Annotated in this window: 21 protein-coding genes (1 of these 21 running past the window's edge); 3 read left to right on the plus strand and 18 right to left on the minus strand. The window is 41.0% G+C overall.

Annotation, left to right across the window (positions count from 1 at the left end):
* Positions 1-400: 400 nt before the first annotated feature.
* From ACYQ2C_RS14690 to ACYQ2C_RS14720, 7 genes are read right to left on the minus strand one after another with little or no spacing between them, the layout of a single operon-like run.
* Positions 401-2170 (minus strand): ATP-binding cassette domain-containing protein, encoded by a 1770-nt coding sequence (locus ACYQ2C_RS14690; RefSeq protein ID WP_460103848.1) that lies wholly within the window; start codon positions 2168-2170, stop codon positions 401-403.
* 2 nt (positions 2171-2172) lie between these two features.
* Positions 2173-6723: a non-ribosomal peptide synthetase gene (locus tag ACYQ2C_RS14695; RefSeq protein ID WP_460103849.1), complete on the minus strand. Its 4551-nt coding sequence runs from the start codon at positions 6721-6723 to the stop codon at positions 2173-2175.
* Positions 6713-9955, minus strand: coding sequence for an AMP-binding protein (locus ACYQ2C_RS14700; protein WP_460103851.1), 3243 nt, complete (start codon positions 9953-9955; stop codon positions 6713-6715). The genes ACYQ2C_RS14695 and ACYQ2C_RS14700 overlap by 11 nt, the downstream gene beginning before the upstream one ends.
* 15 nt (positions 9956-9970) lie before the next feature.
* The gene (locus tag ACYQ2C_RS14705) at positions 9971-19423 is read right to left on the minus strand and encodes a non-ribosomal peptide synthetase (RefSeq protein ID WP_460103852.1); all 9453 of its coding nucleotides are present in this window, start codon (positions 19421-19423) and stop codon (positions 9971-9973) included.
* A 3-nt stretch (positions 19424-19426) separates the two neighbouring features.
* Entirely contained in the window at positions 19427-30955 is an 11529-nt protein-coding gene (locus tag ACYQ2C_RS14710) for an amino acid adenylation domain-containing protein (RefSeq protein WP_460103854.1), read from the minus strand.
* A gap of 24 nt (positions 30956-30979) precedes the next feature.
* Entirely contained in the window at positions 30980-35842 is a 4863-nt protein-coding gene (locus ACYQ2C_RS14715; RefSeq protein WP_460103856.1) for a condensation domain-containing protein, read from the minus strand.
* A gap of 60 nt (positions 35843-35902) precedes the next feature.
* Positions 35903-36937 carry a TauD/TfdA family dioxygenase gene (locus ACYQ2C_RS14720; protein ID WP_460103858.1) on the minus strand — a complete coding sequence of 345 codons (1035 nt, stop codon included), beginning with the start codon at positions 36935-36937 and terminating at the stop codon, positions 35903-35905.
* A gap of 351 nt (positions 36938-37288) precedes the next feature.
* Between ACYQ2C_RS14720 and ACYQ2C_RS14725 the strand changes: the two genes are divergently transcribed.
* Positions 37289-38743, plus strand: a complete 1455-nt coding sequence (locus ACYQ2C_RS14725) for a diaminobutyrate--2-oxoglutarate transaminase family protein (protein WP_460103860.1) — start codon at positions 37289-37291, stop codon at positions 38741-38743.
* A gap of 360 nt (positions 38744-39103) precedes the next feature.
* Here the strand turns inward: ACYQ2C_RS14725 and ACYQ2C_RS14730 are convergent, their stop codons facing one another.
* The 6 genes from ACYQ2C_RS14730 to ACYQ2C_RS14755 all read right to left on the minus strand — a co-directional run bounded on the left by ACYQ2C_RS14730 (position 39104) and on the right by ACYQ2C_RS14755 (position 49032).
* Positions 39104-41347: a TonB-dependent siderophore receptor gene (locus ACYQ2C_RS14730; RefSeq protein WP_460103862.1), complete on the minus strand. Its 2244-nt coding sequence runs from the start codon at positions 41345-41347 to the stop codon at positions 39104-39106.
* Positions 41348-41721: 374 nt separating this feature from the next.
* A complete protein-coding gene (locus ACYQ2C_RS14735; protein WP_460103863.1) occupies positions 41722-43518 on the minus strand; it encodes a PepSY-associated TM helix domain-containing protein in 1797 nt (598 codons plus the stop codon).
* A gap of 748 nt (positions 43519-44266) precedes the next feature.
* Entirely contained in the window at positions 44267-45730 is a 1464-nt protein-coding gene (locus ACYQ2C_RS14740; protein WP_460103865.1) for a class II fumarate hydratase, read from the minus strand.
* The gene (gene acnA / locus ACYQ2C_RS14745; protein WP_460103867.1) at positions 45711-48500 is read right to left on the minus strand and encodes an aconitate hydratase AcnA; all 2790 of its coding nucleotides are present in this window, start codon (positions 48498-48500) and stop codon (positions 45711-45713) included. Before acnA ends, ACYQ2C_RS14740 begins: the two co-directional genes overlap by 20 nt.
* A 32-nt stretch (positions 48501-48532) precedes the next feature.
* Positions 48533-48706 carry a hypothetical protein gene (locus ACYQ2C_RS14750; protein ID WP_460048103.1) on the minus strand — a complete coding sequence of 58 codons (174 nt, stop codon included), beginning with the start codon at positions 48704-48706 and terminating at the stop codon, positions 48533-48535.
* A 170-nt stretch (positions 48707-48876) separates the two neighbouring features.
* Entirely contained in the window at positions 48877-49032 is a 156-nt protein-coding gene (locus ACYQ2C_RS14755; RefSeq protein WP_460048104.1) for a hypothetical protein, read from the minus strand.
* Between the two features lie 331 nt (positions 49033-49363).
* Between ACYQ2C_RS14755 and ACYQ2C_RS14760 the strand changes: the two genes are divergently transcribed.
* The gene (locus ACYQ2C_RS14760) at positions 49364-49696 is read left to right on the plus strand and encodes a PRC-barrel domain-containing protein (RefSeq protein WP_460103868.1); all 333 of its coding nucleotides are present in this window, start codon (positions 49364-49366) and stop codon (positions 49694-49696) included.
* A gap of 58 nt (positions 49697-49754) precedes the next feature.
* On the opposite strand, the gene ACYQ2C_RS14765 is transcribed toward ACYQ2C_RS14760, so the two are convergent.
* The gene (locus tag ACYQ2C_RS14765) at positions 49755-50498 is read right to left on the minus strand and encodes a Crp/Fnr family transcriptional regulator (RefSeq protein ID WP_460103870.1); all 744 of its coding nucleotides are present in this window, start codon (positions 50496-50498) and stop codon (positions 49755-49757) included.
* A 501-nt stretch (positions 50499-50999) separates the two neighbouring features.
* Between ACYQ2C_RS14765 and ACYQ2C_RS14770 the strand changes: the two genes are divergently transcribed.
* Positions 51000-52460 carry a TrkH family potassium uptake protein gene (locus ACYQ2C_RS14770; protein WP_460103872.1) on the plus strand — a complete coding sequence of 487 codons (1461 nt, stop codon included), beginning with the start codon at positions 51000-51002 and terminating at the stop codon, positions 52458-52460.
* 281 nt (positions 52461-52741) lie between these two features.
* On the opposite strand, the gene ACYQ2C_RS14775 is transcribed toward ACYQ2C_RS14770, so the two are convergent.
* The 4 genes from ACYQ2C_RS14775 to ACYQ2C_RS14790 all read right to left on the minus strand — a co-directional run.
* Positions 52742-53434 (minus strand): response regulator, encoded by a 693-nt coding sequence (locus ACYQ2C_RS14775; protein ID WP_460103874.1) that lies wholly within the window; start codon positions 53432-53434, stop codon positions 52742-52744.
* Between the two features lie 8 nt (positions 53435-53442).
* Positions 53443-56109 (minus strand): DUF4118 domain-containing protein, encoded by a 2667-nt coding sequence (locus tag ACYQ2C_RS14780; RefSeq protein ID WP_460103876.1) that lies wholly within the window; start codon positions 56107-56109, stop codon positions 53443-53445.
* A gap of 693 nt (positions 56110-56802) precedes the next feature.
* Complete coding sequence (locus ACYQ2C_RS14785; RefSeq protein ID WP_460103878.1) at positions 56803-57594, minus strand: transglutaminase-like domain-containing protein; 792 nt, start codon at positions 57592-57594, stop codon at positions 56803-56805.
* 23 nt (positions 57595-57617) lie between these two features.
* Positions 57618-57671: the 3' end of a transglutaminase family protein gene (locus ACYQ2C_RS14790; RefSeq protein WP_460103880.1), read on the minus strand. 798 nt of this gene lie beyond the right edge of the window; the window shows 54 of its 852 coding nt (coding positions 799-852); its start codon lies beyond the right edge, outside the window; the stop codon is at positions 57618-57620.

Below are 57671 nucleotides of genomic sequence, written 5' to 3' on the forward strand. Positions count from 1 at the left end.
AAATTCGCGTTTTTTTAGTGAGTTGAGACTAAAGAAACTGGGATTAGACTGCTCAAAAGCGAAAATTAAACAGTATATGAACTAATAATGTGACCGATTGACCCTTTGGTGCCTTTTTACCAAACTGTTCAGTACCCTTACGTTTATTGTGCTTAGTTCGGCCGGTTTAGTGTTCTTCTGACACGTTCCTCTGACTTAGCCTTCCTTTATTAGAGATTTTTCGTTTTCTCCATCGCTAGATGTGCAGTTTTAACGCTGTTGGCAAGCACTGTTTTGATGATTGAGCTCATCCTTGAGCCTGTGAAGAATCGGAGATCAACAACCATTCCTAGTTAGTTATCAGTCCGTTGATTACGTTATCGACGAGTAAATCAATGGTTTCTAGTCATGAAAATTTATTTCAGGTTTCCGTTTGCACAGAATTTATCAAAGCCCTTTTAACATTGCTCGTGGCGCTTTCGATAATGCCGTTATGTAATGTAATTACTTGATCGGCACAATAAAAGTAATAGTCATCATGGGTAATTGCGATGATGGTTTTCCCTTGAGCTTGTAACTGAGGCAAAATTTTTGTGTAAAAACGGTGTTTAAACTCTGGGTCTTGGTCGGCGGCCCATTCGTCCAGCAAGACTAGTGGTCTGTCTGATACGCATACGTGTAATAACGCTAATCGTTTTTTCTGTCCGGTAGACAAGTCAGTCGTGCTCAAGCGTCCATCAACAACAGATACCTTGTGATCCAGCTTTAATTCTTGCAACCAGTAATCAATGGCGGGTTTTTTACGTTCGTAATCTTTAATTTTGTTAAACAAGTAGAAATCTGCGTACACGGTGATAAACATCTCTTTCAATAATTCTGCCGAAATAAAATTACCGTCAATTGCGACAGAACCAGAGCTTGTGGGATATATTCCGGTGATGATTTTTGAGAAAGTAGATTTACCGCTGCCATTACCGCCGACAATAAAATAGCAGCCACCCTGGTGCAGAGATAAGTCAATTGGCCCTAGCTGAAATTGATAGTCATTGTTTAAATGGTGATTGTTCGTGTGACGATGGTTTAAATTGCGATCGTTTAAATGGTTACTGTTTACTGTATTGTTGAATACGCCATAATTGAAGGTAATTTCACTGAAGGTAATACTCTTAAACGGCAGTTTTACGGTATAAGATTGATCAATAGTAGATGATTTCACACCATTAACGACCTTGTTTTCTACCGGTGTTGGTGCGAGTTCAAGCTGATTGATTTTACGCGCAGCAATAACTCCGTTGGTAATCGCCGGAATCATTTCAACAAGCCCGGTTAACGGTGAACGCATAAAGAGTATGGTCACCACAAAGCTGCTTACCGTAGCTAAACTCAAGTTTAAACCAAGCGTTTGATAGACAATACCACCGAATAACACCACGGCACCCAGCAGTAAAAAAACCAAAGCAACCGTCCAGTTTAAATTTAACGACCAAAATAGATCCGACTTTTTTTGCGCACTTTTGCAATTGTTCGCCGCAGATTTTAAATCAACATCCAATAAAGACTGTTTTCTAAGGGCATCTAGCTCAAGCTCTTTTGCGCCGTAAATAACTTCGTTATAACAAGCAAACAAATCATCTTCATAATCTCGAACTTGTTTTAAATATTTCACCATTTTTTTAGTAATAAAACGGTCAACGACTAATCCGAGCGCTACTACAACCAGCGTTAATGCCAAAAAAATCAAAGACAAATAACCCAGATACGCAATAGATGCAGCTATTAAAAAAGCGTTATAAAAAGCCATGGGTGCGCGATTAAATGCCTGCGCGATAGTTTGAATGTCTTTAGCAAGAACGGCGTGCAAGCGGTGTGCCCCCGCCTTTTCTTTAATAATAAATTCAGTGTTGAGCATTCGACTAAACACATTAACGCGCAATTTATAAACAATATCTTGACCAAATCGCATGAGCTTAACTTGCGCCACTGCCCCGCTTACAATTAGCAACAACCATAAGCACAGAAAATACCATACGATATTAGGTTCAAGATTACCGCTGATTAGGTTCTGTCCTTCAATTTGTTGGTTTAGATAATTAATGAGTAAAATACCTATGGCCGCGCTAATTGCACTCATAATCAAGGCAAATATTAGCTCGCGTTTTGATTCATACATTAAATTTTTTAGTAGCTGCACGGTTAAAAACCCAACGAATTTAATAATTGCGGTTTAAACTTATCATTGCTAACAATGCTAAAGTGATCATCTTCGATACGTTTTACGTTCAAATCCACTTTATTACTGAAATTCTGCCAGTCTGAAATAATTTGTTCATTGTTACGAACGCGATTCTCACTAAGCCATACATCAACACAATGATTTTTAGGCTTAACAATAAGCCGCTTGGCGGTCATATTTATGCTTTTTTCGGTCATAAATCTTAATTTTAGCAACTCTAATAATTCTTCATTGGGTAGAGATTGATTATCGTCTAATACCAACGCGACAATCTTATCTAACAAGCCTAATTGTTTGGATTTTTTAAGTAAAAACCCTAAACCTTGTTGGTAGAGTGATGTTTTATTATCGATGCGTTCAGTCTTGAGATACTCTTCGTATTCGTCTTTTATTCTTCTTATATCGGTTTCAGGGATGGCGACGTTGTAAAAATTCTTAAAATTTAAAAAGTCCTTCCAAAGCTCTGTGCTTGATTGTAAATAATCGGTGTTATGTTGATGATTATCTTCTGCACCTTCTAAATTGATGAGATTGGCCGCGTCGTAATCAATAACGCCAACCCAAGCGACCACGCGCTTGTGGTGCGCAACTAAGCGATCGGCTACGGCTAAGGCTAAATGACCGCCTAAGCACCAACCAAGTAGGTTTATTGGGTCATTATCGTTAACCGAGGCTAAAACCTGCTCACAGTACTGATCTAATAATGTGTCTGTTGAGATTTGATTTTTTGTGTGATTGTTTAAAGCTATTTTTTGTCTACTTTCAATTCCATAAACTTGAATTGATGCGTTGCTCAAAAAAGACGCCAGATTTGCATAAGCCTCTACCCCGCCTCCGGCTGGATGAAAGCACACCAACTTAGTCACTGGATTGTCTACAACGTTTAATAAGCGTCGTTGGATAACATGTCTTAATTGTTGGTCACTTTTGTGATCGATAAAGTCTGCGAGTTCTTTGGCCGTGGGATATTCAAATAACGCCGTCATAGGCAAGCATAATTCTGTTTGTTGGTTTTGATTTAGGCGTTTATTTAATGCAATTGTTGACTGTACCGCTAATAACGAATTACCACCGTTGGCAAAAAAATCGTCCTGTAAAGTGAGTGTTTTGTTCAACACCTGAGACAGCGTCTCTATTACCCATTGTTGGGTTTGGTTAAGGCTCTGGTCATTGGCTTTAGAGTGGCTGTTTCTGTTAAATCGATTCTCTTGTAAGGATTGTTTAACCATCAGCGTTAAGGCATTTCTATCGGTTTTACCGCTCGAATTAAGCGGAAATTCGTTATAGAACACAATCTGATTGGGCACCATGTAATACGGTAGATGTTGAGCCAATACTGCTTTAATTGAGTCTTGGTCGACTACCGAATCTGGTGACGATACTTTTGATTCACCGTTATTTAATACCGCACAAACTATGATCTGCTCATCAATTACCAAAGCGCACGAATGCTTAATATATTCATACGATGACATTTCGCTTTCAATTTCGCCAAGCTCAATTCTATGACCGCGAATTTTAACTTGGTTATCTTTACGTCCAAAAAACTCCAATTCATCGCGGGCATTAAGTCTGGCTAGATCGCCGGTTTTATAAATTCGACGACTATAACCATTTACATCTTTCCAATGTATAAAACTTGCTTGGGTAAGATCGTCGCGGTTGTAATAACCTTCGGCTAATCCAGCTCCGCCGATACACAACTCCCCTACTCGGGTTTTATCAAGTAATCGGTTGTGTTCATCCAAAATATAAATGTCGGTATTGGCAATGGGTCTACCTAAGGTAATATTTCCGGTGCTATTACCGTCGCAGCGGTTATCGCGATAATTATTGATATTGTTTGCTCCGAAACTGTATTCACCGAGGTCGGTTTTATCAGCGCGATTAATCCACTTGGCGGTGGACCATATGGTTGTTTCGGTCGGCCCATACACGTGCAGTAATTGTATGCCGCGAGCGCAAATTTTGGCCGCTAGACTGTCCGATAACGCTTCGCCTCCACAGATACCTACAAAACCGGGTGGAAATTCAACCTCAAGCGCCATTAACATTGCCCAGGTTGTAGGCGTTGCCTGTAAATGAGTAATATTCTTTTGCAAAATCAGCTCAAAAAGCGCTTCTGGATCGCGCTGATGCTCTTTTTTACCCAACACCAAATTTGCGCCAGTACACAGCGGCAACCATATTTCTAGACCTGAAATATCAAAAGAGATGGTGGTTAAAGCAAGGAAGCTATGAGTTTTATTGAGTTTAAGAATATCTTGAAAAGCGGCTAAAAAATTATCTAATGCACGATTACCAATTTGAACGCCCTTGGGTTTTCCCGTAGAGCCCGACGTAAAAAGAATGTACGCGATGTTATTGCTAAGCGTAGAAAAACTAATCTTGCGAACAAGTGAGGGCTGTAATGGCGCATCGTTTACTGGCAGTTTATGGGTTAATAAATTTTCAATATAAACCGTTGGGTTGTAACAAATTAACTGCTTAAAAGCAGACGTGTTCGCGGTATCGTCGTCGCTTATAGTTGCAAAATCTTCTGGTGAAAATACCTTGTCGGATAGATTGGTGTGAACATCGGTTAGAAATACGATGGGTTTTGATTGATTCAATATGTATGTAATTCTTTCATCGGGTAAATCTGGATCAATAGCAACATAACCCGCACCAATAAAACGAACTGCAAGGTATGAAACCAGTAAACTTATTGAACGCGGTAAACTGATTGCTATTAATGGTTGTTTTTGTAATCTAGAGTCAACGTCGATAAGCTCATTAAGTTTTTCCGCAAGTTTGTGTGCGCATAAAAATAATTGATCAAAATAAACTTCACGCTCGTTGTTATCGTTGTAATAAGTAAAGAGCGATTGTTTATTGTTTTTTGATTTAGATAAGCCGTTATTTAAATATTCTTCAAAAAAGCAATGCTGATTAGATGACAAGAGTGCTTTATTTTTTGTAGCGTAACTTGAGCTAGAAGCATGATTAACATCACAAAGCTCCATTACACATTCTTGGTACAGGGCTGTTAAATACTCGACGGTCTCTGGTTTACAATGTTTAGCGGCACATTCAAAAACACCATAAAATGTCTCTTGATTACGAGTAATCTCAAGGCTTACATCAAATTTAGCAGATAAACCCGCTATTATTTGATCGTTAAAACCCAAATTGCCAACACCTTTGGTATTTTTATCGACCTGTTTAAAATTGAAAAAAGCATTAAATAGCGATCCAACCTGTTGAGCGGTAACATTATTAAACAAGGCAAGTAAGTGCTCGTAGGGAAAACTGGCGTTGTTTAACGCCCCTATTTGTTGCTGATGTATATCGCCAATGAACAGATCCAGATTTTCGTGAGAATCTGTAAATTCAGCAAAAGATACCTGCGTGTTGATAAAACAACCTACTATGTCGTTGAGTTGATCGGATTCACGATTGGTTAGAGCGTATCCTACACTGGTTAGACGATTACCACTGACGCGAAATAATAATCGATGATAAGCTGCAAGCAGCAACGAATTTTCCGAAATCTTCAATCGCTTAGCTTTTTGCTCGACGGCATTTTTCAGTGAAGATTCCAGAAAAAATTCACGTTTAATGGCATCACTTTTTTGAATTAGTGTAGACGAGCGATCTTTAATCAATACTGGCGAATCAATATTCGATAAATCATGACCTGACTCGATCAAACCTTTAAATTTACTTTGCCAATAATCTTTTTGGTTCTGATATTGTTCAGAGTTAAACCAGTCATTTTGCCACAAAGCATAATCGCTGTATTGCAAATCGATAGGGGGTTGTTTGGGCGCGGTTAAATCGTCAACCGTAACGCCATTTTTTAGTTGCGCGGCAAAATGCCAATAATTATGCAAAAATTCATCGCTGAGTATTTCGCTAGAACGTGCATCAGAAACTATATGATGAATACAAATTAATAAATGCTGCTGAGTTTGTGGTTGTACTTTATGACAATCGCTAAGATTATTATCTTGTGAGGTAACTTTGAGCAAACAAGCGCGTATCAACGGCGGTTTATTCAGCGTAAACAGCGTGTTAAACCACTGTGAGCAAAAATCGGTTAGCGCTTCAGCGTTAGTGTGATCAGTTTCTAATTTAAAACTGATTTGGTCAAATGCCAGAACTTCCTGTTCGGGATTCGCGGTATTTTCATTTAAATAAAAACGCGTACGTAACGACGGATGATGACCAATTAAACATTGAAGTGCTGGTTCTATGGCTCGCAGGTCAACGCTTTTATCCAAGATAAAATGCCTAGGGATATGGTAACTGGCATCATTTTCGATGGTTTGCGTCAACCAAATACGCTGCTGACTGGAAGACAACGGAAACACGCCGGTTGTTGCGTGCTTTTTAATCTGCGTACCAACGGCAGGTGTCGCCCCATGAGCTTTTGTCCGCTCGCAAGCGTCGATTACTTCATTGCTATTATCGTCTAGCAGCTTATCGTCTAGCAGCAATGAAAGTAGTAATTCATCATCAAACTGCACCGGCGGGCTCCTGTGAGTGACGTTGTGCAAGTAATACAGCTTTTTCTTCGTCAGACATATTTCGTAGCTTCAAACGCGCCTTAGCAATTGCTTCTAGTTTGGCTTTGTTGTCACTATTAGCCAGTAAAAATTGCGATAAATCAGAAGGCGTTGGATTTTCAAACACAATGCCTGGCGGTAATACAATGTTGACTTGTTGGCTTAAAGCCGCTGCGATTTTAATCGCAATTAACGAATGGCCACCTAAAGCAAAAAAATCATCATTAATGCCAATTGGTTTACGGGTTAATTTGTCTTGCCAAATTTCACAGACGAGTGTTTCTAGCGCGCTTTGAGGTGCTACAAATTCCGTGTTATTAGTCTGAATGACACAGGTATCAATCTTGGCTAAATCTATCTTTCCCGACGCCAATAATGGAATACCGGTAATAAAACGATACTGACTAGGACACATATAATCCGGTAATGCCGATGCCAGTGACTGTTTTAGACTTTGTTCAAGCAGTAGAAGATCAACCGTGCTCGAAGTTGTTTGTATGTAGGCAATTAAAACTTGGCTCGATTGGTCATCAACTTTAACCAACGCTTTTTTTACGTGTTGTTGTGCTTCAATGACGGAACAGATCGCATCCAATTCAACGCGAAAACCTCGTACCTTCACCTGTTGATCTTTACGAGCTAGAATTTCTAACTGACCGTTAATTGTAAAGCGCGCAATATCGCCCGTTAGATAAACTAAGTCGTCTTTGCCATTAATCATTAACGATTTAAAGCGTCGAGCAGTTTCAGACGGCAAATTCCAATAACCCATGGCTACTTGTTGACCAGAAATAGCCAACTCACCGATTGAGCCCGTTGAAACGGGTTCTAGGTTGTTGTTTACGAGTACAAGTGTGTTGCCCGATAACGGCCGCTGCAATAAAAATTGCGGGTTATCTTTGTTGTAACGGCCAATGGCTACGCCAACAGTGGTTTCTGTTGGGCCATAATGGTTGTAAATAGAAATCGCAGCATCACACTGGTGAATAGCATCAATTAGCGTCGCACTAGCTTTTTCGCCACCAAAGATTAAACCGCTGCTGGGTAGGTATTTAGGTATTGTGTTGGTATCGCCTATTAACGCCTGAAAATGCCCCGGTACGATTTTGAGAAATTCTATTGCATTACCCTGATGCTTAAATGATTCAATATAATTCGAGAAAGCAATTGCATTGGTGCGTGTTTGATCGGGTATTAAATTTACGCAACCGGCCTGTAACCACGCCGAAAAAATACAGGTATACGCGAGATCGGTACTCAACGATGAGGCTACCGCACAATGAACACCTTGTTTAAAACCTAACTGCTCAGCAATGGCGAAGGCGTAATTAGAAATCTGCTGACGACCGATGATAACGCCTTTGGGTTTACCCGTGGTTCCTGATGTATACAAAATATAAGCGGGAATATTGTTTGTAGGTCGATGAAAATCGTAGTCATCTCGTACAGAACTGGAATCACTCGCAAAATTCAGATTTTCATAGCTGATCATCTGATGATTAAAATCACCGATGCCCTGCTCCTGCGCTTTTAATCGTAAATATTCTATATCCGCAAAAGAATTAGCAATAATGCTCGCGTTCGTTTCTTGTAAAATAGATAAAATATTACTTTCTGGCTGTTTGATATCTACCACAATAAAAGCGCGATTTGCCATCCAGCTGGCGAGTTGGCAAATTAAGGTTTCTGCTTTTTGGCCTAATAAAATGGCAACCGGTGCTGATTGTTGCGAATTAGCATTTAAAGTCGTGTTGTTTAGCTGGTTTGCAAGAGTGTGTGCTTGATGAACAACCTCACCGTAAGTCCACTGCTTGTGACCTTCGATAATAGCGATGTGATTACTGTTACTTATTGCCGCAGATAATATTGCCTCTAAAACGTCGCCTTTGTACGAAGTTTGTCGGTTAATCCAAATATCATTCAATGACTGGTCAAGAGCAGACATGTAATTGACATTATTTAAGCTAAATTGTTTATCTTTAGAGGTAAATAAGTATTGCTGCAAGATTGATTTAAATTGATCCGCCAACAGCGTCGCAGCTAATTCGTTAATTCTGTTATTGATGGTAACAGTAATTGACAACTCGCCAGAAACCGACGCTGACACGGTTAATTTAAGCGCAATCTGCTCGGGTGGTTCCAAAGTTGACGGCGTAGGTTTAAAACTAATTCTTGATGTATTTTTTTTAGATTGAGCATTTTCACTTGAATTACTATCAGCAATAATATTACAAGAATTTTTAAATTCGTAGGCAACATTGGCAAATTGTAAGCAGCTGTTTGGCAGTGCTTCAATATATTCGGAACTTAATTCATACTCGTGCAATGCGTTATCGATATAATCTTGAAAAGATTGTTCGGCAGTTAATACAAAATGAAAAGGCGCTAATCTAGCAAAGCAACCCATAGAAGTAGACATCTCGTCATATTCATGGCGAGCATCGTAATATTCAACCATAGTAATGCTATCGCTGCCGCTGTGGTCACAAAGCAGTTTTGACCATAAAAGCTTACAAACAACGGCGAGTTCATCATTGGTAAGATTTATTCCATCGGGCAGTGCCACTGTTGTAGAGTGTTGGTGATAAGTTTTTATACTGTTTAACGTTTCATCAAATGTTTCGAGATGAGATAAACTTATCGGCGCAGCGTCTGCATATTTTGCCCAATATTGTTTCGCTTCAAAATTATCTTCATCGTTTTCTAAATCATTAAGCCACTGTGTGAACTCCGAATACTGAATGGTAGATTCACCCAATAAATCTTCAAAAAAATTGTTTTCATCATGATTTTTGCTTAAATCGTCACTAACTAAGCTGTTGTAAATTACCTGTAATTGATGGCAAAAAAGAGATTCACTGGTTTCGTCGAATAAAACATTTAACACTTTAAACATTAAAGAATGTTGGTCTTCAGAGCGCTTTTGCAGATACCAATGTTTAGGCAATAACTCATCGCCTTCACAATAATCTTTGAGCACTACGTTGGATTCTGCTAAGTATTCAACCACCGGTATTGTTAAATCAACATCGTCAACTAACTGTGCTCGCAGAATGTCATTAAATTTAATGATCTTTTCGAGTGCTTGTTTTAAAAGATCAACGTCTGCAAGGCCATTAATTACAACAGTAACAATTCGGCTGTCACTGCTCAAAGTCAGTTGCTTTTGAATGGTATTCAAAGAAAAAATCATAGCAAAAATTCCTAGTTAAAGACCAACTGTCGGCGGTGACCAAACGTCGGATTGTTCATACATATCGGCCATAGCTACCGCGATTTTGCGAGGTCCTTTAAAAGGGTCTCTGGCATGGGCAATTAGCATATTGTCAACCATTAGAACGTCTCCAGCCTGCCACGACGGTCGAATTGCGTTGACTTCGTATAATTCGCCAATTACCGCCATTTCTTCGTCAGAAATAACCGAACCATCACCGTAATAGACATTTCTCGGTAGTTGGTCTTGGTCGACTAAAGCCACAAGATCTTGTCGTACCTCAGGCTCTAAACACGCGGGATGGTGTAATTGAACTTGATTGAAAAAACTAAATTCTTGAGTTATTGGATGTTTAATAATTCCGGGGGAACGTTGACTTATTTGTAAGCCTTTATTGTTCTGCAACCATTGCCACTGAATTTTTGATGTCTCACAAATGGTTTCTACCTGTTGTTTTGAATCGGTTTTAAAGAAGTCCTGCCAGCTTACGTCTACGCCGGGTAAAAAGGTGCGTGCATACAGTAAGCCGTTATTGAGCAGTTTATATTTGATATTCTCAGGTAATTGTTGATACACAAGACGGCAATCAACTATGGGTGTGGCACCACCTTCGGTGGCGACAATTTCTGAGAAAAACCATTGTTTACGCGGCCAGCGGCTCATGTGTGAGCTTTCGTTATGGAATAAAATCATTCGATCATCAGGGTATGGCGTCGAACGATAAATATTTTTGCCGCCCTCTTTCTTAGGTAAATCACCATATTTACCAAATAATTGAGGATGCATAGACTCTACAAATTGCTCGAAATCTACTGGCGTTTGTAAACCAAAATTTCTAAATAATACCGCACCATGACTCAGCAATTTTTCATGGATAGTATCAATATATTCCTTTACCCAAACAGTTGAATTAATGTCTGAATTATTACAAAGAAAGACGTAAGGTAATGCATCACTACCGCTGGATGAACGTACCCAGCGCCCAAACGTTACCCGGTTTTTGTCGTCGACAAGGCTTTTTTCATGAGTATCGCACTGTTCTATAATAAGATTGTTATCTAGTGCCGAGTTGTCTTTTTTTGATTTTAGATATTTTAATTTACTTAATTTATTTTTCTTAGAGTCGACACGCTCAATTTTTGTAGGCTTCAGATCACTCAGTGACGCAATTTTTTGATTGGGATTACGGGTTAAGGTATTCAAAATCTCACTCAACTGTGTGGCGTAATGGTTAATGGTAATGTCGTCGAATATTGAGCAGTCATAAACCCATTGAAGTTCGCATTGTTTATCGAGATTAATAAATACCGATAAATCAAAACGAGCTGTTTGATTGCTGTTTGGCAAAACCGATACTGATAAATCTGGCAAATGAATATCTGCCGCTGGCGTGTTTTGCATTACCAATAAGAATTTTATTAACGCACTTCTGTCGCTGCTGTTATTCGCTCGGTAGTGCTCAATGACTTTTTCATAGGGTTGCTGCTGAAATTCGTTTACTTCAAGGAAATGTTCTTTTTCATGCGATACTATTTCTGCGAATGTGGAGTGTTCATCAACCGATAATCGCAAAGGTAATAAGTTAATGAAAAAACCGACCAAAGGTTCTAGATCTGGCGAAGGTCTGTTGGCGAAATCTGTTCCTATGACTACATCATTTGCGCTAACGAGCCTTGCTAACCATACTCTAAATATTGCAGACAGCACTATAAACTCACTGGTATTTTGAGCTCTAGCAAAAGATTTAATGACCGCCGTTTGCTCTTGGGATAGCAGCACGTTAAGGCGTTTTGCCAACCCATTTTTTCTCACCTGACCTGATGAATTTTGTGGCCATTGGAAGTTTTTATAATTTTTGAGTTGCTGTTGCCAAAATTCATCTAATTGTTCGCCGTAGCTTTTTGTGAACTGTTTGTGTTGCCAAATGCTATAGTCTTTATATTGTATCGTTAAATTCGGCAGTACAAACTGTTCCTGATTAGAGTCTTTCGTGTAGCTGCTGTAGATTTTGGTAAATTCTGCCACCAGGTTATTCATCGACCACTCATCGGTAATAATATGGTGAATAATAAAAATTAAATAATATTGACTTGGTGAGGATTCAATTAAATACACATTGAATGGCAGTTGTGTTTGCAAATCAAATCTTTGTTTTAGCAGTTCATTACGTAAATTTTCAACGTCTGTATCTGTACAACCAGTTATTTTTTGTGTGGTAAACGGTAGTGCCGTTGTGTCATCAATTACTTGCTCTAAATGCTCGCCGATAAGTTCAAAGCGCGTTCTTAAACTTTCATGACGATCAAAAATAGATTTAATGGCAAGATTAACGGCTTCAAGGTTAACGGCACCTTTCAGCTTAACCGCTAGGCTCATATTGTATGCAGCGGGCGTAAACTGCTCGGCCAACCATAAGCGATATTGCTGCGTTGATACCGGCGCACGTTTAGCGAAAGACGCTTCTATTTTCACCAAGCCAGAGATAGATGTGTGTGTCGATTCCGCTGTAGTTAATTTGGCATCACACAAATTTGATAATTGGCCTATGGTGGCATTATCAAAAAATTGCCTTAAATTAATTGGGTTTTCAAAATTAAAATGGGTGTTAATTCTGGCAAGTGCTTGTGATGCCAATAATGAATGACCGCCCAACTCAAAAAAGTTATCGGTGTTTCTTAATTCAACATCGGTATAATTTGGAAACAGTAATTCCTGCCAAGTGTTTAAAACTATTCCTTGAGTTTGTGAGCAGTCGGCGTTGATATTTTGCTGCGTTTCTTTAGTGGTGTCATTAATGTCTATTCCAGCAAGGGCTAACCGATCAATTTTACCGTTGGTATTTAAAGGTAGATTCTCCAGCACGGTAAAACATTGAGGTACCATATAAGTTGGAATTAGCGCTTTCAGTTGTGCAACGATTAGATCTTTTTTCGCGAAATCTGTGCGTTGTGTATCTTCTACTAGTTGTATAAAAGCCGCTAAATAGGCATGTTCATCGGTGTCTTTCAGTATCACAGCTGCTTGTTGTATACCTGAAATAGACTCTAGCGCGTTTTCAATTTCGCCCAGCTCTATGCGATAACCACGTAATTTAATTTGCGAATCGGTGCGACTAACAAACTGTAAATCACCGTTGTTGTTGTATCGAACACGATCGCCGGTTTGATAAAACCGAGTGGCTAGGTGTTTGTATTTTTCTAAGTGAACGAATTTCTCGCGTGTTAGCTGTTCTTGTCCCGCATATCCTTTTGCTAACCCGTGACCACCAATAAAGAGTTCACCCACCGCACCTACCGGCACCTGATTATGGTTTGAATCTAAAACCAAGCACTGAGTATTTAAAATGGGTTTGCCTATGGCAACATTGCCACTGTAATGCGAAAAATGATTGGACACTTGATAACAGGTAGACCAGATTGTGGTTTCCGTTGGCCCATAAACGTTAAACACTGTTTTAGTGTGGTTTTGAATACGCCGAGCAAGCGATTCACTTAAGGCTTCGCCACCGCAAATTGCGGTAACCTGAGATAACAATGTTGGAGTTTTTGCCGCGGTTACTTGCTCAAGTAATAACTTCCAACCGGATGGTGTAGCCTGTACTAAATTAACGCCGTATTTAGCGATTAAGTCACTTAATTCGGAGACACGCTGCGCTTCGCTGGCAAGCACTACCGTTGCACCATGTACCAAGGGTAACCACAGTTCTAAACCGGCAATATCGAAAGTAATGGTGGTAGATGCCAAACACACATCGGTATCATTTAGCTGGAAAATATTCTGCATTGCCTGCAAGAAATTATTAAGCGGATCAAACTCAATCAGTACGCCTTTGGGTTTACCCGTTGATCCCGATGTATACAAACTGTAGGCGAGCGGATTTTGACCGGGAAGCGCTTGCTGCGTTAGGTAGTCGAGTTCTTCAGGTGTAGTAACGGTGTTTTTAAGAACCTTATCGACATTAACTGTTATCCCGCTGAAGCCATCAATGTTGGTTGTATTGCTTACGATACAAACAGAGGCGCGACAAGATTCAATAATTAATTGATTTCTATCTTTAGGGTGATTTGGGTCTATTGGAACATAGGCTTTTCCTGCCAACCAACAAGCCAACAAGCTAATGGGTAGACTGCGGTCACGTTCTAAACAAATAATAACCGCGTTGTTTTCTGGCTGAATATCGGATTGTTCGAGCCGGGAATTTATTTCGGCCGATAATGACCAAGCACCTAGTAATAAATTTTGGTAACTAAGACTACCAAACTGATCAATAATTGCCGTTTTATGTTTTTGCTTAATACCTTGAGTGATAATGTCTCGAACAGCATTTATAGATACTTCACCTTGCGTTGTATTGGTAACGTTTAGAAGTTGTTGATTGTTTTCGGTGATGTCATCAAATTCTGCTAATTTTTTGGCTGTTGCATGTAAAGACTCTTTTGATTCATTCAACAACCACTGTAACGATAGACTAAAATAATCCTGTAGATTTTTGATAGTCGCTTTGCTAAAACACTCTGCTTTATATTCCCATTCAAGCTGATAAGTTCTTTGTTGTGGCGCACGAGTTTCAGTCACATCTAATGTTAATTCAAATTTAGCAATAGACTGCCCGAAATGATTGCGATCAATGGTTACCGATTCATTATCTATGGACTCAGTTTTATTAAAATTACTGTGCTGAAAGTTAAACAACACGTTAAATAACGGTGTTTTAGTGGTGTCTCTGTGTTGTTCTAATTCTTTTACCAAACACTCAAAAGGTACGTTTTGATGATTTAATGCTGCCTGAACATTTTCTTGACTAGTGGTAATAAATTCGCTTGCCGATTGTTCGGGTTTTAAATCAAAAGGAATTACCAGTGTGTTGATAAACAATCCAATAATATCGTTTAAATCAGGATGAACCCGACCACTTACAGGTAGACCAATTCGAAATTGAGACTGCTGACAAACACGATACAGGGCAAGCGCAAAACTCGATAACAATAAATTAGACGCCGTTAAGCCTTGAGTTTGAGTCAATAAATACTCATCGAGCTGGCGACACAAATCGTTAGAAAGTTGCGCGGTAAATAAACCACTATGATGTCTTGCATCACTAAGATTGGGTGTGCCGGTTACCGATGTGTCATTGGGTAAATTTAAATAAGAAGGCGTTGTTGCTAAAAAAGATTGCCAAAAATGGATGTCGTCACTAAACGATTGCTGCCTTTGCCAGATTGCGTAGTCGGAATACTGAACACGAGCTGCTTTTACATTGTCCGCTGGTAATTCGCTAATCCATTCATTGTTTTGTGTATTCTTATCTTCACAGTAATGTGTGTAATGCGCAATGGCTTGTTCGGTAAACAAACGCATAGACCAACCGTCGGTAATAATGTGATGAAGCTTGAGCAACAAAATTGACTCGTCTTGTTGTTCAATAATCGCCGCTCTTAATAAAGGTGGTTGGTCAAGACAAAAGCCGTGTTCAGTCCAGATTTTTGCCGTGTCTATTGAGGGTAATATTTCGATCGAAAAATGATTGACTGCGGTAAAACCGTCAATAACGAAGGCGCGATATTGTCCGGCCGATTGTTTAAATCCCATGCGAAAGGATTCGTGCTCAAAGATAAGGTGTTTAAGTGTGCGCTCAATTGCTTGCTGATTAATTTTTTGTGCAAAGCATAAAGCCACATTAAGGTGATAGCTGTTGTCACCGCCGTTAAAATCTTCTAACCAGGCGATTCTCTCTTGTGAGAGTGATAACGGAAATGAATTTAAATCTTTTTCGACAATACTTATGTCAGTAGCTGTTTTTTCAGAATCAATTTTTTCAAAACCGTTCTTCTTAACAACACCTTCACTTACTGTTAAATCTTTGCTATTAACATCATCGCTAGGATTATTGGGCAGTAGTTTTGAAATCGATTTTTTCTTAAAAAATTCTTTCGGCGTTAGCTTTATTCCCGATTTTCTCGCCAGAGCAATAACCTGTAGGCTTAAAATAGAATCGCCGCCCACGCGGAAAAAATCATCGTGAATGGTTAGATCGTCCCGTTGCAGAACTTTACGCCAAATCGATAAAAGTTGCTGTTGGTCTTCAGTAACCACAACGGCAGTCACAATAGCGTTTTGTTTGCCGTTGTTATCGAGAATGTTTTGCTGAACATTGTTTAATTTTTGAGAAGATTCAAGATAATCGTTGATAAGTTTTTTACGATCAATTTTGCCGCTAGCTAAGAGCGGAAATTGCTCTAAAATTCGTAATGTCTCAGGCACCGCATAATTTGGTAGTTGTTGCTCTAACGATTGAGTAATCTGTTCGATGTATTTTTCAGTATTTTGTTTTTGAGAGATTTCCCCGGTGATAAACGCAACCAAGCGATTGACTGGTTGATCATCAACGTTACCGATGAATAATGCTACGGCGTTTGATATTCCTTCAAAAGCTTCTAGCTTCTGTTCGATTTCATTCAGTTCTACACGATTACCGCGTATTTTCACCTGATTATCGTTGCGGCCAATATATTCAATGTTACCCAGCTTATTTATACGTACTTGATCAGAGGTTTTATACACGCGAAGGTGTTCACCCAAAATGTCAACTTCGATAAAACTGTGATCGGTTGCTGTAGGGTCATCGTGATATCCATCTGCCAAGGCGTCACCGGCAATTGCCAATTCGCCAATACAGCCCGGTACGGTGAGCTGATTATACTCGTTTAAAATCAACGCCCGATATCCCTTGAGTGGTTTACCAATATCAATGCAGCCTTGGGATCGATAGCGAGCAATATCGTTGAGTGTTACAAAATTAATCAAAGCGCCAACGGTTGTTTCTGTGGGGCCATAATGGTTAATTAATTGGCATTGTGGGTTTATTTTTAACAGCGTTTCGGCGGTGTCTGCCGATAATGACTCACCACCGCATACCCAGTAGTAGCTTGGCGACATTAACTCAAGAACCGGTGTAAACGCTTTAACGTGCGATGGTGTTAATTTAATAACGTCTACCGGGTTTTGTTGTAACTTCTTGGCCAACAGCATTGGGTCGTTAATAAGATCCGTGGCAAACCACCGCAAACAATGCCCATTAAGTAATGCACCAAATACGGCGGTATGACCGAGGTCGGTTGCTAAAGAAGAGACACTGGTTAATTGACTGCTATTGGGCAAATTTAACGCGTTGTTAATGGCGCTAGTATAGGTTGACAATGCCCTGTGACTAATGGCGACAGCTTTAGGCTTACCAGTTGAACCGGAGGTAAAAATATAATAAGCAACCGATAAATTTGGGGGAAATGTTAAAATATTAGCTGAAGCGTTACTGTTGAACTGTTTTGATAACTTTTCAATGGCGAGTATATCGTTTTCTAAGGCAATAGAAATGTCGGCAACGTAACCCGTATTATCATCGTTAAAATAATGGCAGTCTGTATTACAGTTGTGCAAGACGCATTTTGGTTTAATAATGGCTAAAAGCTCGTTAATTCTACGATTGGGCCACTGGGCATCGAGCGCAACGTAACTTGCACCTAACTTCCACGCTGCAATAACGGCAATAATTTGCCAATAAGCACGATCACTAACGAATGCTATGCAGTCGTTTTGGTTAATACCTTGTTGCTGTAACACACCGGCCAATAAATTCGCTTGTTGATCGAACTCTGCGTAAGTGAATATTGTTTGCTCCGCTTCATCTTGCCAAATTAATGCAGGTGCGCTGGGTGTTTGGTGAACCCAATGATGATAAGCATTAAATGCCGATGAAATACCGTTATTGGCAATTTCAGAATTGTTGCTAATTGCTTTTACGTTGTTAAATCTTGTGTTTGATGACTTGTATTGGTTAATAACGGACGGTGGTAGCCAGTTCTGTAAATTCAGGTCTATATCATTGTTGAGTTGAAGTAATAGCGCTTCATAATCAACAAGCATTTGCGTAACAGTCGATTCGCGATAGAGTTTGGGATCAAATTCTAAACGTAATTTTACGTCTCCGTTAATAAGTTCTTCTACGCGCAACGTTAATTCAAAACGCGCTTCTTGGGTTTTGCTGAGTATGGGTGTTAGTGATGCGCCATGAATAGACGGTAATTCTGAAGACGGCAAATCAACGTAGACAAACAGTACTTGAAACAATGAGTGGTAAGTAGAAGCACGATCGATATTGAGTGCATCGAGTAAACGATAAAACGGATATTCTTTGTAATCGTATGCGTTTTTAACAGTGTTTTTAACGCTATTAAGGGATGTTAAAAATGGACTGTCGTGAGTAAATTGATCACGCAATACCAGTGTGTTAACAAACATGCCCACAAGGTTTTGCAGTTCTGGCCTATCACGTAAAGCCACCGAGGTGCCCACGTTAATATCGTAGCTGTTGGTGTATTTGCATAACAACCATTTAAACGCAGTTAACAACCAGTGGTAGGGTGTGGCGTTGTGTTGCTGAGTAATATGCGTGAGTTTCTCGAAAAACTGTTTTGATAGGGTTACGTCGACTTCAAAAATATCGGAATCGCTAAGATTATTCGACGGCGCAAAATCTCTAGGTAAAGGTAAGGATAATTGGCAGTTTTGTAGGTGTTTTTGCCAGTAGTCTAACTGAAGTTGCGCATCACTTCCGGCTAACCACTGTTCTTGCCAAATTGCGTAATCTTTGTACGTGGGTAATTCTGTGTTTGTATTCTCGGGTATGTTCTTGGCTAAAACCTGAGTATTTTGTTCGGGTGTATTAGCAGTGTTCTGCAAAAGTTGATCGTAAATTTCACACAAGCGCCCTATCATAATTCCTTCAGACCAAGCGTCAAAAGCAATGTGATGCACGGTAATCGAGAACATCCAGGTTGAGCAATTAAATTGGTTTAGAAAAAACGCAATTGGCGCTTTGGATGATAATTCAAAAGGGATTAATTTCTGCTTGTTGATAATATCGTTTACACGTTGTTGATTTTCTTCATAGGCATAATCAATGCGTTGAAAGTGCCAAACCTCATTGAAAACTGATTCGGGATTGGGTAATAGTGTTTGAATGGGCTTACCGGTTTCGGTATCTCTCAGGTAAATTGTGTAGAAAATTTCATTTTCAATAAAAAACAATTCTAAAGCACGTTTAAAAATCTCAAGATTTAAATCACCTTTAATCAATAAATTAGAATTTAAATTGTATGAGGTTCTTAGGAATTGTGAACCGTCTTCGTCGGCAAGTGTTTGTATAAACCACAAGCTCGACTGTGCAGCACTTAAGGGAATGTTAAGCTGTGTGTTGGCGGAATTACCAACAATTGGTAGCTGCCAAGAATTAATGCCCTGCTCTGCCAATTTTGCTCGAAATACTTGTTGCTTTTCATTAGGTAACGATTGCAGGCGTTGTGCTAACAAACATTTCTTTTGCCAATCTGTGGTGTTTTGTATTGAAAAATTATTCGATACATTTGCTTGAAGTGAGCTTTTTTGAGTCATGATTTATTCAAGCTCCGAAAGTAATTGGTCCATAATATCCAAGTCACCAGCTTGTTTTGTTTGTAGGATTTCTACCGTACAAGCAAGATGCTGAATGGTTGGTTCTTCAAATAAATCGGCAAGGTCAATTTTAACGCCGAAGGTGTGATTTACTTTTGCTTGTAATTGCATGGCAATTAATGAGTGGCCGCCTAGCTGAAAAAAGTTATCCGTAATACCAAATTCAGGTATCGATAACTCGTTCATGTCTGCGAAGAGTAGATCTCGCCACAAGTCATACAGAATAAACTCGGTATTTGTTTTGGGTGCAATAACGTTAGAAGCTAAAAATGTAGGTTTTATTTCGGCCTTGGGTAGTGCCTTGCGGTCAATTTTACCGTTAGCATTTAATGGCATCTTATCTAAACGCGTAAACACGCTTGGCTGCATATAGTGTGGCAAATGAGTTTTTGATAATTCACTTAATTGACGTATTAGTGACGTATCATCTTTATGATCTTGCGGGCCGCGGGAATTGTTACTTAACGTGGTAAAGAAAGCGACCAAGCGTTCTGAGGGTTGGTCACCCTGCACTATCACCGTGACCTGCTCAACATCGTCATTCATCAATAATACGTTTTCGATTTCACACAATTCTATGCGGTGTCCTCGTATTTTTACTTGAAAATCACCCCGGCCCATAAAGTCTAGAACGTATCCGCTGGTGCAATTGTTGCTGGTAATCAAACGTGCAAGATCACCGGTTTTATACATAATATTCGAGCGATGCTGCGATAAATTTTGGGTATTGTTAGGTACAAATGCGTTGCGTGTTAAATCGTCACGTAAGTAATACCCTTCACCCACGCCATCGCCGGCAATGTATAAATTACCCACGCAACCCACGGGTACGGGTTTTAAGTGTTCATCAAGCAGATAGCACTGTGTGTTAGCGATGGGCTCGCCAATAATGGTTGTGCCGCTTGGCCCGGTGTATTGCCATTTTTCAGATAAAGCTTGTGACGTAGACCAGATGGTCGTTTCTGTTGGCCCATACACGTTATAAATAGAACTGTTCGCAGGCAATGCACGAGTAAGTTTTTTACCTAATTCGGGTATTAACGCTTCGCCACCACAGAGCAAGGTAAACGGTGCTAAATTAGAGAGTTCACCGGTTGCAAATAACGCAGACCAGGTTGCCGGTGTGGCCTGTATTAAATTGCATTGGTGAGCTTTAATTAAAGCAATAATATCAACTGGTTGTTTACGTTGAGCATCATCGGCCAGTACCACTTCACCGCCGTGCATAAGCGGCAGCCATATTTCTAAGCCCGATATATCAAAACCCAAGGTGGTAATTGCAAGGGATTTGGTTGTATTGCTAACGTTAAAGCGCTTGCCCATATCCAACAAGAAATTACACAGCGCTAAATGACTAATACTAACGCCTTTGGGTTTACCCGTAGAGCCAGACGTATAAAGAATGTAGGCTAATGGTTTATTGGTATTGTGTGCACAATCTGTTGCGATTGATGAACCATTAATAGTAAGTATTTTTTCAGCATCTATTAAGGCCTCATCGTATAAGAGTATATTTGAAGCAAATTGATCTTCAAACGACGGCGCAAAAAATTCGTTGGTTATTATGATGTCTGCTTGTGCAGATTCAAGAATTAACGCTCTTCTTGCCGAAGGCTGATCGGGATCAATAGGTAGATAAATGTGTCCGGATTTTAACACAGCCAATAGCGCACAAATCAAACTGGATTCGCGCGGTAAACAAACGGCAACTATTTTTTGTGTGTCAGTCGGGCCTATTTTATCGCCAATTAATTTAGCCAATTTTGCCGAACGCCGAGACAGTGTTTGGTAAGTTATTATCTCGGAATTTGATGTATTGTCGGTAATGGCAATGTTGTTAGGTTGAGCCAAGGCCTTGGTCTCAAAAAAATCGACAAAATTTAATGCCGGTTTATGCGCAGGATTTTTTTCTAGCCATGGGTTATGGGTATTGTTGTAACCTTGCCATATATTGAGGTCTTTATCGGTCACAAAATTTATATCAGCCAGAGGTTTTTGCGCCGAGCTTACGATTTGCTGTAATAAATGTACATACAGGTCACTGATTTTTTGTACGCCTAAAGCATTGTAGATATCCGTTTTGTATAACCAATGCAATTTGGTGTTTTCGGCATTACCGGGGGCTACCGTGAAGGTAATTGGATAATGCGTAAATTCACGACTGCTTTCAACTTCTAGTGATAAGTTTATGTCGTTAGCATTAAATTCCGACGTTGGAAAATTCTCAAACACCATTAAATTTTCAAACAACGGTTGACCATGGGCTACGGCAGACAATTTTTGAATGTTGGCCAAAGACGAGTGTTCATGCTCTCGCAGCCGCACATTTTGATCTTGAATATATGTCAACCATTGGCCCACGGCCTCGTTACCTTGCCATTGCAAGACCATTGGTAAGGTATTAATAAACATACCAATAATTGTATCAACCTGACTAAGTTCTGCCGGTCGACCGGCTGTGGTTAAGCCCAAAACCACCTGCCAGGGGGTATCGTCTTCTGTGTTTAAACTTTCTTGGCGATCAAAATATGCCAATAACAAGGCCCAAGCACTTTGATAGAGAGTATTTAACGTTAGATGATTTTCCGCCGCAAAGGCCTCTATGGTTTTTACCCAATTTTTAGGTAAAACCGTTTCATGACAGGCAAAGGCAGAGTCGTTTGCGTTCGTTGCATGTTTTAATTCATCAGCCGATGGTTGAGATTCTTGTACCGTTATTTTTTTAGTGGTTAAAGGCAAACTTGTTGAGCGAGAAATAGCTCCTAATTGCTCCCGCCAATAGTGATCATCTGTATTTCGTCGTGAGTCTATCCAGCGAATGTATTCTTTAAAACTTGTCGCCGGTTGACTTAATAATTGAACATAACCACTGTTATCGTTTGATTGTAATAAACAACGATAAGTATTCAGCACTTCGGTTATCAGTTGCATCGCGCACCAACCATCCAATTGTACGTGATGATGTGTCCAAATTAATTTGTAACTACACGCAGCGGTTTTAACCAAATGTAAACGCATTACAGGCGCACTTGACAAATCGAACTGGGTATTAATGTCGTTATTTTTAAGTGTATTCAAATAGAGACTTGAGCTTGCTTCTGAGTGGTGCTCCAAATCGGTGAGCTTAATATTTAAGGCAACCGAGTTATAGACTAGATGCACGGGTTTACCATCGTGCAACTGAATAAAGGCGCTACGTAATATATCGTGACGATTAAACACGAGATCCCAACTTTGTTGGAATAAATCGAGATTAAGATTACCTTGAATATCGACACACACTTGATCAACATAAACGGCGGCACGTTTCTCTAGTAACGTGTGTAAATAAATACCCGATTGTACGGGCGATAACGGGTAGATATCTTGAATATCTTGCCACGTAACCTTTTCTGAAAGCTCATCTAAATCTGCTTGAGTGGCACGCAGCAACGGAAAATCGGAAGGAGTTTTTGTAGGCAGTGCGTGACAACAATGCTCGATAATTGCACGTAAATTGCGATCAAAGACACATAATGTGTTCTCAATATCCCTATCGGACAACAAGGCTTGGCTGTAACGCCAGCGTAGTTGCAAAATACTATTTTTAACTTCAATGTTTAATTCTAACCACGAGCTTGCGTAGTTTTGGTCGTCAAATAATTTACCCGTTGTTGCGGTTAAATTTGGTTTTACGTGTTCTTGGTTTGCCGCATTTGCATCGCTATCCAAATCAAGATTGCCGTAGTAATTAAACGTGACTTTGGGACGCGGAAAATCAGTAAGTTGTCCGTGTAAATATCCTAAAGAATAATCTAAGCTTTGGTTATTAGCGGTTCTTAGGTTTTCTTTCGTCGACTTTATAAGCTGATCGAGATGATGTTTTTCTGTGCTGATATTCTCGCCCAGAGTAATTACTACCGGAAACACCCGGGTAAACCAACCGACGGTACGGCTGATATCCAAAATATCGCCGTGCTCGGTACACAGGTCTTGCCGACCATGGGATTCTAATTCTATCCACAATTGCTGGTCTTTATTTAAGGTTAACGCCAGTGCTGTTAACAAAATATCTTGTACTTGTAACCCGTAGGCGCTTAAACCTTTTTCTAATAGCAACTGGGTTGTGTTTTTGTCCAACTCATAAACCACCTCTTTTTGCACACTAAATGTAAGCATGTTACGAAGCTGTTCTGTGCTTAATTGAGTGTTGGGTACTTGTACTGGTAAAAGATCGGCGAAATTATCGGATATTCCTATGTTTGCTGAGCGTTTTTTAAGGATCTGCCAATAGTCAAGATTAGAAGACTTACTAGAAAGTACGTTTACCCATTCTTGGTAGCTCGCCGATTTTGCCGGAAGCGTTTGTTCGATTGTGTATTGCGTATTATTGCTGCGTGCTTGCAATCGTGCGCTGTAAATTTGATAAAAATCTTCAATTAAAATACGCCAAGAAATCGCATCTACTAACCAATGGTGGGCAATAAAAATCAGCTGATTATTAAATGCATCCGGTGTTTGTAGGTAAATACATTTAAACACCCTGCCCTCGCACAAGTTTAACGAGGCGTGTTGTTGGTCGAGAATATGATTGATGGCTTGATCTACCGAAATGCCGTTTGTGTTTGGCTCGATAGCAAAGACTTCTAAGACGCTAGTGTTTGCGTAATCTTCTACCGTGCGCACAAATTGCCACTGAGATTTATCGTCGTAAACAACCCGTAACATATCGTGATATATTGCCAGATCGTGCAAAGCATCTTGCATATCGGGTATTGAAAAATTATCGGTAAATTCAAGGGCAACAGCCATGTTCCAATGATGACTGTTAGGCTGTTTCTGCTGAATAAAATCGTATTGAATAGGACTTATTTTTACAGAGCCGTGTATGGGTTCGTAATTGTTTTGAACCTCTTTAATAATCTCAACATGTTTTGCTAAACGACAAATGGTTTGGTGTTCGAATACTTGCGAAGGCGTAATTTTTAATCCCAATTCTTTTAGTTTTGCCGTTAATTGCAAACACTGAATAGAATCGCCACCCAACGCAAAAAAGTTATCGGTGATACCAAAGTCTTGGCGATTTAAAAGTTGCTGCCAAGCACTTAAAAGCGTTGCTTCAATGTGGTTATTGGCTGGAACCAAATTGTCGGATGTTTTCCAATTGGGTTCTGGTAATTGTTTACGATCGACCTTGCCGTTGGCATTGTGCGGTAAATCAGCCAACACAATAAACTGGTTGGGTACCATATATTCCGGTAGAGATTGCAATAAATGGTTGCGCCATTGAAACGTTAACTCGTCGATAACCGTGCCGTAAAGCGCATTTGAATCTTTGTCGAGCGATAAATCGCCGTTGTTTGCGTAATCACTTAAATTAATCGAATCGCACACAACATAGGCAATAAGTTGCTGGTGATTAGTTTCACCTACCTCTGACGATTTAACACAGGCAACGGCTTGAGTTACCTTATCGAGTAGCTCTAATTGATATTCAATTTCACCGAGCTCTATACGATAACCTCTGAGTTTAATTTGAAAATCTTTTCGGCCTACATATTCTATTTCTCCAAAGGCGTTCATACGGCCAAGGTCACCCGTTAAATACAATTTACTTTGGTTTAGGCAGGTATCGATTGGCCAAGGATTATCAACAAAGCTCTTTTGAGTAAGTTCTTTATTATTTAAATAGCCCTTACCTACACCAATACCCGAAACACAAATTTCACCAATCACGCCATTGGGTACCGGGTTTAAGAACGTATCTAAAATATGTACCTGATTGTTGGCGGTGGCGCGGCCAATGGGCATAAGGCCGAGTTGTTGGTATTGAGTTAATGTATTAGGTGTAATTTTTGCCGTGGCCACATCGTCTGCGCATTCAGCGGGGCCGTAGGCATTTATTAACGGTATTTCACTGAAATGTTTAAACCATTGCTGAGCTAAATGTAAAGAAAGCGCTTCACCTGTGGGTAAACAATAACGAATATTTTGGCGAATAATTTCTTTAAAAGCAGAATCTGTTGTTGACTCAACTGTGGTTAAAACAGCGTGAATAAGACTGGGTACCCATTCCACAATCGATATACGATTATTGTCGATTTCGGGTATAAATCGGTCGGGGTTTTGACTGACACCATCGCCCAATATGCATACCTTTGCCCCAATTATTGCCGACGTTAATAGCTGCCACACAGAAATATCAAACGATTGCGAAGCTGTTTGAGCAATTACGCTGCTTTCATCTAAATTGAGTTCTGGAGCCTTAGACAGTATGTTGTTCAACATGCCCGCTTCTGTAACACAAGCCCCCTTGGGTTCTCCGGTAGAGCCCGAGGTGAAAATTACATAGGCTAAATCGTCCGAATTTTTATAATAATTAACAGATTCGTAAAAATCGCTGGTACCAGCTTGAGCAATCGACAACTTCGGTTGTTGCAGGAGCGTAATATCAGATACGTTTACCGTCGAATCCTTTGATAAGGCATACAACAACGCATCGTGTTGTTCATCAGTCTGTATGAGTATATGACGTAACTGACCTGCCTTAATAATTTGTAGATGTCGTGAACTTGGATGTTTTGGATCTAAGGGTAAGTAAGCTGCACCCAATTTAAAACAAGATAATACCTGTACAAAAAAATCGACGTTACGCTCACTCAACAGCGCAACAACACAACCTTGTAGCGGATTCTCACCGGAATGTGTGGCTAGAATTCCCTGGCAAAGAAATTCCGCTCGTTGATTTAGTTCGTTGTAGGTGTAGTGATGAGTAGAATGTTCTTGGCAATCTATTAACAGGGTTTGATCACCATGGGCGTGTAACTGGTCGTTAAATCTATGTAACCATGTTCGGTTAAAATCGATATTGAGTGTGGTCGGAGAAATTACTTTGGTGGCATCGAACTCAATTAAACTGACGGTCGAAAGTGGTTGGTCGATATCGCGGATAAAATCATGCAATATTTTTTCAAATGCATTTATAAATTGTTCTATCGTTGATCGATTAAACAGATCACTAGCATATTCAATAGAACCCTTCATTGAGTTTTCGAGTACATGCACATCCAGGGTAATATCAAACATCGCGGTTTCTGGTAAAAGATCAACCGCTTCAACCGCTAATCCTGGTAGCGAAAACTCTTGCAGAGCATTGCCATGCATAACATTAAGCATGGCTTGAAATATAGGCGAGAAGCTTTGTTGCCGTTCTGGATTAATGGCATCAACTAACTTTTCAAAGGGTACATCTTGATGTTGCCGAGCTTGGTTAAGTTTTTGGTTGGTTGTTAGCAACCAATTGCGAATATCGGTAATATCGTTTAGCTCGCTTTTAATGACCTGCGTATTAATAAAAAAGCCGATTAAATCTTGAGTTTGCCAATGTTGACGTTCTGCAACGGGAATACCAATACGAATATCCGATTGCCCAGTTAAGCCGTGTAATAACCACTGGTAGGCTGATAGCAACAGATTAAAAATGGTAACGTTGGCGCCTTTACTATTTAGGTCCGAGCATAGTGTGCTTAAAGATTTTTCACCTATCTTATGAAAATCAAAATGCACACGTTGACCACGATAACTTTGTTTATTGGGCCGTGGTTTATCTAGAGGCAAATTTAATAAAGGTTGTTCACCACCAATTTCATTCTGCCAATATTGAACTTGTTGCGTTAATACATCGTCGGTAAACGTTGAGTTGGCCCACTGTGCATAATCACTGTATTGAATGCTAAGAGGTTTAATGACGGTATTTAAATTAATGTCACGGTTCTCAATTAAGGCGCGGTAGGCTTGAGACAACTCATTTAATAAAATTCGTACCGACCAACCATCGGCAATAATGTGGTGAAGTACCACCGCCAAAATGGATTCATCTTCTGAAATTGAATATAGCTTAACCGCAAATAAAGCATCGTGCTCTAGGTTAAACGGAGTATTGGCAAAGTGTTTTAATTCATTTAATACGGTGTTGTTCGTTATTTCTATAGGATGAATATCGGTTACGTTATGTTTGGCATCAAAGGCGTAGGCATGACCTTGATCATCTTCCGCGAAATTAAGTCTTAGTACTTCGTGACGGTCAACAATAAATCGAACGGCTTTTAACAATAGGTTTGTATCTAAGTGTCCCGTTAATTTAACGGCAGAAGGCATATTGTAGGATGCCAGCGACGCGTTGCTTTTATCGAGTTGATATAAAAACCACAATCGTTGCTGGTTAAACGATAACGGAAGTTGTGTTCGATTTTTTATGGGTTGAATTGACGTTTTATAATCTACGGTACCGGTGTTATCACTGTCTAGCGTGTCAAGGAAGCCGCGTATGGTTGGGTTTTGGAAAATACATTTTAGATCAACATCGCGTTGCAACTGTTTACAAGCGCGTGCGGTAATTTGCGTTGCTAAAAGGGAATGACCGCCCAATTCAAAGAAATTGTCGGTGACGCCAAATTGAGTTATTCCAAGTACATCGCACCAAATTTGGTGGAGAAGCTGCTCTTGTTCTGTATTAGGAGCGATAATTTCATGCGTTATATTATCGGGCTTTGGCAGAGCTTTTTTATCAATTTTACCATTGGCGTTCAATGGCATTTTATCGAGAACAATAAACGTGCTCGGCACCATATAGCTGGGTAGTTTTTCGCTTGTCCACTGTTTAAGATTTGAGGCATTGGCGCTTTTATGTTGTACATAGGCAACCAAGCGTTTGGTATCGTTACAACCTTCAACAATAACCAACGCGCGCTCACAGTCTGGTAGCGCCTCAATACAGTTTTCTATTTCACCAACTTCAATTCGAAATCCACGAATTTTTACCTGCCCATCGATACGACCGTGATAACTGATTACTCCTTGACAGTTATACGAACCTAAATCACCCGTGCGATAAATATAAGTGCTGGAATTTTTAAAGGGATTTAACAAAAAACTTTGTTCGGTCAAATCGGCGCGACGGTGATAACCTCGGCCAACACCAATACCGGCCACATAAATTTCTCCCACCGCACCGACCGGTACCGGTTGTAAATGACTGTCTAAAACATAAAGCTCTAAATTTGCGGTAGCCCGACCGATGGGTAACGGATTAAATTCTGCATCACTAATGGTTTTAAGGGGATAAAACGCAACGTCGTCAGAGCATTCCGCAGGCCCATAAGCATTCATGAGAGGAATTTGTGGGTATTTACGCAGCCATTTTTTTGCAAGTTCCGGCGATAGCGCTTCGCCGGTTGACATTACCCAGCACAAGGATTGTAACGCGTTACTCGGTTGATCGAGTAACGATTGGATTAACGCCGGTACAATTTCTAAAATGGTTATTTTTTGCTTTTCAACAATTGCGGTTAACGCCGATGGATTGCGTACATCTTCGTCATCAACAATACAAATCTTAGCACCGAGAATGGGTGCCGTGAGTAATTGCCACACCGAAATATCAAAGGCTTGGGATGCTGTTTGGGCGATAACGTCTGATGAATCTAGTTGTAATTCGGGCAATTTCCCCAGCATATTATTAAGCATACCTTTATGCTCAATTAAAACGCCTTTGGGTTTACCGGTAGATCCCGAGGTGTAAATAACATAGGCTAAATTATTGCCTTTTAGGCTCGGCAGTATTAAAGGCTCCGAAGAGTTCAGATTACGTTGCTGCAAATGTGAGAAGTGCCATTGGCTAAATGTAACAGTCGATGACGAAAAATCGGCTGTTGTAAATGACCGGTTCTCATCCAACAAAATTAATGCAGCAGGTTGCGCCTCGGTTAATATATCGCAATGACGCTGTTTAGGATGCGCGGGATCGAGCGGTAAAAAAGCACAGCCTGCCTTTAGTATTCCTAATATTGTGCTTAAATAGTCTGCGCTGCGCTTGCCCAATACCGCAATAACACTTTCCGGCGGTAAGTTCGCCGCGAAAATGGAGTGTGCGATTTTACTGGATTGCTTGTCGATATACTCGTAGCTGTACGAATTGCCGTTGTGAATCAGCAGTGTTTCTTTGCTCTTGCTTAAAACCTGTTCTTGGACGCGTTGTAAATAACCGTATTCTAAAGACTTTTTGTCGATTAAATCGGCAGAATGTGCGTTTAACCCTTGTGTTAATGCATAAATTTCTTGCGCATTTAACAACGGAATTTCGCCCAGAGTAATTATATCTTCGCTGCAAATGTGTTGCGCAATAGAACACACAAGACGAGAAAATTGCTGAAGCATTCGTTGAGCAATGTCTTTATCGACGCGTTCACTGTGAATGCTCAGTTGTAAATGTACGGTTTTACCGGGAATAACGACAACGGTATAAGGATAATTTGTGTGGGTGCGATTGGTTGCCTCGCTAACCAAAAATTCGAGATTCTCCTGTTTTAAACCGGCATCAAAAGGCGCGTTTTCAAAAACAAATAAGGTATCAAACAGACCTCTTGCGGAGTCAATTTCACTGATTTTTTGAATGTCTGCTAGGGGAATCTGTTCGTATTCACGAATTAATAAATTATCCTCGAATAGATTTTTTAACCATGATGTTAATTCGCTATTTGAGTTTACATTCACTCTTAGTGGAATAGTATTGATAAATAGGCCAACGACATCCGACATGTCTGGAAGACTTGCCGGGCGCCCTGCTACTGTTACTCCAAACACTATATCGGAGGTTTGTGAATAGCGACTCAATAATAACGACCAAGCCCCTTGAATTAATGTATTGAGCGTAACCTGCGCGCTAGAAGCTGCTCGATTAAGAGTATCGGTGGTGTGTTCATCTAAGATCGTCACCAAATCTTCTACTGCATTGCTTTTATCGTTTGCGTTAGAAGTTAATAAGGGCACAAACGTTGGCTGATCAAAACCTGCAAGGCAATCGCGCCAAAAAGTTAGGCCTTTGTCCTTATCTTGTCGTTGCAACCATTGAATAAATTTTGAGTAAGGTACGGGTTTATGAATAGTTGGTGTATTAACCCGGCCAGAAATAATGTCTCGATAAGCCGATAAAAAATCCATCATAATTAATGAAAAGCACCAAGCATCCATTAAAATATGATGATAACTGCGTAAAAATTGATATTTATTACTGCTTAGTTTAATCAGCTTTACGCGCATCAACGGGGCTTTTGTAAATTCAAAGCCCGTCTCACGTTCAGATTTTAAGAGTTCATCCAGAGCTTCACGCTGGTTGGTTTCATTAAGATGTTGCCAGTCTAAAATTTCAACGGGAGAATTAATAGTCTTATGAACAACTTGTAGCGGTTGTTTTTGATTTTTCCAAACAAACGACGTGCGCAGCAGTTCATGTTTTTGGAACACGAAATCCCATGCTTGAATAAAAGCCTCAATATTAAGATTATCTATCTCCATCACATGACGGTACTGTAGCAAATAGATACCTGTACCTGGGTTCATTAAGCTATGAAACAGCAACCCTTCTTGCATTGGCGACAAGGGATATATTGATTCTATATTTTTAGCTTTGCTATTTGAGTCTTTAGATTCTGTCATGAGATTAATTAAGTTAGATAATTTTTAAAGGTCTTCTAGTAAACTAGAAAACTCGTCGTCGGTTAGATGAAAATCAGCCGCTTGAGGTTGGTCGTCTAGGTTGTTTTCAATAAACTGTTTGAATTCATTTAACGAACCTTTAAATAATTGAGATAACGCAATAATTTGTACTTCGCTAAAAATTGCCGGATTGTAGCTCCAATGAACCTGTAAACCGTCTTCTCGCGAGACCAAATTAAGATCCAGTTGTTGTGCGCGTAACGAAGTGTTAGCGCGACTGTTGTGTAGCGCGGCACCTTCTAATGTGTTACTGAGCGGATCTATAATTTGGTAATTTCGGCCAGCCGGCTGCGATATAAATTTGCCCAGGTAGTTAACTACCATAAAAGGTTCTTGATGATTTAACGGTGTGTGATTCCAGTGTGTACTATTAGCATGCAAATAGCGCCAAATTCCATAATCAATAGCATCGTTATTTGAAGGTAAGTTTAATTTCGTTTGCTCGATAAGCGGATTAGAATCGGTTGTGTTAACCGGTACCAGCACTGGATATCGGCAGGTAAACCAACCAACGGTAGAACTTAAATCTATATCGTTGTGTGTTGATTCTCGTCCATGATTTTCACATTCAATAACGGTGTAATTATTGAATGTGAATGATTTTTTTAATTCTGGGTTGTCATCAAACCAGAGCGTTAAAGCTTTACTGAGACTGGCTAACAAATAATGTTTTACTGTTAACCGCTCAGGAAGTTTTGTAGAAAGTAGAAAATCTTCACTAAATACTTGCTGATAATCCCGAGCATCGGCAACTAACGATCTAGTTACCGTTTGTGTATTGGTTAGCGTGTGTAAAACCGGGTTCCAGTGATTTGGAAGTTTTTGCAGCATGGTAGATCGTGTTTGAACTTCGGTTAGCCAATCATTAAATGTATTATCCACCACGTTGTTTATGTGTGATGTAGATTTATCCGTAAAGAAAAATTCGTCAAATTCTTCTAAGAGAATTCGCCAAGAAACGCCATCAATAACAAGGTGATGCGCAGTGAACAGAATTTTAGATTGCTCATTGCCGTCTGTTACTTGCAGCAGTTTAAACAACGGGCCGTAGGTAATATCCATTGTGGCCTGAAATCCCGTCAAAAAACCTTGATATTGCTGATTAGAAGAGTCTTGCCAATATTCTGTTGATAATGTTTGTACCGATGCAGTAATAAGTGAGTCTTCAACGGGGGCATAAAATTGAATCCAACGGTTGTTTTCGCAGGCAAATCGCGCTCTAAGTTGAGGATGTTTTATTAGTGTGAGCCGTACAAATTCTCGTAAACGATCATAGCTAATTACGGGTAAATCACAGATCAAAATACTTTGATTCCAGAAGTTTTCCCCCGTTGGAAATTGATTAAAAAACCACGACTGGATTGCCGTTAAAGGATATTGTTTTTGATTGACTTTCGGTTCTTTTGCGTTATTTAACTCAGTAGCTTTAGTGGCATACACTTCTTCAATATCGGTTTTAGGGGTAATTAATTCTGCAATGCCTGAAATGGATTTTCCGGTGAAAAATTGTTTAGGTGTTATTTTAAGGTGTTGTTTACGGGCTTTAGCAATAATCTGCAAGCTTAAAATAGAGTCACCACCAAGCGAGAAAAAGTCTTGGTTATGTTTTATAGATTCTTTTTGTAACACTTCACACCAAATATCGTGAAGTTTATCAACAACGTTGCGTACGGCTTTTTCATGAATTTTTTTATCGGGAGTATATACATTTTTACCAGTGTCTTCTTTTTTTGTTGCAGCGTGTTTTACTACTAGGTCGTTAGATGGGATAACATCTGAGTGTAGATCTGACTTTATGGTGCTATTGGGATCATCAGAACACTGACCAAAGGGAATTTCCACAAATGACAATGTTTTAACCGCGTTAATATCCAATTTACCACTGGCAGTACGAGGAATCTCACTGACAATTCGCCAATAACCGGGAAGCATGTATTCGGGCAGAGCGTTTGATACGAAACGCTCAATACGCTGCAATTTATCTTTTAATTGGGTTAAAGAGACAGCATTTTTAAAACTGATATACGTATCAATGGTCGTATTTATGCCTTCTCTGGGCGCTGAAGTAACGTGCTTAATCTCATCCCATTTCAATAGGACTGCGTCAATTTCGTCGAGCTCAATTCTGTGACCACGAATTTTTATTTGGCGATCAATTCGTCCTATAAATATTAAATTGTCGTTGTGATCAATTTTGACCACATCGCCGCTGCGATAACAACGACCGATTAAGGGGTGCTCAATAAATCTGCCTTTATTGAGTGTTTTATCGTCGTAACCTAAACTCAGCGTAGCACCTGCAATTAAAAGCTCACCTACTACGCCTTTGGGTACCGCATTTAACTCAGCATCAACGACGGCAAGACTACTGGTTTTGAGCGCCCTACCCAAAGGAATTTCATCTAAGCGAGTATTTTTTGTTATTTCGCCACATACAATACCTACGGTGCTTTCGCTGGGACCGTAATGGTTAAACACATGCGGGCTTGAATCGCTTTCGTTTGCGAGAACTGTATTTACGATATTAGCTGTGAGCTTTTCACCACCAAAAATTAAGCGTTGTTTGGGTGTAATGTTGGGCACGCCGTCACTCAACGCGGAAAAAAACGACGGTGTAATTTTTAGGGCATCAACCGGATTTATTGACAGATAATCCTGTAGAAAATTAGGATCTTTGCATTGTTCGTCATTAAGCAATACATAGGTTCTACCGGTTAATAAAGCGCCGAATAAAGCCGTGTGACCAAGATCGGTGGCAAATGAGGTTAGTGATAATAGTGTGCTGTTGTTACCTTCGGGTAATAAATTGGCGTGAGCGATACTGTTTACGTAATTCGATAGGTTGCTCTGTAACACGGAAATAAGCTTTGGTAGGCCAGTTGTGCCCGAAGTAAATATCTTATAGGCAACGAAATCGTCTTGAGCCTGTGCACTAGTAACCAGTTGTTCAAAGCTAATGTCTGGATTTGATATGTCTTCAAGCTCGTTAACATGAATTATGTCAACGCCCTGAATTTTTGGTAGTTCTGATACAGCTTGATCAAGCCATAAAACATCGGGTTTAACTTGGTTTATCAGTAATTCAAGGCGTTGTTTGGGTAGTGACCGATCAAAACATAGGTATGGTACACCCTGTAGCCATGCGCCGAGCATAGCGAAAATTGCTTCAGGTGAGCGTTCTAAACAAATACCAACAATGGTTGGTTTGTTAGCGAATTTGCTGATTTTTTGCGCATAGGCGTGCGCATTAAAAAATAACTCTTGGTATGAAAATACTTGGTTAGCGGTCTTAATTGCAAGGTTGTTACGACTGTTTAAGCATATCGTTAACCAATCGTTTAACGCATGTGCACCTTTGAACGAAATTTCAGACGCTTTAATAATCGATAAAAATTTTTCCGGAACCGTAATATCTGCAAGCCGAGTACGTAACAGTGATTGCTCTGGTAACGCAATAAGTGTGTTAATAAAACAACGATATTGATCTGAAAGTTCTTTTACGAATTTACTGTGATAGAGCGCTTCGTTAAAACGCCAGCGCATTTCCAATAGTGGCTCGATTCCGTATCGATCTTCTACCACCATAAGGTTTAATTCATGGGCGCTACCCCGCTGTTGTGAAAGAAGGTGTTTTTTAACCTTATTTCTGTGGGAGTGACGTTGAATTCTTGAATAGGTAAACATGTGTTGGAACAATGGTGTTCGATCTGAAGTTTGCTCTACTACACCGGTTTCAATACAGTCTTTAATGATTCGTCGTAAAGGATAACGTTGATGCTCTAACGTTTTGCTAAGATTGTTCTGGACATCGGCCACAAAATCGATCAGCAAAGCCGATTTATCGACATGGCAATTTAAGACAATTGGACTAACAAAATAACCAATGGATTTTCGATAATTTTTTTGAGTTCTAGCGGTAACAGGTGTTGCAATACGAAAGTTCTGTTGACAGCTATATTGGTTGAGCAACCATTGAAATAGACCGAATAAAAAAATGTAGGGTGTTGTGTGTAATGCTTTAGCTACATGCTTGATTCCGATAATTTCTTCTTTTGTAAATTGAGTCTGTATTTCATCGCCTAAAAATGTTTGAACACTTGGGCGAATAAAATTGAGTGGTAGCTCTAAAGGCACGCTATTATTTAAGTAGTCGTGCCAGAAACCGCGGTCGATTTTACTGCTTTCGCTAGAACGGTAATTGGATTCGTCATTTTGATAATGAAAAAAAGATTTTTTGAAAGCATCATCGGAGTGATTTAAAAGTTCTTCCAAATAATTATGATAGGCCGTAGAGTCATTAAATATCGAACATAGCTTGTCTAAATGCATTAATAATTGATTAAAAACCAATTCGCAGGAGAAAAAGTCACCGGCAATATGGTGGAGAATAATTTGTAATGCCACCCTGTCGTTATCGTTTTTACTGTGGTATAGGATTCCTTTACAAGGTAATTCTTCTTCTAAATTAAAAATGTGATCTGCTTGTTGTTGTAAATGTGGCCAAACACATTCCGTTTCGAGCGATACAAGCTCCATCGAATAAAAAGGAGTTTCAAAATTATCGGGGTTTTGAACCACTTGCTCTACAGTGTTGCTGTTTTGCCTATAAATACAGCGCAACGCCGGATTTTCTAACAATACTGCTAAAAAGGCCGTGTTAAAGCATGTTATTAATGACTCATGATTGTTCTGTAACGTTTCTTTGTACGAAGAAATATCCAATTCCAGAGAGTGCACCATATTGTATGCAACACTGTTAGGGTCTGACAATTGTGCAAGCCACAAAGACATTTGATTTTCGGTAAGTGGAAATTTGCGTAAAGTCATAAGCGTTGTATGTAATGTAAGTGTTGTCTAAACAATGGCGTTAAATTTTTACGAGAGAACTTAGAATAACGAGCTGGGAAATTGGCCCGGCTGTAGCTCGTTTAATTTAGGCATTACAGAGCTTGCTTCTAAATTAACTGCGCCGAACGGTTCCGTCATTGCAACAAACACTTTGCGATTGCCAGAAAAAACATTTCTACCATGGCTCACACGTAGATTGTCGATCAGCATTACGTCACTTTCTTGCCACGGGAAACTTACCGTGTGTTCTTCTATTACTGCACGAATTTCATCGAGTATTTGATCTGGGATTTCGGAGCCATCGCCGAAATATACGTTTCTGGGTAGATCTTCTTTATCCACTACGGACAATAAAGTTTCTTTTACTGAATCAGATAGATTAGAAATATGGAACAGATGCGCTTGGTTGAACCATGTCCACCGGTGATTTTTAGGATGTTGAATACTTACCTGACATTTTTGCCAAGTACGTAATTCATCGTCATCTTTCCATTGAAACCCAATATTATTTTTGTCGCAGTACGCAGAAACTTCTTCTTGATTGTCAGTCCCGAAGGCTTGCTGCCAAGGTAAATCCAAACCATTACCATAGTTTCTTACGTACAATAATCCTTTCTTTTCGAAGATATTTTTAATTTGGGCAGGAATTGAATCGTAGATTTTTTGACAGTCGGCTATAGGCGTTTCACCATTGTTTTCGGCAACAAGACGACTGTAGAACCATAATTTTTTCGGCCATTGTAAACAGTATGCTTGCTCGCAATGTTGTGGAATAACTTGATGAGACGGATATTCTGTAGATGTATAGACGCCTTTTTTTATCACACTTCTGGGCGTTGAACCAAAATCGTAGTTCAATAAATCAAAATCAAATATACGTATTATTGAAGCAAATTGTTCTTCGTTATCAACTGAGAATCCTCGCATTAATACAGCACCATAGTGATCAAAACTACGTTCTATTACTGATTTTAGTTGCGCGATTTGCTGATTTAGATGTTGAATATTCGAGTAACTTTTATCAATTACACCTGCAATCGTACTGGGCGTAATGATGTATGGTAATGCGCTCATAGTCTGTGCCAGATCTATTTTGGAGAATAGTAATAAAGCGATCACTTAAGCAGATATTGTTGTTTTTCTTAGAAAAACTCAGCAATGTGGATCACTTCACGAATATAAATGATAATGATTCGTACTCTTGTTATTGATAAGTTTAAAGTATTGATGCATCATTCTTCAACATAAATTAACGCATACTTGGAAATTATTTTTTCTAAGAAAGTTTGGGTTAATTAACACACATAAAAACTTACGCGCTTATTACTGTGCCGAGATTTATACCGGCGCATATACAGACTGGCTACTTTCTCGACTCTCTTACGTTATTAATTTAAATGTGCTCGACCTATATGGGATATCGAAATGACTCTAGAAACAATTATCGAGTATGAAAATAAACAAGCAAAAAATGATCGACACAACGTTATTTCGGTTTTGTCTGATTCTTTAACGAGATTTTTACAGCAAGAAGAATTTAAGATTGCTGACAATGTTTTTTTATCAGAGCAAAACCAAACAGAATCAAATGCGCGCAGTTATCCTAGAAATATTCCGATCGCGATAAAAAAAGCTCAGGGAATTTTCGTTGAAGATACACAGGGGCAATTATTTATAGATTGCTTGGCCGGTGCGGGCACATTTGCGTTGGGACACAATCACCCTGAAGTTGTTCGTGCAGTAAACGACTATTTAGTATCCGGCGGGCCCTGGCAAACACTTGATCTAACATCGCCAGCAAAGCGAGAGTTTGTAAAGGAAGTATTCAGTATTTTACCGAAGGAATTTGCACGTTGCGCTAAGTTACAATTTTGCGGTCCAGCCGGAACCGATGCGGTAGAAGCTGCAATTAAACTTGCTAAAACGGCAACAAAACGCAGCGGTATTTGGTCTTTTTCGGGCGCTTATCACGGAATGACCAACGGCACCTTGTCACTTATGGGTAATCGAGGAACTAAGTCTCCGGTTCCTGATTTAATGGCCAATGTCCAGTTTATGCCGTATCCCTATGAGTATCGTTGCCCCTTTGGATTAACTGGAGAGGCAAGTATTTACGCTAATTTAAATTTATTAGAACATCAGCTATTAGATTCTCATTCGGGTACGCCCTTGCCTGCTGCAATTGTTGTTGAAGCCATTCAAGGCGAAGGCGGTGTTATTCCTGCTCCGCTAAAATGGCTACAAGGGTTAAGAGATTTGTGTGATCGCTTTGATGTTCCGTTAATTTTTGATGAAATTCAATGCGGCGTTGGCAGAAGCGGAAATATGTTTGCTTTCGAATTTGCCAATATTCAGCCGGATATTTTGGTCATGTCTAAAGCGATTGGTGGTGGTCTTCCTATGGCATTAATTGCATATCATGAAAAACTGGATAAATGGCTTCCCGGAGCGCATACAGGTACTTTTCGTGGTAACCAATTAGCCATGGTGGCCGGTGCTAAAACATTACAGCTTATTCGCAGTGAGAATATTTTAGAAAACGTGCGTAAACGTGGTGATCAACTTTTATCGGCACTTAAACGTTTACAACAAGACTACGAATTTTTAGGCGATGTTCGCGGACGAGGTTTAATGATCGGTGTTGAAATTGTATCGGCAAACAACAGCCCACAAAAACCAAAAATGGCAGACGGAAATATTGCACGAAAAATACAACAACTTTGTTTACATCATGGCCTTATTTTAGAGTTAGGTGGTCGAGCCGGTGCCACGGTAAGATTTTTACCACCGCTGAACATCACACAGCAAGAAATGAGCATTGTAATTAACATATTTCTGGCTTGTGTTGCTGAAGTTGCACAAACTATTCATGAGCCATAACAATTAGATTGCTAATTAACGGATGAGTTATTTGTGCTAAAAAAACCGGCAAAAGCCGGTTTTTTTAGAATTTGCTTGTTTTGGAAGTTAATTCTTTTTAATCAAATTAATGCTTTTTAACCTAAGTGCCACTTATTAAATAACTATTAATTGGGTTGGTTTTGATATGTTGGTTATTTTTCGGTAAAGGTAAATTCATTAGTATTATTTAAGGAGCCTCTGATTAGTTCATCCGTGATTTAATCAGAGGAAGAAATTGAAAATGGGATTTCCAATTTCTTCACAATTTTAATCACTTACCGTTCTTGGAATTGACGACACATCCTTGCGTTATCGAAATTCAGCTTGGAGCCTGTTACCTTAAAACTCTTTTGACACTGAAAAAACAAAACTTCTCGGCACAGAGGTGCCAACGCGAACAGACGCAAAAAGATCTTCCGCTACGCCACCTTGGGCTAACTGATATTCTTCGTCAGTAAGGTTAATGGCATTAAATTGAAACTTCCATAAATTGTGCTTGTAGTAGGCAACGGCATCAACCTGCGTAAAACCGTCAAATTCGGTATTATTTTCGGCACTGGCGAAGGTATCATCTTGATAAAAAAGACCGCCACCAATACCAAAGCCATTGGTAAACTCGTAAACGCTCCAAAGGTTAGCGCTATTTTCTGGAATACCGGCTTGCTCTCTGCCATCGAGATCCAACACGCCACCAAAAATGGATGTAGTTACTGTATCTATTTCGCTGTCTATATACGCGTAACCGGCAACAATACGCCAAGCATCGGTAATCTTACCGATAATTTGTACGTCCAAACCTCTAGACTCAACCCGACCAATCGTATCAAAAACATTAAAGTTAGATTGTTGTGTGGCCGCCGCGTCAAAGCTTGCGACATCTTTACGTTCGGCATCGTATAAAGCAACCGTGAACAATAAACGTTCATTCAATACATTAGCTTTTAAGCCAATTTCAAATTGAGAGTTTGTTTCGGAGTCGATTTGGTTACCATTAACGTCTAAGCTACCTGTTGCTGGTAGGTAACCTTGCGCGTAACTTGCATATAACGAAATATTTTCGGCAGGTTTATAGATCACACCTAAACGACCGGTAAAATCTGTATCGTCGAATGCCTCATCGCCGCCAAGATTAGCATTGCTTTCGTAATCGACAAATCGACCACCAAGTAGAACTGTGAATTGTTCATTAATTTCAATTAAGTCTTGTACATTAAGAGAAATTTCTTCCGATTTGATTTTTATATCGGTACCAACTGGATTTAAAAATACCTCATCGGTTGGAATTCCCGCAGCCAATGGTACGAACGACCGTTGATTGCTGAAGATGTTATAAGTAGCGATATTTAAACCGGTTGTGGTAAATGAGTTGGTTTCTAATTCTTCGTAAGAAATACCAAGCAATAATTTATGCGCTAGCGATCCACTTGAAAATTCAAATAAATTGTTTGCTTGCAGATAAGTTGTTTCACCCTCGCCTTCACCAAAACGCGGTTGAATTAAAACCGTACCATCTGGCAATAATACTTGCCCTAGGTTAACCGGCGCGGGAAATCCTATTTGAGCCAATAAACCAATGGTTGCTGGCGTTGCAAAAAGCGGCGTGGAATCGAAATTTGTTTTTTCGTTTTTTGTATAGGATGCTAAAAGATCAATACTGTAAAAATCATTAATTGGCTGATTGTAAGTTAACGATACACGAGTTGACTCTGCATTACTGCGATTATTAAATCCTGCAATACCATAAAACTGTTCTGTGTCTAATACACTGGAATCGTAATCGAAACCGTTGATAAAGTCGCCGCTTAAAATTTGTGAACGATCGGTGGTGAAGTCGTCGTCAATATATTCGACGGATGCCGTTAATATTCCGCCGGTATTGTTAAGATACGAAATTGACGGATTTAACAGAAATCGTTCGCGCTCTACAAAATCTCGGAAGCTGTCTGAATCTTCGTAAGAGCCAACAATACGATAAGCAAACTGGTCTGAGTTACCAATAGCACCGGTGCTATCAAATTCAATTTTTGAAAATGAATCGCTTCCGGTTAATAGTTCGACTTCATGAAAAGATTCAAACTCAGGTTTTTTTGTAACGTAATTAATAGTGCCGCCAGGTTCACCCTGGCCGTATAAAATAGCGCTAGGCCCTTTTAAGACCTCGACCTTTTCAATATTTGCAGTTTCGGTAGAAGGTATATTGGTAGAGTTTTGCGCATTATTAATGCGTGCACCATCTTTATATATCGACTGCGACGCACTAAAGCCGTGAATTGCGAATTGTTCTTCACCACCATTACCGGTTTTAAATTTAGTTACGCCAGATACGTTACGTAATGCATCATCAACGTTATTAACCTGCTGGTCTTTTAAGATATCTTGGTTGATTACGTCAATCGAAATTGGCACATCTAGTGGAGATACATTAAAACCGATAGAACCGGAAACCTCTTCGGTTTGGTACTCTCGCTTATGGCCCGTTACAGACACTTCTTCGATTTGTGTATTTGATTGAGCAAAAGAAATAGAGTTGACCGATAAAATAGCCACGCACAACCCACAACGTTGCGATTTCTTAATATTCATACATTGACCCAAGATATATAATAATTTTACGTCACCCATTGTTTTTACAAAACAAATAGCCATTGCAATGCCTAAAGATGGCCCCTAGCCTTGAACTAGAACGAGAAATTACTACAAATAACAATAATTATCAATCGCAATTGAGTGATATAACAAATCTAACTATTCTAATTTAAGGTAATTTGATAAAAATCAGATACGTCGGTGTGTGAGACTGCTGCTCGTGAGTGGAGTTATTGAATTGCCAGAACGCACACTAAATGCATAGCGCACGCCATTAATGTTTAAGGTTACAACCCTACCACTTGAGTTAAAAGCTTTAGGTAAGAATACAAAAAGCAGAAACGTTCTTCGCTTTTAATGGAAACTTCCTGTTATTTAAGTGGTTGCATAACTATTTGATTGCCTGCCAGTTTTGTTGGTACTGCCCTGCTGGCTTTCTTCGCTAGTTTGTTACTGAATAACATCCAGCCTAAAAGCGTTGGCAACATAATTACCGAAAACAAAACAAGAAAAACTCTAACCGCAACAGCGCTGTGAGGTTGGTTTTGTTGGATGTAATGTTGTTGCGCTGGTGTGTATGTGGTGTGTGGTGAATTTAATAAAATCTCTGTCTTAAATATCTGGCCTTGTGCATTTTTAGCGACCAGGGTTGCTTCTATCGGTTGATTTAGATTGGCTTTCTCGATAAAAATTTTCGTTTCAAAAATATTCCAACCGGAAGAGAATAACCAAGACCGATCATTGATGATTAATTCTAAAAAATCTAAATTAACGGGTCGCGTAAACTCTACGCCTAGATTGATCAAATACCCAGACGCTAAGGTTTCTGACCGATCAGGATCAGTCGCTTCAGAAGCCAAGCCGCGTTGATAGAACATGCCGTTAAATGGCCCAAGCTCGGTAAAATCAACCGCCTGAACAATAGGTTGAATTGGTGCTCCTTCCATTTTAAAGAAGCCTAAAACAGAAAACGTAGTGCTGAGTAATACTAAAAACACGCAGGTTGTGGTGGTTACAACAGAGTACCAAGTTGATTTAACTGCTTTTGAGCCAACGGCTTTTATCCTGAGTAACCACAAATACCATCCGGCTAAAATAGAAAACGATAAAACGAGACCTGCAAAAAACCAGATAAAACGAGTGAAAACGCCACCAAATGTACCAAAGTGTAAAACATCAGCGGTATGTACCCAACGATCATAAGCAGATAAATCAGAGGCTACATAATGTTCGTATACCTTTAAGGTAACCGGGTCAATTGCCACGTAATTTGCGGCGTCTCGAACCAATAAAGGCCCTGCTTGACCGTAAACGTGTACCAACTCGCCGGGTTTTCTGGGTAAAAATAAGTAAGCGATTTCTAGTGAAGGAATGGCCTCTCTCGCTACAGAGAGATATTCATCAACGCGTAATTCGGGTAAATAATTCTCTTGGCCAAGATAATGTAAATTGTCTTCTTGATGTAATACCACATCTGATTCACCGGAAATTTTTTCTATTAAGTACCAAACACCGGTCACGGCAAATAGCAATGTAAACGCCAAAAACCAAAGCCCTAAAGATCTGTGTAAATCAATCCAAAATATTCGTGAGCCCTTGGATGAACGAATTCGAGACATGTTTTTTAGGCGATTTTTCAACAATAAAAAACCAGCGACTAAAGAAACAAGTAAAAATAAGCCAAAAATACCCACAAAAAACACGCCGTTGGGGGTCATTTTTGTTTTTATAATAAAAAATTGTTTGTGCAGAATACGAAAGAAATTTTTTATATTTAAACGATTTCTCTCGGCAATGATCTCGCCACTGTAAGGGTTTAAATAAACAATAAATGCCCCCCTCTCATAATCTTCCATCAAGGCTACAGCTGGCACATAAGGAAGAGCCGGAGATAAACTTAACACAGGCACTAAAGCGCCGGGATAAGTCTCTTGCAATGAATGATAGAGAACATCGGCGGTTACTGGGGTTGTATTTTCTGAGGTTGGGACTCGAATTTCGGGGTCAAGCAACCAATCTAATTCATAACTAATTGTCGAAACAGTACCCGAAATACAGATAAAGAATAAAATTGGCCCAACAATAAGCCCAACCCATGAGTGAACTGCAAATAGTTTTTTGTTTGATATCACATCAAAACCACGCTGAACAAAAATATGAATACACATCACAAGGTTGATCTTCCATATAAAACTACAGGAAGCTCAAACTAAGCATTATTTCGTGCGACATAATGTGATGCCACCTGTTTTAAGAATTATAAATATTGGCATTTGTTAAAAAATTGATAGTGATATTTTTGGCTTCTACAGTCTGAGCTAATAAACGGCCTGTTAGTTAAGGGCGATATATCATTATTTAGCAGAAATGTATTTTTAATACTAATGATAATTATTTATAATTACAACCAAACTTTCTTGCAATTGTCTAAATATCTATGCTGATTGGAATTAACGATGATATGGATGGACACAGATTATGTGCTTTGTGAAGTAAGTGACTGCGGTAACACACGAGGTTATAAACGGATTTAGAAGTGTTGTTGGCGTGTTGTTAGACTTGCCCTACGAGGAAATCATCCGTTCAATTTCTTTCTTCAGTATGGGTTCCCAATTATAGGCATTAGAGGTTGTACTTAATCAATTTAGATTATTAACCTGCCCCTTCCCAGAAATTAAGCTTTACCATTTGAAGCAAAAGATGTTTGCTCAAGTACTGCGATAAAGGGCTGGATAGAACAAGCTCAGTTGTCAGAAGACCTCCCTGTTCTGCTTAATCAATTGTTGAGATCATATCGGAGATAAGTAAGGCATCCGACGTTCGATGATTGAAAAACGATAAAGAAATTTTGCTCCGTGAGTAATATCTTAGCTTAGGAGGATCCTGTAAATCCGTTGCGACGTGTTCGATCTGAGATTATTCATGTTCTATTAATTGGATTTCCAGTTGTTCGTTTATCAAGCGTTTAAATTCTTCCTGACTAAAAAGATGCAGAGATTCTGCAGATTCTGCTAAAGTTTTATTGCATATGTCTGCTTGCTGAGCGATCTTTGTCGCCACATCATAGCCAATTTTAGGTGCTAGCAGAGTAATAACGGACAAGTTGTTACGCATATTGATATCAACTTGAGTACGATTAATTTTTAAACCTCGTATAGCGTTTTCTGAAAAAGAAGTTATTGCATCGGCCAGCAAATCGATGCTTTCTAAAACATTATGAATAATTACTGGGCGATAGGTATTCATTTGCAACTGACCGTTTGAAGCAGCAAGAGAAACCGTCAGATCATTGCCAAATACCTGTAAACATACCATGCTTAATGCTTCACATTGGGTTGGATTTACCTTGCCTGGCATAATAGAGCTGCCAGGTTCATTTACCGGTAAATGCCATTCATTTAGTCCACAACGAGGCCCACTACCGAGCAGTCGAAAATCGTTGGCGATTTTAAATAAGGTCGCGGCCAACTGTTTGAGTGAACTGCTGTAAAATAGTAACGCATCTGCTCCAGAAACTGCCGCGTATAAGTTTGGGTGCTGAACAAATGGTAACTGGTATTGCTCTGCCAACAGTGCAACCACCTTTTGGCCGAATAACTCCGGTGCGTTAGCACCTGAGCCCACTGCCGTACCTCCCTGAGCTAACTGATAAACCGCACTCAAACTGTCTTTAATTGCAATTTTTGCTGCTGTTATTTGATTGCCATAGCCCGACAACAGAGCGCCCGCATTAATTGGTAGCGCATCCATCAAATGAGTACGCCCGACCGTATAGATGCTCTTAAATTCTGTTTGTTTATGGGATAATTCGCGCTCCATTAACTCGATAGCGGGCAGCAGTATTTTTATTGTCTGCTGTGCTACAACGATATGCATGGCGCTGGGAAATACGTCATTGGACGACTGTGACATATTAACGTGATCATTCGGGTGTAATTCTTCAGCATCTATTGATTTGTCACTTGGATTGTTTTGGCGCAAAAAGGTATTCGCCAGCGATGCAATGACCTCGTTGACATTCATATTAGTTTGCGTGCCCGATCCTGTTTGCCATATCCGTAATGGAAATTGATCACGGTGCTTACCGTTTAGAATCTCATCACAAGCATGAACAATGGCTTTAAACCGTTTAACGTTTATCAGTTTTAATTGGTAATTAATGGTTGTGCAGGCACGTTTGATGGAAACTAGGGCGTTAATAAAGTCCGAATTAAAAGTATGGTTTCCGATATCAAAATATTTTAGCGACAGTTGAGTTTGTTTGCCCCATAACTCATTTGTTTGGATTGCAGACAAACCATCGGCACCTGTGTCCTGCTGGATTTCGGACCGCTTATTTACCGAACTTTGTTTTGATTGTTTAGTCGTGATATCGGTCATTGTGTTGGTTATTTATGAATTGTTGAGCAACATACGGCAGAACACCACCGGCAAAAAAATATTCGAGTTCTTGATAATTGTCGATTCTAAGAACTACCGAGATAGTGCGCGTCAATAGAGGTTTGTGACTGCTGGATGTCTGTTGACTACTTGTTATTTCCAGAAGCATCCTTTGTTTGGGTAGCAGTTGATTATTTTTGATAGTATCGGTTGGCCTTAGAATGGAGATGCTCTCGTCACCGTTTAACGACAAATCATCGATGGTTGTTTCTGGTAATAGTTGCAATGGCATAATACCCATTCCAACTAAGTTGCTACGATGAATACGTTCAAAACTTTCTGCAATAACGGCTTTAACATTCAACAACAAGCATCCTTTCGCGGCCCAGTCACGGCTTGAGCCGGTACCATATTCTTTGCCTGCAAAAATGACCAAAGGAATATTTTTCTCTGTGTAATACTGGCTAGCCGCGAAAATAGTCACGGGCCCAGCTTCTTCAATGTTGATTGATTGGCTTGTATTTTGTGTATTCTCGGCGTCTTCATATATGCGAGTAAACCCCCCTTCCATTGGCGTCACTATGGCATTTTTCAGTCGCTTGTTAGCAAAGGTACCGCGTACCATAATTTCATGATTACCTCGACGTGCACCATAACTGTTAAATTGGTCCGGTTTAACATGGCGCTTTAGCAAATATTCTCCTGCAGGACTATCCAGGCTAATTCTTCCTGCTGGTGAGATATGATCTGTGGTAATGGAGTCGCCCACTATCGCTAAAATTCTTGCCGCAATAATTGGATTGGGTTTTTCATGCTGCTGAAAGAAGGGAGGCTTACGAATATAGGTCGATTCTGGATTCCAGGGAAAACACTTACTGCTTGTGACATCTAAGTCATTCCAATACTCATCGCCTTGCAAAATATCTTTATAAGACAGCGCATAGAGTTCTTGGCTGACCTGCAGCATCGCGTGTTCGAGCTGCGAATTATCTGGCCAGATATCACTTAAAAAAACCGGGTTATTTTCTTGATCAAATCCTAAAGGCTCTGTATCAAAATTGATCCGCGTATGCCCTACTAAAGCAAAAGCTACGACCAACGGTGGTGAGGCCAGCCAGTTGAGTCGGACGGAGGGGTGAATTCTTCCCTCAAAGTTACGATTGCCAGAAAGCACAGCACTGACGTGTAAATTGCCCATTTCAATCACGGATTCAAGATTATTGTTTAAGGGGCCTGAATTGCCAATACAGGTTGTACAGCCAAAGCCAATTCGCTGAAAACCCAGCTGATCTAGGTAGGTTTGCAATCCAGAACGGTTCAGATAACGAGCAACTACTTGGGAGCCGGGTGCAAGTGACGTTTTAACATGGGGCTTAACCAACAAACCTTTTTTAACAGCTGCTTTGGCAAGCAAGCCGGCAAGCAGCATGACGCTGGGGTTGGATGTATTCGTGCAGGAAGTAATGGCAGCAATCACCAAGTCACCATCCATCAGCGACGACTGAGCATCACTTGATTCACTAACGCCACCGTGACCTGCCAGTGCACATTCGTCGAGGGTTTTTTGCTTAATAGCGGCAAGTGGTAAGCGATCTTGTGGACGCTTCGGACCTGCGATACACGGAACAATGTTATTTAAGTTGATAACTAAGCTTTCCCCATAAGTGGGCGCTTGGGATTCATGATCAGAACTGTAAAATAGTTCTTGTGTAACAGCGTAATTGTGGACTCGCTCAACTAATGAGGCCGGTCTATTCGTTAAGGTTAAGTACTCGATAACTCTTGCATCAATTGGAAACAATGCGCAGGTTGCTCCGTATTCAGGCGACATGTTGGCAATTGTGGCACGGTCAGCGACGCTAAGATTACTGACACCAGCTCCATAAAATTCAACATATTTTCCTACCACACCATGATTTCTTAAAATCTCCGTGATACTTAGAACGAGATCCGTTGCGGTAACGCCACAGGGCAACTCACCGTCTAATCTAACGCCCACAACACGAGGCGCATTCAAACTTAAAGGCTGCCCTAACATAACCGCTTCGGCTTCAATGCCGCCCACGCCCCAGCCGAGCACCCCGAGCCCATTGATCATGGTGGTATGACTATCAGTGCCCACCAGCGTATCTGGAAATAGCACGTCCTCTTTTTTACGTATCACTTGGGCAAAATATTCGAGATTAACCTGATGGCAAATACCTTTTCCTGGAGGAACCACTGTAAGATTTTCAAATGAACCCTGAGCCCATTTTAAAAACTGATAGCGTTCTTTATTTCGTTCCATTTCACGTTGGCGGTTGTACTGCAATGCATTTGAATGGCCTGTTTGATCTGCAATAACGGAGTGATCAATGACAAGATCGACGGGACACATAGGATTGATTTTTTCAGCATCGCCGCCACTCGCAAATACGGCATCGCGCATAGCTGCCAAGTCAGCAATGGCGGGTACGCCAGTGTAGTCTTGCATGAGTACGCGGCTAGGGTAAAATTGAAACTCGAATTCGGCGGTATTAATACCTGAGATCAACGCCTTAATTAAGACCTGTAAATATGCGGTATTTTCTTCATCTACATTGTTTTCAATGTTGCGCATGATATTTTCTAAAAACAGTCTTATAACTAAAGGTTGATCACCTAACGTAAAGTCAAAATCTTGTGCCAATTGCTTTAAAGACCAATACATGTTTCTACAGCCGCTTTCACCCAGATGAGTGAGATAGCGTTCACGCCATTGCTTTTTCGTAGTAGGAATTATGTTAATCATAATAAACAAGACCAGTCTGTGGATGCCATACGCTATTGAACGATGCTCGTAGCGGGGAGCTTGCAACCTAAATTGGTAGACTTATTTTCGATGTGCCAAGATAAACCGGTATGACGGCTGAGTGCCAGCACCTTGCCTGAATCAATCAATGTTATTTGAATCTCAGCTGGTGTTGGTTTATTTGAAATTGTACTTTGTTTATTCATTTTATTTACTCTTTAATTATATTACTAATGTTAGAAATTATATTTGAGCCTTTAAATCCTTTATTTCATTAAAAGTTTGCTATAAATCCTTTAAAGGCGGAAATTGTATCCGCTCAAAAAAAACAGAACGGATACAGAGAAATTCAAAAATCAATTTCAAGAGAGTCGAGTTAGTTCTTTTTAATTGAATCTTTTGGGTCGTTTTTTTGATTAGATTGGTCTGGCTTCTGCGCAAATTGTTTTTGTTGCTCAGGTTTTGGTTGTGATGTTTGAGCTGGTTTTTCAGGCTTGTTTTGGTGTTCTTTATTTTCTTGTGACGTTTTCATTTCTTCTCACTTTCTATTTTCGAGTCCACAGACTGTGGTTTCTCGTTACGAACATAATGCTATTCTTTTAGTGCAATGTCCGTACGTTACCGAACATACCCGACATTTATTTATTTTTAAGATGGCTATGAAACAAAAAATATCTATAGGAGCCTCTGATTAACTCATCCATGATTTAATTGGAGGAAAGAAATTGAAAGATGCGATTCCAATTTATTCATAATATCAAGCGCTTGCTGGTCTTGAGGTCGGCAATGCCTCCCTGTGACTATAGAAACTTTAGGCTAATAAGAGTTTTCTATAAATTTTAAAAACAAAAGCGGAGTACTTTATGATTCAAGAAAATGGTACTAGCAGTAGTAAATTAAATATTAATACTAGTGGTGCTGGCGTACAGGCTGATTCAGACACTCTTTTAGTGAATGTAAGCAACATGCTTGGTTATAAAATTGTTAAAAAAAATAAAATTATGGGGAATATTAAAGATATTGTATTTAGCGTAACACGTGGATATATTAGTTACGTGATACTTCCCTCTGATTTATTTTTAAGCATAAACAGAAAGCTCATGCCTAAACTAGTAAATGCTCTTAAATTCGACGTAGAAAGAAAACATTTTCTACTGAATATAGGAAAAGAAGTTCTGACAACTCAATATTGCTGAATTTGAGGCTGTATTAGGTTCAAATACCCTATTTTGACGATAAGAAATTTAATAATATTCAACAATTATTAATTGAACTCTTTTTTAATAAAGGAAATAGCCGATCAGTTTCCTTTTTTACAACCGCATAGCATTCACATGACAAGTTCTCCAGTTTTGATCGATCAAGCACTGTTATATGGCCTCTGTGATACTCGATCACTCCCAATTTCTGAAGTTTCCCGGCGGCCTCTGTAACACCTTCACGTCGTACACCTAGCATATTGGCAATTAATTCCTGTGTCATAAACAAATTTTTGCCACTCATTCTGTCGAGTGACAAAAGTAGCCAGCGGCACAATTGTTGATCTATTGAGTGATGACGGTTGCAAACAGCCGTTTGAGCCATTTGAGTAATAACCGCTTGTGTGTACCGCAAAAGTAAAACCAGCAACTCTTTGTGGAGACTAAATTCCTCAATAAATTTTTGCCTAGGTAACCGATAAGCGAAACCGTAGCTCTGCGTTACCGCTCTACTTGGCGTGCTTTCCCCGCCTAAAAATAGCGCTGTACCCACCACGCCTTCGTTCCCAACCACAGCTATCTCTGCGGAATCACCGTTCTCCATTACATATAATAACGATACTATAGAGTCTGTAGGGAAGTATGCGTGACGAAGAGTATCGCCGGACTCATACAATACATGTCCAAGAGGTAGTTCGATCAGCTCAAGGTTTACTAATAGGCGTTGCCGAACCGTGTGGGGAAGGCTCGCAATTAATAAATTTTGGCTTGGATCATGAAGTTCGCTGTAGCGACTCATAATTGAACGATTCCTTATAAATTTATCGTATTGTGTATTGAGTTAACGACGAAAAATGTCAGCATAATTGGAGTGTTTTCGATCCAATTATTAGTCCGTTGATATTGTCTGAATACCGTTTAAATAGATCGCTGTTTGTAGATAAAATGTCAGTGGAATCTTTGTCGATAATATATTTAGAGGAGGCAAAATCATTTTGCCCAATTTTTGATTGATGGGGGCAGTAAACTAATAAATCAAGAGAAGAGGTCCTATTAAGCCGTTCAATAAATTATCATTTGCTGTGGTGAATTTTGAGGTTTTGTTTAGGTTTTCCCCACTATGCTTACGCTGTCGGTTTGTCTATAAAAAAGCGTAGAGAATCTTCTATTTCCTTGCATGAACGGGGTTTTCTCACGTTCCTTTACGGCTTCTTTACGTCCCTTGGAAGGCGGCATCTAGAGACTTTATGCGTAACGTTCCTACCATTCATGAGATTAAGGGTCTCATTGCGGTAGGTAGATGAAAAAAAATTTGCGGCTTATCACCATATTACATTTGTGCAGTTTTTTGGTGTTGTTGTACAGCTTGTCAATGTTGATCCCAATTATAATTGGATTGATTTACGGTGAAGCGCATTTTTTCCCCTTCCTGTTGACCTTTTTTTCGGCATTTGCACTTGGGGTTATCGGTTGGCAGGCTACAAACCGCGGGGATAAGGCCATTCATACCCGTGACGGTTTCATGATTGCCGTGCTGTTCTGGGTAATCTTTTCCGCCATCAGCACGATGCCATTGTATTTCGATGATCGTCTAGGCTTGAGCCTAACAGATGCCCTATTTGAAGGTGTTTCCGGAATCACTACGACTGGCGCTTCCGTACTGGATGACATCGACCATCTGCCAAAATCTATTCTGTACTATCGTGCCCAATTAAATTTCTTGGGGGGGCTGGGAATCATTGTACTTGCTGTGGCGGTGATGCCGTTTCTGGGTATTGGGGGCACCAAACTTTATCAGTCTGAAACGCCAGGTCCAATGAAGGAAGAAAAGTTCACGCCGCGTCTAGCGGATACCGCCAGAAACCTTTGGGTGATCTACTCAGGTTTGGCCTTGTGTTGTGGGGCTTCTTATTACCTTGCTGGCATGGACTGGTTTGACGCCCTGTGCCACAGCCTATCGACGGTCTCTTTGGGTGGGTTTTCTACACATGGTAGTAGCCTAGGTTATTACAATAATCCCCTCATTGAGTTGGTGGGCGGGATGTACTCGATTCTTGCGGCTGTCAACTTCTCCTTATATTTCGCGGCCATTAGCCGCCGTAGTCTGCGCCCGATTCTAACTAACTCAGAGCTTCGCTTTTTCTCGCTGATCCTGTCACTAGCCGTAGGTGTAACGTGCCTCGAACTCTTCAGAACCGAGACATTCGAAGTTCAAGATGCTCTGATTCACGGTTTCTTCCAGGCCGTTTCCATCATGACTGATAACGGTCTCGGCGCTGGAAATTACCCTTTCTGGCCGACACATATGATACTACTGCTGTTGGGTGCGAGCTTTTTTGGTGGTTGCGTGGGCTCCACCTGTGGCGGCATCAAGGCGATGCGATTTCTATTGCTGTATCGTCAAGGTAACCGTGAAATCAGTCAGCTCGTTCATCCCAATGGCATCTTTTTAACAAAAGTGGGTGGGCAATTGGTGTCGGATCGGGTGATGCAATCTGTCTGGAGCCTGTTTTTCTTTTATATTTTCTTTGCGTGCGTGTTCGCCTGGGGGTTGACGGTATTAGGGTACGATTTTGCCACTGCTTTTGGTACTGTTGCGGCCTGTATCAACAATATGGGGATTGGCTACGGCGATACCGCATTGGGATTTGGCACCCTGAAAGACCCGGCCAAATGGCTGATGTGTGTGGCCATGCTGTTTGGGCGTCTGGAAATATTCCCTATTCTCATCGTTTTATCCCGTACCTTCCGGCGCTTCTAAAACAATTTATTCGATCCGGGTATTGGCCAGGCTCTAAAGCGCAATACTGGATGTGTCCACAAGGTCATCATTTAACGATTCAATAAATAATGTCGAGAAGCATTCCGACATGCTGGTATCAATGGCGGCAAGCCTTTTGGAGATCCTTTCAGCAATATGGTCGCTAGCGACGGATTTGCGACGCCAATAGCCGAGGTGGTAAGTGGTTTTCTGGGCGACATCTTAATGGTTTAGATGCAACCCGAAAAGCAACGTAATAACCGCAATTAATGTCGTCTGATTCAATAGAATGCTTCCTGTACCATCAATCGATATCCCACACCGGCTTCGGTGCGTATGTAAAAGGGTTCGGCTGGATCGTCTCCCAGTTTTTGCCGTAAATGGCTAACCACGATACGCAGATAGTGGCTATTATCCTTGTGAGCTGGGCCCCAGATCTCCTGCAGTAGTTGGGTCTGCGTGATAACACAGTTAGGTGATTGCGCGAGTTTGGCCAATACAGCGTATTCCTTGGGTGTGAGATCTATCTTCTCACCTGCCAAGGTGACCCAACGTTTACCAAGGTCAATATGAAGGCGCCCATCATCGAGAATGACCGGCGAATCGGGTTTGATGTGGTCACGAACATTCGCACGAACGCGCGCGAGAAATTCCTCAATGCTGAAGGGCTTGGTCACATAATCTTGAGCACCGGCATCAAGGGCGCGAACTTTTTCCCGGTCGCTGCTGCGCACCGAGAGCACGATCACCGGTACTTTCGACCAGGTGCGCAGTTCGCTCAATACCGCATGTCCGTCCATATTCGGCAATCCCAGATCCAACACCACGAGATCTGGCTGTTGGCGGGCAATTGCCGCCAAACCAGATTCTCCATCTTCCGCTTCGGTTACATCGTAGCCTTCACTTTTCAGGGCGATGCGTAACATGCGCCGAATCGGCGCTTCATCGTCCACAATCACAATTTTTATACTCACGTTTTATGTTATTCCTCATCGGATGGTGGTGCAGTGGGCGGCATATCCAGGGGCAGTTCCACGACAAAGCGTGTACCCTTGTGTTCAGTTACTGGCGTAGCCTGCACCATGCCACCATGGGCGCCGATCATGCCGCGACAGATGGCCAATCCCATGCCCGTGTTTTGCTTTTTCTTATCGCCGTCGGCAACGACAAAGAACATATCGAAGATTTTTTCCCGCAGGTCTTCGGCAATACCGGGGCCGCAGTCTTCAATGGCGATGGTACAGCGCTTGTCTTTGGCAGTAATGGAGACGTCAATTTTCTCATTGACCGGCGTAAAACGCGCGGCATTTTCCAGAATGTTAAATAGTGCCTGCTCTATTAATGCCGCATGCACATACAAGACAGGCGCAGCATCTGGAAAATGGGTTTCTGTTTTGATACTGGGGTAATAGCGCTTGAGACGGGTCAGAGCACTGCCTACGATGTCGGCGATCGACACCCAGTCGCGCTCGATCTTGAGCGTGCCGTATCCCAGCTGGGTCATATCCAGCAGATTCTGGATATAACTGTCCAGACGGCGACTCTCCTGCAAGATAGTTTCTATCAATTCCTTCCGATCTTGGGGTTCTAATTGTTGATCCAGCAGTTGCAGACTTTCGGCTGCACCCATCATCGCCGCCAACGGTGATTTGAGGTCGTGGGAAACCGATGACAACAGCGCTGATCGCAGTTGTTCCACCTCGGTTTTTACTCGTGCGGCTTCCAGTTCTCTGACCAGTTGTGTACGCCGCCAAGTGTCGGCTCCTTGACTGACAATCGCAGTGATCAAGGTTTTGTCGCCAGGAGCAAGAATAGTGGCGATGTCTGGGAATTTGAGTGCAGCACAGGCAATGCTCTGGCTGTCCTTGTTGATCGGAAACAATGTCCATTCGGAGGCATTTAATGTGTCGCTGAAGCGACCGGAGATTTTATGGTTGCGGCCAGTCCAGTCAATGGCGGCCTGGTCAACCGGTGTGAAGGGCCGTGTCGGTCTTGGCCAGGGTTCACCATCCGCAGGCACAATCACACATTCCACAGGCAGAGATTCCGAAATAACCTTATGCATGCCTCTCCAAATAGCAATCGGATCTTCGGCGATCGAGAGTTCCTGACCCAGCAATCGCATGGCTTCGGAGTAGCGATTGGCGTCGTGCAGTAAAATAAACTGTCGTCGAATCCGAGAAGCCGCCGGCCCACAAGCCAAGGCAATTACCAACAGAAAAAACAGAGTGACCAACTCATCCTGCTGCGTTACGTGGAAGGTATAGCGTGGTTCCGTGAGAAAAAAATTGAAGCTCAGAAACGCCAGAATCGATGCGGTGACGGCCGGTCGCCAGCCGTGTTGTAACGCGGCTGCCACGACCGCCAACACATAAACCAGTACCAGTGTAGTGTTGACGACTACCAGCTCTAGGGGAACCGCTGCCGCCGTGGCGACGACTACCGCCAACGCGGCAAAACCATGGGCTTTCCAGGAACCCCAAGGGGAGATTCTGGTCGGCAATACATGTGCTGACTGGCGGGAAGCGCTGTCCTGTGCGCGAATCACCGAGACTTCCAAAGGCAGACCGGATTCGATCAACTGCTGATAGAGCCGTTTGCGCCAAAAGAGCATACGTCGACGTGTACCGGCCCCCACCAAAACGGTATTGATACGGTGCTCTTGAATGAATGGCACAATCGTCTGGTAGGTACTGGGGCCGCGCAGTGTTTCTATCTCGGCACCCAGTCCTCGGGCGAGGGAAAAAGCCGATTGCAGGCGCAGTGACGATTGACGATTGGCCACACGCCCTGTATCGACCCACACCACTGTCCAAGGGATTTTGCGTCGATTCGCGATCTGGCGGGCGATACGAATCAGGTATTGGTGATCACTGTTTTGGCTAACCAGCACAAGTAGCTTTTCTTGAATGGCGAATGTGCGCCCTTTGGCATCGGCATGCAATTCGGTGGTCAGCCGCGCATCTACCCGCTCCACTACCTCGCGCATGGCCAGTTCTCGCATCGCCGTGAGGTTGGTTGGGGAAAAGAAGGCGTCCAGCTCCGAACGGGCATACTCAGGCAGGTACACCTTGCCTTGTCGCAGGCGTTCAATCAATGTGGTTGGAGGCAAATCGATAAAGAGAAGTTCGTGGGCATCATCCACAAACTGATCCGGTACGGTTTCACGCACTTGAATGCCAGTAATCTGCAGTACTAGATCATTGAGGCTGGCTAGGTGTTGGATGTTGACCGTGGTATAAACGTCGATACCGGCGCTGAGTAACTCGGCGATATCTTGATATCGGCGTTTATGGCGGCTGCCGAGGACGTTGGTGTGCGCCAGTTCATCCACCAGTATCAGTTGCGGACGCCGAGCCAGCGCACCATCCAAATCGAACTCCGTCAGGGTCGTATTATGGTAATCAACAACCCTGCGGGGCAGCACCTCCATCTTGTCCAGCATGACCTCCGTGGCGCTGCGGTTGTGAGTTTCCACCAGGCCTACGACCGTATCCACGCCCTCCTGCAATCGTTCGCGGGCTGCGCTTAGCATGGCGTAGGTTTTTCCCACACCCGGTGCGGCACCGAGAAAGATCGTGAGCCGACCGCTCTCGTTACCCACGATACGTTGCAACAGCGCGTCAGTGTGACCGGATCGCTCATCCATGGTTAGCTTCCCCGCGCGCTATGGCCCTTAATGAGGAAAGCAATGGAGTGAAAATCAGCATATTGTCGTGTTCTTAATTCTTTTATTGGTGATCTTTCGTATTAACAGCCAAATGGTCAAGCGCTAAGTTCATTCAGTATTGGAAGATTGCACATGCCAGCGGCCCCGATAACAGCACGGTACTCGTAAAGGACGCCTGCGCGTGTAGATCGCGGTGTCAGCGTAAGACAAGGTGGGGTAAATTTTCTAGATGGCAGGCGTTACTAGGCGTAATTTTTCCGTATAGGTTACCGAAAGGCATCCTTGGAATAGATTTTCAGCAATAAAAGGCGTTATCCAATGAGCAGGCGCGCTAGGACTTTGAGGCGTTTAACGGAGGGCTCACACAGAGTTGATCGATTCTAAGAACGCCATCGCGCAACTTACGCCCCAATAACAGGGCCTAGAGCACCAGGTAGAACAGCTAAGCCAAGAAAATGGCGAGCAAAGCCAGTCCTTGGAAGAAGCCAGATCTGAGTCGCGTGCGATGAAATCATTACACAACAACCTTCTATTCTTCTAACTTTGGCCACTCGACGAAATTGGCCTATTTAGAAGTCATTTTTTGATTAGAAGCCACTTTTTGATGAGTTTTATTCCGTAAGCTTTTTGATGTGCGTTCGACTCTCAGAATTTAACGGCGTTAAGCAACCACTAGGTACTATTTGATAATGTAACACTTACGGTTTCTTCATACGGAAAAACGGAAGGTCCAAATTGGTTGTAGATTGCAACGTCAGCTGCGTCACGACCATATCCAATTGCAACATAACCCCCTCTTTTGGTGTCTTGTGTCGCGTCGAATGTATACCAACGGCCCGATACATAAGCCTCGAACCATGCATGCAACTCCATAGGATTTAACATGTGAAAATAACCCACAACCATACGTGTTGGAATGCACAGACTACGACACAATGCGATACCAAGATGCGATAGGTCTCGGCACACGCCAACACGAACCTTATTTACTTCAATGGCCGACGATGGAAAGTAACTGCTGCCCGGTTCAAAACGGATGTTCTCCCGAAGCCATCTCTCAATTGCCGCGACCTGATCGTAGCCTGGGGACTGATTCAGCACGATTTCTGTCGCCATCTCGTTAAAATAATCGGATTCACAATATCGACTAGGAAGAAGGTACTTAAGCACACTATTTGGCAGATTCTCTACGTTGATAAATTCGCCGCCATGGGCAATATCTACCGTATCGGAAGTTTTAATTATGGCTGTTGTCGATATCATAAAATCACCTGGCGGCGCCACTAGCCGCTGACAGAGATTGCCGAAATCGTCTGTAAATTCAAAAGCAGATACAGGTGGGCTAAGAATGTAAGCCTCAGAGGCAACCCATTGCTGGTCTCCACTTCTGGGTCGTAGCATCAAAATAAACGGTGTGGGAGTTTTAATATCGAACCTTAATTTACAACTTGTGCGTAACCACATTAAATTATTCCTTTTAATAATGATTAACTGATCTCAGTCACCAAAACTTCCACATTCATAGACGCGCCACTACTTCC

Source organism: Sessilibacter sp. MAH3, assembly GCF_054658275.1.

Coding starts and splice junctions, on each gene's coding strand:
- ACYQ2C_RS14725 (WP_460103860.1), top strand. CDS start 37,289: ATGACTCTAGAAACAATTATCGAGTATGAAAATAAACAAGCAAAAAAT.
- ACYQ2C_RS14770 (WP_460103872.1), top strand. CDS start 51,000: ATGAAAAAAAATTTGCGGCTTATCACCATATTACATTTGTGCAGTTTT.
- ACYQ2C_RS14785 (WP_460103878.1), bottom strand. CDS start 57,594: ATGTGGTTACGCACAAGTTGTAAATTAAGGTTCGATATTAAAACTCCC.
- ACYQ2C_RS14715 (WP_460103856.1), bottom strand. CDS start 35,842: ATGACTTTACGCAAATTTCCACTTACCGAAAATCAAATGTCTTTGTGG.
- acnA (WP_460103867.1), bottom strand. CDS start 48,500: ATGATTAACATAATTCCTACTACGAAAAAGCAATGGCGTGAACGCTAT.
- ACYQ2C_RS14705 (WP_460103852.1), bottom strand. CDS start 19,423: ATGACTCAAAAAAGCTCACTTCAAGCAAATGTATCGAATAATTTTTCA.
- ACYQ2C_RS14730 (WP_460103862.1), bottom strand. CDS start 41,347: ATGAATATTAAGAAATCGCAACGTTGTGGGTTGTGCGTGGCTATTTTA.
- ACYQ2C_RS14720 (WP_460103858.1), bottom strand. CDS start 36,937: ATGAGCGCATTACCATACATCATTACGCCCAGTACGATTGCAGGTGTA.
- ACYQ2C_RS14780 (WP_460103876.1), bottom strand. CDS start 56,109: ATGGATGAGCGATCCGGTCACACTGACGCGCTGTTGCAACGTATCGTG.
- ACYQ2C_RS14735 (WP_460103863.1), bottom strand. CDS start 43,518: ATGTGTATTCATATTTTTGTTCAGCGTGGTTTTGATGTGATATCAAAC.
- ACYQ2C_RS14710 (WP_460103854.1), bottom strand. CDS start 30,955: ATGACAGAATCTAAAGACTCAAATAGCAAAGCTAAAAATATAGAATCA.
- ACYQ2C_RS14750 (WP_460048103.1), bottom strand. CDS start 48,706: ATGAATAAACAAAGTACAATTTCAAATAAACCAACACCAGCTGAGATT.
- ACYQ2C_RS14700 (WP_460103851.1), bottom strand. CDS start 9,955: ATGATTTTTTCTTTGAATACCATTCAAAAGCAACTGACTTTGAGCAGT.
- ACYQ2C_RS14740 (WP_460103865.1), bottom strand. CDS start 45,730: ATGACCGATATCACGACTAAACAATCAAAACAAAGTTCGGTAAATAAG.
- ACYQ2C_RS14755 (WP_460048104.1), bottom strand. CDS start 49,032: ATGAAAACGTCACAAGAAAATAAAGAACACCAAAACAAGCCTGAAAAA.
- ACYQ2C_RS14760 (WP_460103868.1), top strand. CDS start 49,364: ATGATTCAAGAAAATGGTACTAGCAGTAGTAAATTAAATATTAATACT.
- ACYQ2C_RS14765 (WP_460103870.1), bottom strand. CDS start 50,498: ATGAGTCGCTACAGCGAACTTCATGATCCAAGCCAAAATTTATTAATT.